The organism is Pantoea sp. F_5, assembly GCF_008631595.1.
Classification (GTDB): domain Bacteria; phylum Pseudomonadota; class Gammaproteobacteria; order Enterobacterales; family Enterobacteriaceae; genus Pantoea; species Pantoea gossypiicola.
Window position 1 is genome coordinate 230,687 of the sequence record NZ_VWUO01000003.1, and the last position, 57,671, is coordinate 288,357.

The following is a 57,671-nucleotide window of genomic DNA, read 5'->3' on the forward strand; positions in this document are numbered from 1 at the left end:
ATTACGCTGGGCTTTGGTATTCATGAGCATCTCTATACCGAGAATATCCGCATCAAGCTCACCACCGAAGCGGCCTCCATGTCCTCCTACATGATTCTGTTTATCTATTGCGCCTGGCTGTGGCTGAGCCGTTACGAGACGCATGCATACTGGAAGATTGCCGATATCGCTGTGCTGGCGGTGACCTTTGCCTTGCTCTACCTGTGCGGCACCCGCGTAACGCTGATTGCGTTGATTGCCGTGGGGCTGCTGTTCCTGATGCAGACCTGGCGGCTGTCGCTGCTGACCAACTGGCGGGTTAGCGCACTCTTAGTGGGCGTGCTGGCCGTGCTGATCCTGATGACCAGTAACCGCTGGGTAGAAGGGGTGCAGGACATTGAGAACTACGGATCAAACAGCTCGACCTCGCTGGGCGCACGTGTGGCTATCTGGGGCGGGGCGGTCAACTTTATTGAGCACCATGGCGGTTTTGCCACGCCGGATGCGCGCACTACCGAGGCGCGTCAGTTCATCATGGCGCACTATCCACTAAATGTTGAAGGCTACACCAACGTTAAATACAACATGCATAATGAGTTTCTGGAAGTGACCACGCTACAGGGCTGGCTCGGTACGCTATCGCTGGCGCTACTCTATCTGACTGTGCCTGGCGGCTGGCTTAAGAAGTGCGATCTGCGCGGCGTGGCGCTGCCGATGCTGGCGCTGTTTATCTGCGGACTGACCGATTCGGTACTGCCGTATAATCAGACAGCCACTATTTTCATTATGGCGCTGGCACTCTGCTGCATACGGCAGCCATTGCCGGCAGGTCGGGTTAACACGCTGTAGTCATGGATTGAACAAATAAAAACGGCGGGGTTTCCAGTGAAACCCCGCCGTTTTTTTACCGCGTTTTTTATCGGGTAATGTTAATCGCGTGAACCGATGTCGCGCAGTTTTTTACCTGCCATCAGATTACGTTCGATATGTTCCAGCGAGACGTTTTTGGTCTCCGGGATCAGCATCAGCGTCAGCAGAATAAAGAACAGGTTAAGCAGTGCGTAGACCCAGAAGGTGTTTGCGTTGCCCAGCGTATTCAGCATCGTCAGGAAGGTCGCACCCACTATCATGTTGGCGATCCAGTTGGTGGTTGTGGAAACCGTGATACCGAAATCGCGGCCTTTCAGCGGCTGAATTTCGGAACAGAGTACCCAAATCAACGGACCGGCTGACATGGCAAAACCCACGATGAACATCAGCAGCATACCTACTGCGAAGTACTGCGCGCCCGCAGAGTGGATCCCGAAATGTAGCATCGTACCCAGGACGCCCATACCGGCTGCCATCACCATAAAGCCCAGAATCAACGTAGGTTTACGTCCCCAGCGATCCACCAGACCAATAGCGATGAAGGTGGCCAGTACGTTAACCAGACCTACAATCACCGTGCCCCACATCTGCTGGGTGGTGTTGGTGAAGCCCGCGATTTCGAAGATTTTTGGTGCGTAATACATGATGACGTTCATGCCGGTAAACTGCTGCATGACCTGCAACAGGATGCCGAGATAGACCGCACGACGGAAGTGGCTGCTGCTGGTGAACAGACCCCAGCCAGACTGTTTGATCTTCAGGCTTTCACGAATCTCTTCCAGTTCACGTTTTGCCTGCTCACTGGTGTCACGCAGACGATCCAGTACGCGCTGTGCATCACGGAAGTTGCCTCGTGCCGCCAGCCAGCGTGGGCTGTTTGGCAGGAAGAAAACACCAATCAATAAAAGCAGTGCCGGAATGGTGATGATGCCCAGCATCCAGCGCCAGTTGCCGGTAAAGCTGAAGGCGGTATCGGACAGGTATGCACCCAGAATACCGATGGTGATCATCAACTGGTAAAGCGAAATCATACTGCCGCGAATTTTTTCCGGAGCGATCTCAGAAAGATAAAGCGGGGCAGTATAAGAAGCGATACCCACTGCCAGGCCCAGCAGAACGCGGGCGCTGATCAGCATTTCCGGGTTCGGCGACATTGCCGACCAGAGTGAACCGATAACGAACAAAATCGCACCGGCCATCAGGCTTTTTTTACGGCCCAGGCGGGAAGACATCCAGCCGCTGCCGATAGCACCGACCGCCGCACCAAACATCATGGAACTGACGATCCACTCCTGCTGATGAGGAGTAACGTTAAAGTCCTTTGCGATAAACGGCAGAGCACCGGCGATAACGCCGATATCCAGACCGAACAGCAGTCCCGCAAGGGCCGCCAGAAAGCAGACAAATAAGGTCATCGCCTTATTTGAAGTTCTGCTTTTGTGTGTATTGCCAGGCATGGGAGCCTCCAGGTTTATCCATCATTGTTTTTATCAATGTTAAAAAACCTTTTGCGGGAAAAAAGTGAGTCTGATCACACCAGTGTAATCGCTTACACACGCTGAAACCCTGAAATTCAGCATATTTTTCCCGGAAAGATTAATTAACCAGTGAGGTATAGCACTCATTGAGTTTCTGACAATGCTCTATTTAGTGGCTATCAGACGACGCTGAAAATAACGCATTTTCAGCATAATAACTACGTGCGTTAATTCCTAAATATCAGAAAAACAAAGCATTTCAATTTGTAATCGTTAACATTTTGTCGTCAGAAAAAGCGAAAAGAAGTGTAGCTGAGAATGGAAAATTTGCTGCAGAGTGAAAGAGATGTCGGGCAGATTTGTTTTTATAGCGTCTGACGATAGCCATGAACTGCGCGAATATGGCGTGCAGTCTGTATGAGAAAGAGAAAATTCTCCGGTCAGCTGTGGGGCTGAAAAGGCGATAAAAAACCCCGCCGCAGGGGCAGGGTTTTCATCAGCAGTCGCTGATCTTACAGGCCAGCTGCTTCACGCAGCAGAGCCGCTTTGTCGGTTTTTTCCCACGGGAAATGTTCGCGACCAAAGTGACCATAAGCAGCGGTCTCTTTATAGATTGGGTGCAGCAGATCCAGCATCTGAATCAGACCATATGGACGCAGGTCGAAGAACTCGCGTACGAGCAGCGTCAGCTGTTCAGTCGAGATTTTCTCTGTGCCGAAGGTTTCCACCATGATGGAGGTCGGTTCCGCCACGCCGATTGCGTAGGAAACCTGGATTTCACAACGGTCAGCCAGACCCGCCGCCACGATATTTTTCGCCACGTAACGCGCTGCATAAGCTGCAGAGCGGTCAACTTTTGAGGGATCTTTACCCGAGAACGCACCGCCACCGTGACGCGCCATGCCGCCGTAAGTATCCACGATGATTTTACGACCGGTCAGACCGCAATCACCCATCGGACCGCCGATCACAAAGCGACCGGTTGGGTTGATGTGATATTTGGTTGAGGCGCTCAGCCATTCTGCTGGCAGAACCGGCTTGATGATCTCTTCCATCACCGCTTCCTGCAGATCTTTCTGGCTGATGGATTCCGCATGCTGGGTCGAGAGCACGACGGCATCGATGCCGACGATTTTGCCATCGTCATACTGGAAAGTGACCTGGCTCTTGGCATCCGGACGCAGCCACGGCAGGATGCCGTTTTTACGCACTTCAGCCTGACGCTGCACCAGACGGTGCGCATAGGTCACCGGCGCAGGCATCAGCACGTCTGTTTCGTTGGTGGCATAGCCGAACATCAGGCCCTGGTCGCCCGCGCCCTGTTCCAGCGGATCGGTACGGTCAACGCCCTGATTGATATCCTGAGACTGTTTACCAATCGCGCTTAATACCGCACAGGAGTTGGCATCAAAGCCCATATCGGAATGAACATAGCCGATTTCACGTACGGTGTTACGGGTGATCTCTTCGATATCGACCCAGGCGCTGGTGGTGATTTCACCGCCAACCAGCACCATACCGGTTTTAACGTAGGTTTCGCAGGCCACACGCGCTTTTGGATCCTGTTCCAGGATCGCATCCAGCACGGCATCGGAAATCTGGTCGGCGATTTTATCGGGATGTCCTTCTGATACGGACTCGGACGTAAAAAGGTGTTTAGCCATTCTGTTCTTTACCTTAAATATGGTTTGAATTCGACTGCATAGCGCCAGTGAGGTTATCTGACCTGACGCCCCTTCAGGCAAAGCCGCGAGCAGTGAGGTTGTGTCAGCACAGCAGGCCAACACCGCCTGGATATTAACCTGTTTAGATGGAAAACCATCTGGACGGCTATTTTAGGATAGAGGATAAACCAATTACCAGCCCTTTTTCTGTTTCGGCATTTTATCTGTCACCTTTATCGGCATAATTTGCTGACACTCCACGTAATTACCCGATAATCTTTTTGCTTTTTAGCTCCGTAAACGGTATAAAACGCCGCTGCTTCGCTAGCCGCAGCAAGGATGACGCCACTGTCTGCGTCGCGCCTGTCGGACTCTGATCTGGCTTTCACCCAGGTTGTTTTCCATGTGCCCCTGGCATATGCGGAGGTGATACAAGTAATGAACCACGCTTTTTCTCTTTCCGATTCTCTGCGCTGCGGCGTGGCGCTGGCTCTCTCCTGCTTCCCATCTGTTCCTCTTTTCTGCCGACACGACGTCCGATGCGGTAATTTTACCGACACAGGTGCCGGCTAATCTTTATCTCTGCTCGATCGGTTTTGTCTCTTCTCTGCGTCCGCGCAGCGGAACGACGCAGATTATCCATGGTCAATAGTGATCGGTTAAATGTTCTCAGTTTCAACGGAGATGGCCAGGGTGTTTTACACTTAACTCTCATGCGCGAATCGCGCTGACGGCAATGTCAGGTGAACAGGACAGTGCATTTAATGTGGCAACAGGTTTTCAGATTAGCGGCCATAAAGCCGGTTAACAGTTTTATCTTTCAACGGAAAATTGAGGTTCGCGATGTCTGACGACATGAAGAATATCAAAGGTTCGTCAGCTGGCGAACAGGGTACACTCCGCTCCATGCAGGAGGTTGCAATGAACGATCAGGATGCGAGCAAAATGTTGCGTACGTACAACATCGCCTGGTGGGGCAACAACTATTACGACGTTAACGAACTGGGCCACATCAGTGTCTGCCCCGATCCGGATCGTCCGGATGTGCGCGTCGATTTAGCCCGTCTGGTGAAAGAGCGCGAAGCACAGGGCCAGCGTCTGCCTGCCTTATTCTGCTTCCCACAGATTCTGCAACACCGTCTGCGTTCGATTAACGCCGCCTTTAAGCGTGCACGTGAATCTTACGGTTACAAAGGCGACTACTTCCTGGTTTACCCAATCAAAGTTAACCAGCATAAACGCGTGATTGAGTCGCTGATCCACTGTGGCGAGCCGCTGGGACTGGAAGCGGGTTCGAAAGCAGAGCTGATGGCGGTGCTGGCGCACGCCGGTCAGACGCGCTCGGTGATTGTCTGTAACGGCTATAAAGACCGTGAATATATTCGTCTGGCGCTGATCGGCGAGAAGATGGGCCACAAAGTCTATCTGGTGCTGGAGAAGATGACAGAAGTACGGCTGGTGCTGGAAGAAGCAGAACGTCTGAATGTGGTGCCGCGTCTCGGTATCCGTGCACGTCTGGCTTCACAGGGCTCCGGTAAATGGCAATCGAGTGGCGGCGAAAAGTCGAAGTTTGGCCTGTCCGCGACCCAGGTGCTGAAGCTGGTTGAGATCATGCGTGAAGCAGGTCGCATCGACAGCCTGCAGCTACTGCACTTCCATCTGGGTTCGCAGATGTCCAATATTCGCGACATCGCTACCGGTGTGCGTGAGTCGGCGCGCTTCTACGTCGAACTGGCGAAGCTGGGCGTTAACATCAAATGTTTCGACGTCGGCGGCGGTCTGGGCGTCGATTACGAAGGCACACGCTCGCAGTCTGACTGCTCGGTCAACTATGGCCTGAATGAGTACGCTAACAATGTGATCTGGGCGATTGGCTCTGCCTGTGATGAGCACGGTCTGGACCATCCGACGGTGATCACTGAGTCCGGACGTGCCGTGACCGCGCACCACACGGTGCTGGTCTCCAACATCATCGGTGTGGAGCGTAACGAGTTCAGCGAACCCGAAACGCCGGATGTGGATGCGCCGCGCCCGATCCTCAGCATGTGGGAAACCTGGCAGGAGATGCACGAGCCGGACACCCGCCGTTCGCTACGTGAATGGCTGCACGACAGCCAGATGGATCTGTCTGATATCCATACCGGCTACGCGTCTGGCACTTACGATCTCAAGCAGCGTTCATGGGCTGAGCAGCTCTATCTGAGCATCTGCCACTACATTCAGCAGCATCTTGATCCCAGCAACCGTGCGCACCGTCCGATTATCGACGAACTGCAGGAGCGGATGGCGGATAAGATCTACGTTAACTTCTCGCTGTTCCAGTCTATGCCGGATGCGTGGGGTATCGATCAGCTGTTCCCGGTCCTGCCGCTGGAAGGGCTGAACAAGAAGCCAGAGCGTCGTGCCGTGCTGCTCGACATCACCTGTGACTCTGATGGCACCATCGATCACTACGTCGATGGCGACGGTATCGCAACCACCATGCCGATGCCGCAATATGACGTTGATAACCCGCCAATGCTGGGCTTCTTTATGGTTGGGGCTTATCAGGAAATCCTGGGCAATATGCACAACCTGTTCGGTGACACCGAAGCGGTGGATGTCTACGCACGCGAAAATGGCGAAGTTGAAGTCCAGCTTTCGGATGAGGGTGACACCGTGGCTGACATGCTGCGTTACGTGCAGCTTGATCCTAACGAGCTGATGGCGCTGTTCCGCAATCAGGTGCAGGGATCCGATCTCGACGACGAGCTGCGCGCGCAGTTCCTGGAAGAGTTTGAGAGCGGCCTCTACGGATACACCTATTTAGAAGATGAGTAATCGGCTTCGGCAGCCCGCAATCGCATATTGCAGTTGCCGTTAACTATGTCGATAATCTGAACCACTCAATCCCTTCCTCGTCGGGCCTAACGACGCGGAGGGGATTTTTTTCATCTCAACCTTAATGGCTTGCGGGCCTGGCCCGTCTTACGCACATAGAGAGAGCAATTATGTATAACACGCTTGGCAATCAGTACGACAACTCCCTGGTTTCTAACGCCTTTGGCTTCATGCGTTTTCCGCTGAATTTCCAGCCTTACGACAGCGACGCCGAGTGGGTTATCACCGGCGTGCCGTTTGATGCTGCCACTTCCGGTCGTCCGGGCAGCCGCCTGGGTCCGGGCGCAATCCGCCAGATCTCTACTAATCTGGCCTGGGAAGGCTGCCGCTGGCCGTGGGATTTCGACCTGCGCCAGCGCCTGAACGTCGTCGACTGTGGCGATCTGGTTTACGCCTTCGGTGACTCGCAGGACCTCTCTGATAAGTTACAGGCCCATGCTGAAAAACTGCTGGCCAATGGCAAGCGCATGATGACCTTTGGTGGCGATCACTACGTCACACTGCCACTGCTTCGCGCTCATGCAAAACATTTCGGCAAGATGGCGCTGGTGCATTTTGATGCCCATACCGACACCTATTCCAACGGCCCGACCTTTGACCACGGCACCATGTTCTTTACCGCGCCGAAAGAGGGTCTGATCGATCCACAGCACTCCGTGCAGATCGGTATCCGTACCGAGTTCGACAAGAGCCTGGGCTTCAACGTGCTGGATGCGGCGCAGGTCAATGACCGCAGCGTTGACGATATCCTCGCCGAAGTAAAACGCACCGTCGGCGATTTGCCGGTTTATCTGACCTTCGACATCGACTGTCTGGATCCGGCCCATGCGCCTGGCACCGGCACGCCGGTCATTGGCGGCCTGACCACCGATAAAGCGACTAAGCTGATTCGTGGCCTGCAGGGTATGAACATTGTCGGCATGGATCTGGTCGAAGTGGCACCGGGTTACGACCATGCAGATTTAACGGCTCTGGCGGCGGCGACGCTGGCACTGGATATGCTGCATGTTCAGGCCGTGAACAAGGGCTAATTCTGTCCTGAGCCTGCCGGGTCAACCCGGCAGGCTTTGCGCTGCTGCCGGATGCGGCGAAATACTCCCAACGACTCCCATGCGCTTCCCCCTGTTTATTCTCCCCTTTGATACCGCACGCGCCTCAGGCATAACCGCGCATCAGCAACTAAACTGACGGATATCAATTCTCAACGTGGAGGCAATTATGGGCTTTCTGGATGAACTGGCGGGAGCGCTGCAGGGTAACCAGAGTGACGGGCATCTGCCTGGGCAGCTGCAGGCGGTCTGGCACTGGGTACAGGAGCAGGGCGGCATCGAAGTGCTGCTGCAAAAATTCCAGCAGGGCGGGCTGGGTGAGGTGTTTGGTTCGTGGATCGGCACCGGGTCAAATCAGCCGGTAGAACATAGCGACATCCACTCAGCGTTTGGTGAGGCGGAACTGCAGTCACTGGCGGATAAGCTGGGAACCGACGTGAAAGGTGCCGCGGGCACGCTGGCGGTGATCCTGCCGCAGTTAATCGATAAGATGTCACCTCAGGGGCACATGGATGAAGCATCGCTGCACGAGAACAAACTCGATTTAGGTTCGATGGTAGATCAGATATTCAAACGTTAGGCCACGGATACTGACCAGACTCTCCAGGCGCATGCACGGTGCATGCGCCTGGTTATGCGTTACTTCGCGTCAGCAGCAATACGCTCACGGATGTGCTCGGCGCGTGCTTCCGAAGCAGGGTGCGAGTCAAACATTGAACTCTGACGTCCCTGTTCCAGTTTCGCCAGTTTCTCAAAGCTGGTCACCAGGCCTTCCGGATTGATATTGCGCTTCTTCATCAAATCGTAAGAGTAGTCATCCGCCTGCGATTCCTGCGTCTGGGAGAACTGTGCATTCACCAGTTTTTCACCCATTTCACCCAGCTGCGACTGAGACAGTGAACCGATCACGCCGCCCACCGAGGCCGCTGCCGTGCGGGCTGCGGTCGTGGCATACGCCAGCTGCATTGCCTTACGCGTATGGCCTAACGCCACGTGCCCCATCTCATGGCCCAGAACGCCTTCCACTTCATTATCGGTCATCATATCCATCAGGCCGCTGTAAACGCGGATACAGCCGTTCGCCATCGCCCAGGCGTTGACATCTTTGGTCTGATAAACCTTGTAGTTCGCCGGAACGCCGTTGATGTTGTCGCCCAGCGCGGCGGCGATCTTGTTCAGGCGCTGCTGATACTCGCTGCCTGCAGGCGCAACCTGATTATCTTTGTCCATCTGCTCACAGGATTTATCGCTGAGCTGCTTAACCTGATCGTCGCTCAGGGAATAAGCCTGATACGCCTGCGCGCCCGACTGCATCAGCGCATTATTGTCTAAACCCTGACAGCCGCTGAGCAGCGTTGCCAGCCCAAGCGCTAACACCGTTTTCTGGATTTTCATGCTCTATCCCATTCATAACAAGGTAAGAAAAACAAACACCTGAAACTCACTCAGGTGAATAAACGATTTGGTTATAGCGTGCCACTCTGGACTTTGCTAGCAGAGTTGGCCGGAAAAGCCATACGAAGCGGTTACATTTAGCGTTTTACAGCATGTACTTTTGCCCCGATTTTCATGTACATTGATGGGCAACTTTTTCCTTGTTTTGCCCACTAACTCATTAATAACAATAAGTTAAGGCGCGAAGCATTAATCCGACCTGGAGTAGAAAATGCCCTCTCGTAAAGAGCTTGCCAACGCCATTCGTGCGTTAAGTATGGATGCAGTACAGAAAGCGAAATCGGGACATCCGGGTGCCCCAATGGGCATGGCGGACATCGCTGAAGTACTCTGGCGCGGCTACCTGAACCACAACCCAACCAACCCGCTGTGGGCCGACCGTGACCGTTTCGTCCTCTCTAACGGCCATGGCTCCATGCTGATCTACAGCCTGCTGCATCTGACCGGCTACGATCTGCCACTGAGCGAACTGGAAAACTTCCGCCAGCTGCACTCAAAAACTCCAGGTCACCCGGAATATGGCTACACCGTGGGCGTTGAAACCACCACCGGCCCGCTGGGGCAGGGCATTGCAAACGCAGTCGGCTTCGCCATTGCGGAGCGCACGCTGGCCGCACAGTTCAACCGTCCGGGTCATGACATCGTAGACCACAACACCTATGTCTTCATGGGTGATGGTTGCATGATGGAAGGTATCTCGCACGAAGTCTGCTCGCTGGCCGGTACGCTGAAGCTGGGCAAACTGGTTGCGTTCTATGATGACAACGGTATCTCCATCGACGGTCACATTGATGGCTGGTTCACCGATGACACCGCGAAGCGCTTCGAAGCGTATGGCTGGCACGTAGTGCGCGGCGTTGATGGTCACGATGCGGATGCGATTGCTAAAGCGATCGACGAAGCGAAAAGCGTCAGCGACAAGCCTTCACTGCTAATGTGCAAAACCGTTATCGGCTTTGGTTCACCGAACAAAGCGGGTACGCATGATTCACACGGCGCACCGCTGGGTGATGATGAAGTGGCACTGACCCGTAAACAGCTGGGCTGGAACCACGCGCCATTCGTTATTCCTTCTGACATCTACGCTGAGTGGGACGCGAAAGAAGCGGGCCAGGCGAAAGAATCTGCATGGGATGAGAAATTCGCTGCGTATGCGCAGGCACATCCTGAACTGGCTGCCGAGTTCAAACGTCGCGTCAGCAACGAACTGCCCGCTAACTGGCAGGAAGAGTCACAGAAGTTCGTTGAGCAGCTGCAGGCGAACCCGGCGAAGATCGCCAGCCGTAAAGCCTCACAAAACGCTATCGAAGCCTTTGGTAAAATTCTGCCGGAATACCTGGGCGGCTCAGCCGACCTGGCACCGAGCAACCTGACTATCTGGTCTGGGTCTAAGCCAATCAACGAAGATGCAGCGGGTAACTACATCCATTACGGCGTGCGCGAGTTCGGTATGACCGCTATCGCTAATGGCCTGGCGCTGCATGGCGGCTTCCTGCCGTACACCGCCACCTTCCTGATGTTCGTGGAGTATGCGCGTAATGCCGCGCGTATGGCGGCACTGATGAAGATCCGTCAGATCATGGTCTACACGCACGACTCTATCGGTCTGGGCGAAGATGGCCCGACGCATCAGCCGGTTGAGCAGATGGCGAGCCTGCGTACCACACCAAACATGAGCCTGTGGCGTCCCTGTGACCAGGTTGAATCTGCGGTGGCGTGGAAATATGCCATTGAGCGTAAAGATGGCCCGACCGCGCTGATTTTCTCTCGTCAGAACCTGGCGCAGCAGGAACGTGATGCTACACAGCTGGCTAACGTGGCACGTGGCGGTTATGTGCTGAAAGAGTGCGACGGCACCCCTGAGCTGATCCTGATCGCCACCGGTTCAGAAGTTGAACTGGCTGTCGGTGCCTGGGACAAACTCACCAGCGAAGGCCGCAAAGTACGCGTGGTCTCTATGCCGTCAACGGATGCTTTTGACAAGCAGAGCGATGAGTACCGCGAATCTGTATTGCCGAAAGCGGTCAGCGCACGCGTCGCTATCGAAGCGGGCATCGCGGATTACTGGTTCAAATACACCGGACTGAACGGCGCTATCGTGGGTATGACCAGCTTCGGTGAATCTGCACCTGCGGATCAGCTGTTTGAACTGTTTGGCTTCACCGTCGACAACGTGGTCGCGAAAGCGAAGGCGCTGCTGGCGTAAAAACCGGCCAGGCGGGTCCGTTCCCGTCTGGCAGTGAAACAAGAGGGGCGAAATTGTCGTCCCTTTATTTATTATTCCTCCAGTAATAACTGACAATGGCCCGAATTTGTGACGCAGATCCAAATTTAAGCAGTCAGATTGATCACAGTCATTCCTGTTATTCCTTCCTTCTATTATTGTGGCTGAACCGTTTCAGTCGGTGTGCATATTGCCCTGATTTCGGACAATGCCGGGTAAGAATCTCCTGTACAAAATGCAGTGAAACGCTCAGGCTAACGGCACGTTTTTTTCAGTCTGACGTGGCAGGAGAGAAATGACGGTACGGATAGCGATAAATGGTTTTGGCCGGATTGGACGCAACGTCCTGCGCGCGCTCTATGAAACGGGCCGACGTGCAGAGATCACTGTGGTCGCCATTAACGAGCTGGCAGAAGCCACCGGTATGGCGCACCTGCTGAAATACGACACCAGCCATGGCCGTTTTGCTTTTGACGTCCGTCAGGAGCGCGATGTGATGTGGGTGGGGGGTGATACCCTGCGCATCCTGCACCGTGCAGACATTGCCAGTTTGCCCTGGCGTGAACTCGATGTGGATGTGGTGCTGGACTGCACCGGCGTTTATGGCTCGCGGGCTGATGGCGAAGCGCATCTGCAGGCTGGCGCTAAAAAAGTGCTGTTCTCTCATCCCGGCGGCAACGATCTCGACGCCACGGTGGTGTATGGCGTTAACCAGCAGGCGCTGACCGCCAGCGACCGCATCGTTTCCAACGCGTCCTGTACGACGAACTGCATTATTCCGGTCATTAAACTGCTGGATGATGCGTTTGGAATTGAATCCGGTACCGTCACTACGATCCACTCGGCGATGCACGATCAGCAGGTAATCGACGCCTATCACAGCGATCTGCGCCGCACACGCGCAGCCAGTCAGTCGATCATCCCGGTAGATACGCGTCTGGCGGCCGGCATTACCCGTATTTTTCCGAAATTCAACGATCGCTTTGAGGCGATAGCCGTTCGCGTCCCGACGATTAACGTGACGGCCATTGATCTCAGCGTTTCTGTGCATAACGCGGTGACAGCGTGTGATGTTAACACCCTGTTGCGGAGCGCGGCAGAAGGGGCATTTCGTGGTATAGTTGACTATACGGAATTACCGTTAGTCTCAGTAGATTTTAACCATGATCCGCACAGTGCCATTGTGGATGGAACACAAACGCGGGTCAGCGGTCAACACCTTATCAAGACCCTGGTCTGGTGTGACAACGAATGGGGCTTTGCTAACCGAATGCTCGACACGACGTTAGCGATGGCCGCAAGCGGTTTCAGGTAAGACGCGGTTTGCGTCTGGCAAAACTTATGAGAATCAACGAGAGGGTTCACCATGTCTGTAATTAAGATGACCGATCTGGATCTGGCTGGCAAACGCGTTCTGATCCGTGCCGATCTGAACGTACCAGTTAAAGAAGGTAAAGTGACGTCTGATGCACGTATCCGTGCTTCTCTGCCAACCATTGAAGCGGCGTTGAAACAGGGCGCGAAAGTGATGGTTACCTCCCACCTGGGTCGTCCGACCGAAGGTGAGTACAACGAAGAGTTCTCGCTGCTGCCGGTAGTTAACTACCTGAAAGAGAAGCTGAGCGGCACCAATGTGACCCTGGCAAAAGATTACCTCGATGGCGTTGAAGTCGGCGCTGGCGAACTGGTTGTGCTGGAAAACGTTCGCTTTAACAAAGGCGAAAAGAAAGACGACGAAGCGCTGTCTAAAAAATATGCTGCGCTGTGCGACGTTTTCGTGATGGACGCCTTTGGTACTGCGCACCGTGCGCAGGCGTCTACCCACGGCGTCGGCAAATTTGCCCCTGTCGCCTGTGCGGGTCCGCTGCTCTCTGCAGAACTCGAAGCGCTGGGTAAAGTCATGAGCAACCCGGAGCGTCCGCTGGTGGCTGTCGTCGGCGGTTCTAAAGTCTCTACCAAATTTGACGTGCTGCAGTCTCTGGTCAAAATCGCGGACACCGTGATTGTGGGCGGCGGCATTGCGAACACCTTCGTGGCTATCGATAACAAAGTCGGTAAATCACTCTATGAACCAGACTTCGTTGAAGCGGCCAAAGGCCTGCGCGATCAGCATGGTATCCCGGTTCCGACTGACTCACGCGTCGGCACAGAATTCTCTGAAACTGCGCCAGCGACCGTGAAAAAGGTTTCGGAAGTCGCGGATAACGAAGAGATTATGGATTTTGGTGATGAAACCGCCCAGGCGATGGCGGCTATCCTGAAGGATGCGAAAACCATCCTGTGGAACGGCCCGGTTGGCGTGTTCGAGTTCCCTAACTTCCGTAAAGGCACCGAGATCGTGGCGAACGCCATTGCAGACAGCGATGCCTTCTCTGTTGCTGGCGGTGGCGATACCTTAGCGGCTATCGACCTGTTCGGCATTGAAGACAAAATTTCCTACATTTCTACCGGCGGCGGCGCGTTCCTTGAGTTCGTGGAAGGCAAAAAGCTGCCTGCAGTTGCTATGCTGGAAGAGCGTGCGAAGCAGTAATCCTTTGGGGGCGATGCCTGGTGGCATCGCCTGAAGTCTTGCCCGTCTGGGCGTTTAAATCGAGGTTCCCGAGCGGGAACAACGGTCACGAAACAGGACACAATCATGTCTAAAATTTTTGATTTCGTAAAACCCGGCGTTGTCACTGGTGATGACGTACAGAAGATCTTCAAAGTTGCGAAAGAGAACAAGTTCGCACTGCCAGCCGTAAACTGCGTCGGCACCGACTCTATCAATGCCGCACTGGAAGCTGCTGCGAAGGTTAAAGCGCCCATCATCATTCAGTTCTCTAACGGTGGTGCTGCATTTATCGCAGGTAAAGGCTTTAAGACTGATAAACCACAGGGCGCGGCCATTTTCGGCGCTATCGCGGGTGCACACCATGTTCACCTGATGGCTGAGCAGTATGGCGTGCCGGTGATCCTGCACACTGACCACTGTGCCAAGAAACTGCTGCCATGGATCGACGGTCTGCTGGACGCAGGTGAAGAGTACTTCCAGAAAAACGGTAAACCACTTTTCTCTTCTCACATGATCGACCTGTCAGAAGAGTCTCTGGAAGAGAACATCGAGATCAGCAGCAAGTACCTGGCGCGTATGGCGAAACTCGACATGACGCTGGAAATCGAACTGGGCTGTACCGGTGGTGAAGAAGATGGCGTGGATAACAGCCATATGGACGCCTCTGCGCTCTACACCCAGCCAGAAGATGTGAACTACGCGTACGAAAAACTGCATGCAATCAGCCCGCGCTTCACCATTGCAGCTTCATTCGGTAACGTTCACGGCGTTTACAAGCCAGGTAACGTGAAACTGACCCCAACCATTCTGCGTGATTCGCAGAAATATGTGTGTGAAAAACATGGCCTGCCGCACAACGCGCTGGACTTCGTTTTCCACGGCGGTTCAGGTTCTTCAGCTGCAGAAATCGAAGAGTCTATCAGCTACGGCGTGATCAAGATGAACATCGATACCGACACCCAGTGGGCCACCTGGGACGGCATCCTGCAGTACTACAAAAAGAACGAAGGCTATCTGCAGTCGCAGCTGGGTAACCCGGAAGGCGACGACAAGCCAAACAAAAAATACTACGACCCACGCGTCTGGCTGCGTTCTGCCCAGGCCTCAATGGTTGTGCGTCTGGAGCAGGCTTTCAAAGAGCTTAACGCTGTCGACGTGCTGTAACTGATTCATTCAGTACAAAAAAGGCCCGAAAGGGCCTTTTTTTTGTCCTTTTTTTGTCAGATTTATGTCAAAAGTCATGCAGGTTTGGCACACCGCCAATTATTGTTTACCCTTTTGTCAGGGATTGTCAGAGCGGTTCTGACAATGTGTTGTTATTTCCCCGGGCAATTTAATTACAGGATGGTTCCATGCAGGATACGGGTATGTTTGATGAGCTCAACAACGCGGGTAACTGGATAGTTCGCAACCAGGAGCTGCTGATTAGCTATGCGGTAAACATCGTCGCAGCTATTGCGATTATCTTTGTGGGGATGATGATTGCACGCATCATCTCTAATACCGTTAATCGTCTGCTGCGCGCGCGTCATATTGATACGACCGTTGCTGATTTTCTGTCGGCGCTGGTGCGCTACGGTATTATCGCCTTCACGCTTATCGCGGCGCTCGGACGCATTGGTGTGCAGACAACCTCGGTCATCGCTATCCTTGGTGCAGCGGGTCTGGCTGTCGGTCTGGCACTAAAAGATTCTCTGTCAAACCTTGCTGCGGGCGTACTGCTGGTGATTTTCCGTCACTTCCGTGCCGGTGAGTTCGTTGATCTGGGGGGGATCATGGGTACGGTAATGAACGTGCAGATCTTCTCCACGACGCTTAAGTCAGCCGACGGCAAGCGAGTGGTGGTGCCTAACGGTAAAATTCTTGCCGGAAACATCGTTAACTTCTCGCGTGAGCCGGTTCGCCGTAATGAATTTATCATTGGCGTCTCTTACGATGCTGATGTTGATGAGGTTCTGACACTGCTGCGTGAAGTGGTCGACGCTGACAACCGTGTATTGCAGGATAAAGGCGTGCAGGTTGGTCTGAACGAGCTGGCCGCTTCCTCCATGAACTTTGTGGTGCGCTGCTGGAGCAACAGCGGCGATCTGCAGGACGTGTACTGGGACCTGCTGAAGAACTTCAAACGTGCGCTGGATGGTAAAGGAATTGGTATTCCTTATCCGCAGATGGATGTGCATCTGCACCGTGTCAGACCGTCAGAGGCAACCGCGTCCGAAACTCAGTCGCAGGCGCAGTAATCGGTTAATGGGCGACGCCTGTCGCCCATTAATTTTGCTAATAGCAGATTAATTCTTTAAATTTCCTCTAATCATCTCATCTCTTTATACTTCTTCGCATCTGACGATGTGAGGACGTAATTCTATGATATCACTCTACTTTCAGGGACTGGCCCTGGGGGCCGCGCTGATTCTGCCGCTGGGTCCGCAAAACGCATTTGTAATGAATCAGGGCGTAAAACGTCAATACCATCTGATGACGGCGGCACTCTGCTCGCTGAGCGACATTCTGCTGATATGCGGCGGTATCTTTGGCGGCAGCGCCTTGCTGAGCCAGTCTCCGCTGCTACTGATGGTCATCACCTGGGCGGGCGTGGCTTTTCTGCTGTGGTATGGCTGGGGCGCGTTGCGCAGTGCTTTTCGCGGTGAGGCCGATCTGACAGATGGTGCGTCGTTAAAGCAGAGCAGGGGACGCATCATCGCGACGCTGCTGGCGGTGACCTGGCTCAATCCGCACGTCTACCTCGACACCTTTGTGGTGCTGGGCAGTCTTGGCGGTCAGTTGCCGACCACCACGGCGCGTCAGTGGTTCGCGCTGGGCACCATCAGTGCGTCAATCCTGTGGTTCTTCGGCCTGGCTCTGTTGGCCGCGTGGCTCTCACCACGCCTGCGTACCGCGAAAGCTCAGCGCATCATTAACCTGCTGGTAGGCGCGGTAATGTGGTTTATCGCCCTGCAACTGGCACGCCAGGGCATGGCCGGTTTTTGATCACGGCTGCGATCCGCGCCGGTAATTGCCGCGCCGCGGGCGAACTTTTGCCATAATGACCACTCAAAGCATGGCGCATACCGATGCGCTGTTGGGCTTCGCCGGTTAGAAGCCGTCATAGTGACCTTTTCAAGGAGGACTTTCATGAAACTGAAAGCATTGGCTCTGGCCGCAATCATGAGCGCCGGGGCATTGCCTGGCGTATACGCTGATGAGTTACCAAACGGACCGCACGTGGTGACCTCTGGCAAGGCAACGGTCGATGCCCGTCCCGATATCGCCACCCTCTCTATCGTGGTGAACGTCTCGTCAAAAGATGCCGCAGATGCGAAAAAGCAGGCGGATAGCCGGGTTGCGCAATATTTCGATTTTCTGCAAAAAAACGGCATTGAGAAGAAAGATATCGATGCAGCTAACCTGAGCACACAGCCTGAGTACGATTACACCAAAGAGGGTAAATCGGTACTGAAAGGCTACCGCGCGGTGCGTCAGGTGCAGGTCACCCTGCGTCAGCTGGACAAGCTGAACGATCTGCTGGACGGGGCGCTGAAGTCCGGTCTGAATGAGGTGCGCAGCGTCGAGTTAGGCGTGGCAAACCCGGAAAGCTACAAAGAGCAGGCGCGTAAAGCCGCGATTAAAAACGCGACTCAGCAGGCATCACAGCTGGCTGAAGGTTTCAACGCGAAGCTGGGATCCATCTACAGCATTCGTTATCAGGTTGCCAACTATCAGCCGATGCCAATGAACCGCATGTATAAAGCGGCGGCTGCGGCAGATACTTCGGCGCAGGAAACCTACGATCAGCAGAGCATTAACTTTGACGATCAGGTCGATGTGGTGTTTGAGCTCAAGCCCAACACGCCATAATGCAAAACGGGGCTGATGCCCCGTTTTTGTTTTCAGGCTGCCACGTCATCCTGCCGCAGCACCCGATGTCCATGCGCAATCAGCGCATCGGTCACCCGACGCATTAACCGGCTTTCCGGCGCAAACCGATGCCAGTAGAGCATCCGCCGCTGACACAGACCCGGCGTCAAATCGATTAACTCACCGCTTGCCAGCTCACGCTCAATCTGAAGATGTGGGATCATACAGCAGGTTGAACCCTGCCGAGCCATCTGCACAAAGGCTTCAGAGGAGTTCACGATGTGACAGGGCACGCTGCCCGGTGAAAGATCAAAGTTCTGCTGCAGGAAGGCCTGATGCATATCATCAAGATGGTCAAACGCTACCGCAGGCGCTTTCAGCAGAGCAGATCGGGTGACGCCGTTTGGAAAGAAGCGATCGGCAAAGTCGCGTGATGCCACAAACAGATAGTCGAGCGCACCGAGCTGATCCACCAGGCAACTTGGCAGCGGCTGCGGCTGAATACTCACCGCACCCACCACTTCACCCCGACGCAGACGCTCCTGAGTGCGGGTTTCATCTTCGACCTGCAGATTCAGACGCACAGGTGAATCCGCCAGTACATCTTTCAGTGCGGGCAGCAGCCAGGTCGCCAGACTATCGGCATTGACCGCCAGCGACAGCAGCAGCGGCGTGGTGCCACTGTTCTCATCGCCCAGCCACTCCTCTTCCAGCAATTCTACCTGATGCAGCAACGCCAGCAGTTTTTGTCCCTGTTCGGTCGGACGCGGTGGCACGGTACGCACCAGCAGCGGCTGACCAAACAGGTTCTCCAGCTGCTTGATACGCTGTGAAACCGCCGACTGGGTGATACACAACTTTTGTGCGGCACGCTCAAAGCCGCGTTCGCGGATCACTGAATCCAGCGCCTGAAGCGTTCGATAATCCGGGCGTTTCATTCTTCTTCTCTCTCCTTCAGGGTGGACGTCACTATGCCACAAAAGTGTCACCTGTGATGGCTCTCTTGTTTTTTGTGGGCTGGCTTCCAAAGCGATAAATCCACGTCGGACAGCCGAGCATTTTCAGCAAGCCTTGTTTTATACTACGCGCACTTCGTTGTCGCACAGGTTTTAAACATACCATGACCCAGGATGAACTGAAAAAAGCCGTTGGCTGGGCTGCACTTGACTATGTGCAGCCGGGCACCGTTGTTGGTGTAGGCACCGGATCCACCGCTGCCCACTTTATTGATGCGCTGGCCACGGTCAGGCATCAGATCGACGGTGCTGTCTCCAGCTCCGACGCCTCTACCCAGAAACTGAAAAGCCTGGGCATTCAGGTGTTTGATCTGAACGAGATTGACCTGCTGTCGGTTTACGTTGATGGCGCGGATGAGATCAACCCACAGATGCAAATGATCAAAGGCGGCGGCGCAGCGCTGACGCGTGAAAAGATCGTGGCCGCGGTGGCCGAGACCTTTATCTGCATCGCAGACGCCTCAAAAGAGGTCGATGTACTGGGGCGTTTCCCGCTGCCGGTCGAAGTCATTCCGATGGCGCGCAGTTACGTGGCACGTCAGCTGGTGAAAATGGGCGGCTTACCTGAGTATCGTCAGAACGTGGTGACCGATAACGGTAACATTATCCTCGATGTGCATAATCTGCGCATTCTCGATCCGATTGAGCTGGAAAAAACCATCAATGCCTTACCTGGCGTCGTTACCGTTGGCCTTTTTGCCGCACGCGGTGCCGATATCGCCTTGATTGGCGGTCCTGATGGCGTGAAAACCATTAAAAAATGATCTGTCTGGCGCTGTAAAGGCGCCGGTTATTTCTGCCTGCAAATCATCTTTTCTCACGTCGGTGAAATTTGGTGACTTATGTCACATAACCGTCATCGACAGTAGGTTCGTTCTCTCTTCATCGCTGACCTCATGATTTTGTCCGGCAATGTGCTGTTGCCAGCCATTGCCATGCTGGCTGGCGGGCAATCGTTTGTATTGCCGGACGCGATTTTTTTGATATTTTGACAGAAGGCTGGCTTATGGTAGTCCTCATTGAATGCTGAATAGGATCGGGAAATGGCAAAGGTATCACTGGAAAAAGATAAGATTAAGTTCCTGCTGGTGGAAGGTGTCCATCAGAGCGCGCTGGAAAACCTGCGGGCTGCAGGCTATACCAACATCGAATTCCACAAGGGCGCACTGGACTCCGACGCGTTAAAAGCATCGATCCGCGATGCGCACTTCATTGGTATCCGTTCCCGCTCCCAGCTTACTGAAGAGATTTTTGCGGCGGCTGAAAAGCTGGTCGCCGTGGGCTGTTTCTGTATCGGCACTAACCAGGTTGATCTGCAGGCGGCAGCGAGCCGGGGTATCCCGGTGTTCAATGCGCCTTTCTCGAATACCCGCTCGGTGGCGGAGCTGGTCATTGGTGAGATGCTGCTGATGCTGCGTGGCATCCCGGAAGCAAACGCAAAAGCACACCGTGGCATCTGGAATAAGATTGCCAAAGGCTCATTTGAAGCGCGTGGCAAAAAGCTGGGAATCATCGGTTACGGCCATATCGGTATGCAGCTGGGCGTGCTGGCAGAAAGTCTGGGCATGCATGTTTTCTTCTATGACATTGAAAACAAGCTGCCGCTGGGTAATGCCACGCAGGTACGCCATCTGGCGGATTTGCTCAACATGAGCGACGTTGTCAGCCTGCACGTGCCGGAAACCGCCTCTACGCAGGATATGATTGGTGCAGAGCAGCTGGCGCAGATGAAACCCGGTGCGCTGCTGATTAACGCCTCACGCGGCACCGTCGTGGATATTCCGGCGCTGTGTGATGCCCTGGCCAGCAAGCATGTGGGTGGCGCAGCCATCGACGTCTTCCCGACCGAGCCGGCCACAAACAGCGAGCCGTTTATCTCTCCATTGAGTGAGTTCGACAACGTGATCCTGACACCGCACATTGGCGGATCGACAGAAGAAGCGCAGGAGAACATCGGGATTGAAGTCGCGGGCAAGCTGGCGAAATACTCCGATAACGGCTCGACTCTCTCGGCTGTTAACTTCCCGGAAGTATCTCTGCCGATTCACGGTATCAGCGCCAGTCGCCTGCTGCACATCCATGAAAACCGTCCCGGCGTGCTGACGGCCATCAACCAGATTTTCGCAGAGCAGGGCATCAACATCGCCGCGCAGTATCTGCAAACCTCGCCGTTTATGGGATATGTGGTTATCGACATTGATGCAGAGCCGGAAGTGGCAGAGAACGCGCTGCAGCTGATGAAGGCGATTCCGGGTACTATCCGCGCGCGTCTGCTTTACTAAGGGGATTTTTACAGCCTGTAGCGTTTAGTGACGCTACAGGCTATTGAGAAACCTGAATCTGATAAATCTGACCGCAACACATTAATTCAATACGCTGGGAACACGATCAGAAGAGGAAAGCGTCCCGCCGCCCGGAAAAAAACGCCGGGAGCGTTTTTGAACAACGCCACGCGTTGGCCCGGCAACGGGCGCACCTCAGGGATGAGGTGCGTACTAAAAACGCCGGGAGCGTTTTTGAACAACGCCACGCGTTGGCCCGTTTACGGGTGCACCTCAGGGATGAGGTGCGTACTAAAAACGCCGGGAGCGTTTTTGAACAATGCCACGCGTTGGCCCGTTTACGGGCGCACCTCAGGGATGAGGTGCGTACTAAAAACGCCGGGAGCGTTTTTGAACAACGCCACGCGTTGGCCCGTTTATGGGCGCGCCTCAGGGATGAGGTGCGTACTAAAAACGCCGGGAGCGTTTTTGAACAACGCCACGCGTTGGCCCGTTTATGGGCGCACCTCAGGGATGAGGTGCGTAATCGCGCGGGCCGAGCATGTCACGGGCTGGCCTTAGCGTCTTTTCAATCTGACCGTGTTTCCTGCGCTGGCTCGATCTCACCGCTGACAGGACAGAATTGCCAGTCATCTCAGGCGCTTCACTGCGCACGTTTCTTAACAATTCTACTCCCACTGCCAGAGCTTTGACGGCGTCATCACCGCTGGCAACGGCACATCCCATTCTGCAACCGGCAGGCTATCCACCTGCTGACAATCGTGTGCCAGACCGACGGGCAAAAAACCGTGCTGCCGCCAGTTCTGCAGCGTGCGGTCATAGAAGCCGCCGCCCATCCCCAGCCGTTGCCCATGCTGATCAAAGGCCACCAGCGGCACCATCATCAGATCCAATTGATCAAGGGTGATCAACTGCCGGATATCGAGCGGCGGTTCGGGAATGCGCAGTTTATTCGGAAGCAGTGGCGTATCGGGCGAGTAGCGCAGAAACAGTAAATTACCGGGGGAGAAGGGGTGTAAAACCGGCAGATAGACGGCTTTCTTCAGATGCCAGAGCCGGGCAATCAGCGGACGGGTATTCAGCTCACCATCAACGGATAAAAACAGGGCAATATTGCGTGCGGCTGAGAGGGGGGCGTAGTTAAGGGCGAGATCAGCGAGCTGTTCGGCCGCCTTAGCCTGCTGATCATCCGTCATTGCACGACGCAGATGGCGCACCTGCTGACGAATTTCCTGACGCTGCAACATTGAAGGTGATGACATGGAAGGTTCAGACATGATTTCCCCGCCGGATAAGCCGCTGTGCAGCGACTATAACATGTCGATCTGGGGAAAAAAGCAGGACTGCAGAAAGGGAGATCTCCGAGATGCCGCCGTAGGCTGTAACCCTTGAACCCTTGGTTCAAGGTGAACATGCCGTCATAACCATCAGGCTTCTCGGACGAACCGAGCATGCACACAGGTTACAGAGCGTCACATTCTGTTTTTTCGAAATATCGGCTCAGGGGACTGGCCCACTTGCAAACATCTCAGAGAAAATTTACCTCGCCGTTGCCGTACTGAATGGTAGCAACCATGAAGTTTTATTCGAACTTCGCACCTTCACGCTCAGAGATGCGACCTTGCTCAACCAGTGCCTGTTCTATCGTCTGCTGCAACATACGGATACGCTGTTCCATATTAGCAGCATAATCGCGCGTTTTCACTTTCTCTTGCGCCAGTTCGTGGCAGACGTTTAACGCGGCGATGAACACCAGTTGTTCTGTATTTGTGACTCTAGTGCGAACTTTTAGATCTTGCAACCGTTGATTGAGATCTTCAGCCGCGCTATTGAGCGCATCTTGCTGCTCTGGCGGACAATTCACTCTCAACGAACGACCAAAAATTTGTAAATCTACCGGTTGTGCAGACATGCCACCTTCCTGACTGATTACTTCGCTCGCAACTCCCTTAGCAGTCAATGGCTTGGGAGGCGGGCAACTATATAGACCCACGAAATAAGATACAACCCCTTTTCTGGAAACCTTGAGGCAGCTAGTGGTAGCATAACACGAACTTATTCTGCCAACGACGATGAAAACTTATGTCCTTACAGAACGCAACCCCCGATTACAACGCGCTCGCGGCAGTGCTCTCCCAGCAGGGTGTTGGCATGACGCCCGCAGAAATGCACGGCCTGCTGAGCGGGATCCTCTGTGGCGGTAACCAGGACACCAGCTGGAAGACGCTGGTACACGATCTGGCTAACGAAGGCATGGCGTTTTCACACACTCTTGCCGTGCCGCTGGCGGCGCTGCATGAGCACACGGCGACCACGCTGGAAGATGACGGCTTTCTGTTTCAGCTGATGCTGCCTGCTGACGATGACATCACTGTCTTTGACCGCGCAGATGCACTGGCTGGCTGGGTTAACCATTTTCTGCTCGGCTTGGGCGTAACACAGCCTAAACTGGATAAGGTCACCGGCGAAACCGGCGAAGCAATCGATGATTTGCGCACTATCGCCCAGCTTGGTTACGAAGAAGATGACGACCAGGAGGAGCTGGAGCAGTCGCTGGAAGAGGTGATTGAGTATGTACGTGTCGCCGCACTGCTGTGCCACGATACGTTTACCCGTCCCCAGCCCACCGCGCCAGAAGTGCAAAAACCGACGCTACACTAATTTCAGGTCAACGCGTTTAACCGGTCAGTTTACAGGGAGTGCAGAGATGATTTCACTGGAACGATACCTGCAGCGTCGTCAGGCGCTGCTGGCAAAGATGGTGCCTGGCAGCGCAGCGCTGATTTTTGCTGCGCCCGAAGTGACGCGCAGTAATGACACGGAATACCCGTTCCGCCAGAGCAGCGACTTTAGCTATTTCACCGGCTTTAACGAGCCGCAGGCGCTGTTAGTGCTGATTAAAAGCGACGAAAATCATAATCACAGCGTGCTGTTTAACCGCGTGCGTGACCCGGCAGCAGAAGTCTGGTCTGGCCGTCGGCTGGGCCAGGAGGCGGCTCCCGAAAAACTGGGCGTCGATCGTGCCTTACCCTGGAGTGATATCGGTGAACAACTCCACCTGCTGCTGAATGGCCTTGACGTCATTTACCATGCGCAGGGCGAATATGCCCATGCGGATACGCTGGTGTTCAGCGCGCTGGACAAGCTGCGTCGCGGTTTCCGCCAGAATCTCAGCGCGCCGGCCACCGTTACTGACTGGCGTCCATGGGTGCATGAGATGCGCCTGTTCAAAGATGCAGAGGAGATTGCGCTGTTACGTCGCGCCGGCGAAATCAGCGCACTGGCGCATACCCGTGCCATGCAAATCTGTCAGCCCGGCATGTTTGAGTACCAGCTTGAAGGGGAAATTCATCACGAATTCACCCGCCACGGCGCGCGTTATCCCTCCTACAACACCATCGTGGGTGCCGGTGAGAACGGCTGCATTCTGCACTACACCGAAAACGAAAGTGAAATGCGTGACGGCGATTTGGTCCTGATCGATGCAGGCTGTGAATTCTACGGCTACGCTGGCGATATCACCCGCACCTTCCCGGTTAACGGCAAATTCAGCCCGGCGCAGCGCGCGATTTACGACATCGTGCTGGCTTCGCTGAAGCGATCGCTTGAGCTGTTCCGGCCTGGCATCAGCATTCGTGAAGTGAATGATGAAGTGGTGCGCATCATGATTACCGGTCTGGTTGAGCTGGGCATTCTTGAAGGCGACGTTGACACCCTGATCGCTGAAGAAGCGCATCGCCAGTTTTACATGCATGGCCTGGGGCACTGGCTGGGGCTGGATGTGCACGATGTTGGTCACTATGGGACTCCCAGCCGCGACCGGATTCTGGAGCCGGGCATGGTGTTAACTGTCGAGCCGGGTCTTTATATCGGGCCGGATGCGGACGTGCCCGCACAGTATCGCGGCATCGGTATCCGAATCGAAGATGACATTGTGATCACTGAAAATGGCATTGAAAATCTCACTGACAGCGTCGTAAAAGAGGCCGATGAGATTGAAGCATTGATGGCGGCGGCAAAACAGGCATGACGATTCTGATTGCCGGAGGCGGCATGACCGGGGCGACGCTGGCGCTGGTGATCTCCCATCTTACCCAGGGCACACTGCCGGTGACGCTGATTGAAAGCAGTGAGCCGGGCAGTCGGGCGCATCCCGGTTTCGATGGCCGCGCGATTGCGCTCTCTGCCGGCACCTGCCAGCAGCTGGCGGACATCAATCTGTGGCAGCGCATCGCCAGCTGTGCCACCCCGATTACCGACATCCATGTTTCCGACCGCGGGCACGCTGGCTTTGTATCGCTGGCAGCGGCGGATTACGCGATTCCGGCGCTGGGACAGGTGGTCGAACTGTTTGACGTCGGTCAGCGGCTGTTTGCTGAACTGAAAAAAGCGCCAGGCGTGACGCTGCGCTGTCCGGCGCGCGTCACGCATGCCCAACGCAGCGAGCAGCAGGTAGAGGTATCGCTGGACAGTGGCGAGCAACTCAGCGGCAAACTGCTGGTGACGGCGGATGGTACGCGCTCTGCGCTGGCCGCCTCATGCGGTATTCAGTGGCAACGGGACGACTATCAGCAGCTCGCTGTGATTGCCAATGTCACCACTGCGTTGCCTCATCATGGCCGCGCGTTCGAACGTTTCACCGAACATGGCCCGCTGGCGTTGCTGCCGATGTCTGGCAACCGTCTGTCGCTGGTCTGGTGTCATCCGCTGTCGGAGCGTCAAAGGATTCAGGAGTGGAGCGAGGCTGAATTCCTGAGCCACTTGCAGCGAGCCTTTGGCTGGCGCCTGGGCAAATTCACCCACACCGGTCAGCGTGAATACTACCCGCTGGCACTCCACCGGGCGATCTCGCCCGTGACCCACCGCGTGGCGGTGGTGGGCAATGCAGCGCAGACGCTGCATCCGATTGCTGGTCAGGGCTTCAATCTTGGCCTGCGGGATGTGATGTCGCTGGCTGAAACTCTGGCCGCCGCCCATCGCCAGCAGCAGGACCCCGGCAGCTATGCGGTGCTGAACCATTACCAGCAGCGTCGTCAGCCCGACCGCGCCGCGACCATCGGTATTACCGACGGGCTGGTTCGTGTCTTTGCGAATCGCTATGGCCCGATGGTGGCCGGTCGCAACCTGGGTCTGCTGGCGATGGATCATCTGCCGTGGCTACGAAATCAACTGGCTGAGCGTACGCTTGGCTGGGTTAAGCGTTAATAAAGAGGCTCAGATGCAAACTTTTGATGTGGTGATTGCCGGTGGCGGTATGGTGGGGCTGGCGGTGGCCTGCGGCTTGCAGGGCAGCGGACTGCGCATCGCCGTGCTGGAAAAATCGCTGGAGCCACCGCTGGCGCTGAGTGCGTCTCCGTCCATTCGCGTGTCAGCCATCAACGCTGCCAGCGAACGGCTGTTACAGAAGCTGGATGTCTGGTCGACCATTCTCTCGCTGCGCGGCCGCGCGTATCACGGCATGGAAGTGTGGGATAAGGACAGTTTCGGTACCATCGCCTTTGATGGTCAGCAGCAGGGCCTGTCGCATCTGGGCCATATCATCGAAAACCCGGTGATTCATCACGCGCTCTGGCAACGCGCCAGCGCCTGTAGTGACGTAACGCTGATGGCACCCTCGCAGTTACAGCAGGTGGCATTTGGCGACAACGAAGCCTTTATTACTCTGCAGGATGGCAGCATGTTAAGCGCGCGATTGATGATTGCCGCTGACGGGGCTAACTCCTGGCTGCGTAATAAAGCCGATATTCCGCTGACCTTCTGGGATTACGAGCACCATGCGTTAGTGGCTAACGTCCGCACTGAGAAGCCGCACGACGCGGTGGCGCGCCAGGTGTTCCACGGCGACGGCATTCTGGCTTTCCTGCCGATGCAGGATCCCCATCTGAGCTCCATCGTCTGGTCGCTCTCGCCGCAGGAAGCGAGTCGTCTGGAAACCATGCCAGACGCGCTGTTCAATCAGCAGCTCTCGGTGGCGTTTGATATGCGCCTCGGCCTGTGCCAGCTGGAGAGCGAGCGTAAGTCGTTCCCGCTGGTGGCGCGCTATGCCCGCAACTTTGCGGCACACCGTCTGGCACTGGTGGGCGATGCGGCCCACACCATTCATCCACTGGCGGGTCAGGGCGTTAACCTTGGCTTTATGGATGCCGCCGAACTGATTGGTGAAATTCGCCGTCTGCATCAGCAGGGAAAAGACATTGGTCAGCACCTTTATCTGCGTCGCTACGAGCGCAGCCGTAAGCACAGTGCCGCGATGATGCTGGCGGGAATGCAGGGCTTCCGTGAAATGTTCGCTGGTAACAATCCGGCGAAAAAACTGCTGCGCGACGTCGGCCTGAAGCTGGCGGATCGCCTGCCGGGTGTCAAACCGGTAATGCTGAAGCAGGCGATGGGCCTGAATGATTTGCCCGCCTGGCTACGCTAAATCCGTGCCTTCTGATAAGCCAGCGTCTGCTGGCTTTTTTTATATCTGAACGCTTCTGCACTACCAAAAGGCAACGCTGCACCATCAGCGAACTTCATTTGATTTATTCTAATTTTGCGACTGAATTCGCATTACTTTTTCTCATTCATCTCCTGGCAGCGTACGGAATTTTTTTAACATCCTGAATGCCATCCCGCATAAATTTGCTGCGTATATTTAAAAGCCCTGCATTTATTGCGCGATTAATCACAAAATTGCAGTTTTTTATCCTGTGGCAGGTCGTTTCTGGTTAGGCTGTGCATCTGCTTTCGACCCCGTTTTGCTTATGGTTAATCGTCAGATTCGGTGGTAACGTCAGCCATAAGAGAACGTTTGCGTCGGCACTGAATTCCGACGCACTTTTGCACTCAACCGCTTCTGCACAGGATGGTTATGACTCAGCAAACACCTCTGTTTGAACAGCATCAGGCCTGCGGTGCCCGCATGGTGGATTTTCATGGCTGGATGATGCCGCTGCACTATGGCTCCCAGATGGATGAACATCATCTGGTACGCACCGACGCCGGTATGTTTGATGTCTCTCACATGACCATTGTTGACCTGACAGGTCCGCGTACCCGCGAATTCCTGCGCTACCTGCTGGCAAATGATGTGGCAAAACTGACGCAGCCGGGTAAAGCGCTCTACACCGGCATGCTGAATGCTTCAGGTGGCGTCATTGATGATTTGATTGTTTACTTTATGAGCGAAACGTTCTTCAGGCTGGTGGTGAACTCCGCCACCCGTGAAAAGGACCTCGCCTGGATCACCCAGCACGCAGAGGGCTATGGCATTACGCTCACCGAACGTGATGACCTGGCGCTGATTGCCGTGCAGGGGCCGCAGGCGCAGCAGAAAGCACAGACCCTTTTCAGCGAAGAGCAGCGTCAGGCCGTCGCAGGCATGAGGCCGTTTTTCGGTGTGCAGTCAGGTGACCTGTTTATCGCTACGACCGGCTACACCGGCGAAGCGGGCTATGAAATTGCGATGCCCGCTGAAGAAGCGGCCGATTTCTGGCAGCGTCTGCTGGCCGCTGGTGTAAAACCGGCTGGCCTTGGCGCACGCGATACGCTGCGTCTGGAGGCGGGCATGAATCTTTATGGTCAGGAGATGGATGAAGGCGTTTCACCGCTGGCCGCCAACATGGGCTGGACCGTCTGCCGGGAACCCGCCGATCGCAATTTCATCGGCCGGGAAGCGCTGGAACTGCAGCGTGAACGTGGCACCGAAAAACTGGTGGGGCTGATCCTCACAGAAAAAGGGGTGCTGCGTAACGGCCAGCCGGTACGCTTCACCGATGACCAGGGGCAGTTGCTGGAAGGCATTATTACCAGTGGTTCTTTCTCACCAACGCTGGGTTGCAGCATCGCCCTTGCGCGTGTTCCGGCCTCCGTCGGCAGCACTGCCATCGTTGAGATTCGTAACCGCCAGATGCCGGTTCAGGTTACCCGTCCCGTTTTTGTCCGCGCCGGTAAACCGGTCGCCCAGTAAATTTTATTCAGGAGAAATGGCCAATGAGCAATGTGCCGAATACGTTGAAGTACCGCGACAGCCACGAATGGGTGCGCAAAGAAGCCGATGGCAGCTACACGGTGGGGATTACGGAACATGCGCAGGAGTTACTGGGCGACATGGTATTTGTTGATCTGCCTGAAGTGGGCGCGACGTTTGCTGCCGGTGAAGAGTGCGCGGTGGCGGAATCTGTTAAAGCGGCCTCAGACATCTATGCGCCGATCAGCGGTGAGATTGTGGCGGTCAACGAAGCACTGACCGACTCACCGGAGCAGGTTAACAGCGAGCCTTATGACGGCGGCTGGTTATTTAAAATCAAAGCCAGCGACGCGTCTGAAATCGACACGCTGCTGGATGCGGATGCTTATAAAGCCTCCATCGACGAGTAGTCGTCAGGCGGCCTCGTGCAGAGGCCGCAGATTTCTGTTTGCTCTCCGGTTCCCCCAGCCCGATTCAGGATTTACTGCTAATGACCCAGACTCTCAGCCAGCTTGAACACAACGGTGCATTCATTGAGCGCCATATTGGTCCTTCGCCTGAGCAGCAGGCACAGATGCTTGACGCGATTGGTGCCCGTTCGCTGGACGCGTTAATCAGCACGATTGTGCCGGCAGACATTCAGCTGCCAGGCCCGCCCGCGGTGGGCGAAGCCGCTACGGAACAGCAGGCGCTGGCCGAACTGAAAGCCATTGCCAGCCAGAATCTGCGGTACAAATCCTGGATCGGTATGGGATACAGCGCGGTCATCACCCCACCGGTCATCCTGCGTAATATGCTGGAGAATCCGGGCTGGTACACCGCCTATACCCCATATCAGCCAGAGGTCTCGCAGGGCCGTCTGGAAGCGCTGCTGAACTTCCAGCAGCTGACGCTGGACCTCACCGGCATGGATATCGCCTCCGCGTCACTGCTGGATGAAGCCACTGCCGCCGCTGAAGCGATGGCGATGGCAAAGCGCGTCAGTAAGCTCAAAAACGCCAATAAATTCTTCATTGCCGACGATATTCATCCGCAGACGCTGGATGTGGTCCGTACCCGTGCGGAGACGTTCGGCTTCGAACTGATCATCGACAGCGCCGACAAGGCATCCGATCACGACGACCTGTTTGGTGTGCTGCTGCAACAGGTGGGCACCACTGGCGAAGCGCACGATTACAGCGCATTGATTACCGGACTGAAAGCCCGCAAAGTGGTGGTCAGCGTGGCGGCAGACTTTATGTCGCTGGTGTTACTGGAAGCGCCAGGCAAACAGGGCGCAGACATCGTCTTTGGTTCCGCTCAGCGTTTCGGCGTGCCGATGGGTTATGGCGGCCCGCACGCGGCCTTCTTCGCCAGCCGCGACGAGCATAAACGTTCCATGCCAGGCCGCATCATTGGTGTGTCACGTGATGCCGCGGGCAATACGGCGCTGCGTATGGCGATGCAAACCCGTGAACAACATATCCGCCGCGAAAAGGCCAACTCCAACATCTGTACCTCTCAGGTGCTGCTGGCCAACATCGCCGGTCTCTATGCGGTGTTCCACGGCCCAACCGGTCTGAAACGTATTGCCTCACGCATTCACCGCTTCACGAATATTCTGGCAGCCGGACTGCAGCAGGGCGGCCTGAAGCTACGCCATCAGCACTGGTTCGATACGCTGACGGTGGAAGTGGCGGATAAAGCCGCCGTGCTGAACCGCGCCCTGAGCTTTGGCGTTAACCTGCGCAGCGACATCCATAACGCCGTCGGCATCACGCTGGATGAAACCACCTGCCGCGACGATATTCTGGCGCTGTTCGCTATTCTGCTGGGTGATGAACATGGCCTGGATCTGGAAAAGCTCGACAGCGAAGTCGCCAGCGAAAGCCACGCGATTCCGGCTGGCCTGCAACGCCACAGCGAAATCCTGGCCCATCCGGTGTTCAACCGTCATCACAGCGAAACCGAGATGATGCGTTACATGCACAGCCTGGAGAAAAAGGATCTGGCGCTGAATCAGGCGATGATCCCACTCGGCTCCTGCACGATGAAGCTGAATGCCGCCGCCGAGATGATCCCGATCACCTGGCCGGAATTTGCGGAGCTGCATCCGTTCTGCCCGGCGGAACAGGCGACCGGCTATCTGCAGATGATCGGCCAGCTTTCACAGTGGCTGGTGCAGCTCACCGGCTATGATGCACTCTGTATGCAGCCGAACTCCGGCGCGCAGGGTGAATATGCCGGGCTGCTGGCGATCCGCCGCTATCACGAAAGCCGCGGCGAGGGCGATCGTCATCTCTGCCTGATTCCCAGCTCGGCGCATGGCACTAACCCGGCTTCCGCCCAGATGGCGGGCATGGATGTGGTGGTCGTGGCCTGCGATAAACAGGGCAACATTGACCTTGGCGACCTGCGGGAAAAAGCGGCGCAGGCGGGCGACAAGCTCTCCTGCATCATGGTGACGTATCCCTCCACCCACGGTGTCTATGAAGAGACCATCCGTGAGGTGTGCCAGATTGTGCATCAGTATGGCGGTCAGGTGTATCTGGATGGCGCGAACATGAATGCGCAGGTCGGCATCACCACGCCGGGCTATATTGGCGCGGATGTTTCGCACCTCAACCTGCACAAGACCTTCTGCATACCGCACGGCGGTGGCGGCCCGGGTATGGGACCGATCGGCGTCAAAGCGCACCTGGCACCGTTTGTTCCGGGACACAGCGTGGTGCAGATCGACGGTGTGCTGACGCAGCAGGGCGCGGTCTCCGCAGCGCCGTTTGGCAGCGCCTCTATTCTGCCGATCAGCTGGATGTACATTCGCATGATGGGCGCGGAAGGGCTGAAGCAGGCCAGTTCGGTGGCGATTCTGAATGCCAACTATATTGCCAGCCGCCTGCAGTCTGCTTATCCGGTGCTCTACACCGGCCGTGACGGGCGCGTGGCGCATGAATGTATTCTCGACATCCGCCCGCTGAAAGAGCAGACCGGTATCAGTGAACTGGATATCGCTAAGCGCCTGATCGATTATGGCTTCCATGCACCGACTATGTCTTTCCCTGTGGCAGGCACGCTCATGGTGGAGCCGACCGAGTCTGAGAGTAAAATCGAACTGGATCGCTTTATCGACGCAATGCTGGCGATCCGCATGGAGATTGACCGGGTTACGGCAGGAGAATGGCCGCTGAACGATAATCCACTGGTGAATGCGCCGCATACTCAGCTGGAAATCGTCAGCGAGTGGTCACATCCTTACAGCCGAGAACTGGCGGTTTTCCCGGCGGGCAGCCACAACAAATACTGGCCGACGGTGAAACGTCTGGATGATGTATTTGGCGACCGTAATCTGTTCTGCTCCTGCGTGCCGATGAGCGACTATCAGTAAGCTCACCGCAGGTAAGTATTAACTATCAGGGGCCGATTTTTCGGCCCTTTTTTCTGGAGAATCAGCATGAAAATGGCACTGGTTACGGGGGGCAGCCGCGGTATCGGACGGGCCACGTCGCTGTTACTGGCCGCGCGGGGTTATCGGGTTGCGGTGAACTATCGTCAGCGCGAGGACGAAGCGCAACAGCTGGTGGCGCAGATCCAGCAGCAGGGCGGCGAGGCCTTTGCGGTTCAGGCGGATATCAGTGATGAAGCCCAGGTGATGGCGATGTTTGCGCAACTCGACCAGCAGCCTGTGCCGCTGGCGTTGCTGGTGAACAACGCCGGGATTCTTTTTCAGCAGTGCCATACAGAGCAGCTGGATGCGGCGCGTCTGCATAAGGTCTTTGCCACCAACGTTATCGGGAGCTTTCTCTGCTGTCGTGAGGCGGTGAAGCGGATGGGCACCCATCACGGCGGTCAGGGCGGTGCGATCGTCAATGTCTCGTCGGCCGCGTCGCGTACCGGTGCGCCTGGTGAATATGTCGATTACGCCGCCTCAAAAGGGGCGATGGACACGCTGACGAAAGGCTTGTCGCTGGAAGTGGCGCAGCAGGGGATTCGTGTCAACGGCGTACGTCCGGGATTCATCTATACAGAGATGCATGCCGATGGCGGCGAGCCAGGCAGGGTAGACAGGCTTGCCAGCGTGATCCCGATGGGACGTGGCGGTGAGGCAGAAGAGGTGGCGCAAGCGATCGTCTGGCTGGCCAGCGACGCGGCCTCTTACGTCACCGGCAGCATCATTGATGCTGCCGGTGGGCGTTAATCGCCGCTGCTGATGCGGCGAGGTATTAAATCAGAGGTTTTCGCCGTTGCTGGCGATAACCTGCTGATACCAGCTAAAGCTCTTCTTCTTCGCACGAGAAAAATCACCGCTGCCATCATCGTTTTTATTCACATGAATAAAGCCGTAACGCTTGTCGTACTGACCGGTAGTGAACGAAACGCAATCCAGGCAGCCCCACGGCGTATAGCCCATTAAATCCACACCATCATATGCCACCGCTTTCTTCATCTCTTCGATGTGTGCACGCAGATAGTCGATGCGGTAATCATCTTCAATCAGCCCGTCGGCATTGGGCTTATCGATAGCACCAAAGCCGTTCTCTACAATGAACAGCGGCTTCTGGTAACGTTCGTACATCTCGTTCATGGCATAGCGCAGGCCAACCGGATCGATCTGCCAGCCCCAGTCTGATGCTTTCACATGCGGGTTTTTTACCACACCTTCAAAGCTGGTGATCGGGTCGTCAACACCGCTGGCATCGGTCTTCACGGCGTTGCTCATGTAGTAGCTGAAACCGACATAGTCGGCGCAACCCTGACGCAGGGTTTCGGCATCGTCCGCTTCCATCTGGATGTCATACCCTTTGCGCGCCCACTCTTTCAGGGTGTACGCCGGATAGTAACCGCGCATCTGCACATCACTGAACACATAGCGCTGATGCATCGACTCCTGCGCCAGTACCACATCGTCCGGGTGGCAGGAGAACGGATAAATCGGGACCATGGCGATCATGCAGCCAATCTGAAAGTCTGGATTGATATCGTGGCCGAGTTTGACCACTCTGGCGCTGGCAACAAACTGGTGGTGCATCACCTGATACATCGCCTGTTCAGGCTTCTCGTGTTTGGTGAAGATCACGCCTGAACAGCAGTAACCAAACAGCGGATACTGCCAGTTACGCTGGTTGTTGATCTCGTTAAAGGTCATCCAGTATTTCACTTTATTCTTATAGCGATTCATCACCACTTCGCTGAAACGAACAAAGAAGTCGACCACTTTACGGTTATGCCAGCCGCCATACTCTTTGACCAGGTGATAGGGCATTTCGAAGTGCGAAAGGGTGATGACCGGTTCAATGCCATACTTCAGCAGTTCATCAAACAGATCGTCATAGAATTGCAGGCCCGCTTCGTTGGGCTGTTGTTCATCTCCGTTGGGGAAGATGCGGGTCCAGGCAATGGAGGTACGGAAGCATTTGAAGCCCATCTCGGCAAACAGCGCGACATCCTGTTTGTAGTGGGAGTAAAACTCCACGCCTTTATGGTTCGGATAGAAATGGCCCGGCTGCACGCCGTCGGTGATCACCCGGTCAACGCCATGCGAACCGCCGGTCAGCACGTCAGCAATACTGACGCCTTTGCCGCCCTGATCCCAGCCGCCTTCAACCTGATGCGCGGCCACTGCGCCGCCCCAAAGAAAACCTTTTGGTAACTGCAATTCTGCACTCATGCTTCACCCCATTGCGGATATTGAAATTGGGCTGAGTGTAGCAAGGAAATAATGAAAGTCACGATATAACATCGCGCAAAAAATGGCGTTTGTTACATCTGAAAAACAGGCTGTTTTATTTCCCCAGCTGGCGGCCTATAGCTTCAATAATATAGGTCACTGGCACCTGCGTCGTAATATCGGTATTGTCCGCCATGCGGATAATCGGCACGTGATAGCAGAGGTTGAAATCACCAATTTTCGCCAGCGAACAGCTTTCCGTATTGGTTATCGCGATGATTTTGCACTTATTCAGACTAAACTGGCTGGCAATGCGCAGGATCTCTTCGGTTTCGCCTGAGACCGATAAAATAATGGCAATAGCATTTTCATAGAGATCGGGTGCAACCGGATAATAGGGATCGTCAATCGCATGGCTGAATTTACCGAGGTTTGAGAAAAAACGCGCGCCATATTTTGCCAGGCTGCCGGAGGTGCCGACGCCAATAAAGAAAATTCGCTCCGCCTGATTAATCTTCTGCGCTGCCTGGGCAATGAGTTGTTCAAATTCCGGGTTATTAATGCTCTTAAAAAAGCTCAGCATTTCGCTGACGCCCGCCGTGTTGAGCAGCGGCGCGCTCTGTTGTTCGCTTAAGCGCAGGCGGATACGAAATTCCGACCAGCCTTCGCAGTCCATCTTGCGGCAGAAGCGCAGCACGGTGGTGGTGGAGACACCAGCCTGCGCAGCCAGCTCGCGGATCGTCATGTAGCTGACGCCTTCGCGGTGCTTAATGATGAACTGATAGACCTGCATTTCCAGATCGTTAAGGCGGGCAAGATCGCGATGCGAAAACATGGATGACTCATTGAACAGTTGACCGGCAGTCAGTTTACCAGATTCAGCAACCGGTTTAACGGATAGTGAAATTCATCAGATAATTTTAGCGTACAGGTGTACACTGAAATCGTTATCATCCCGTCTGGAGAATATTATCACTGCGATTACGCTGTTCAGGACACACTTATGACCTCCACACTTTCTCAAAAACAACGACACGCCGCAGACGAGTGGTTCGGCGAAGAAATTGCCAACAGTATCAGTCATGGTCTGGGCTGTCTGTTCGGCATCGTCGGACTGGTGCTGATGCTCTATCAGGCCATCGAACATCAGGCGGACGCCCTGACCTTTGCCAGCTACAGCCTCTATGGCGGCAGCATGATCCTGCTGTTTCTGGCCTCGACACTCTATCATGCGGTGCCGGATGGACCGGCCAGACCCTGGCTGAAAAAGCTGGATCACTGCGCCATCTATCTGCTGATTGCCGGCACCTATACGCCGTTTCTGCTGGTCGGGTTAAGAACGCCGCTGGCGTATGGATTAATGGCGGTGATCTGGGGTCTGGCGCTGGCCGGTATTCTGTTCAAGCTCACAATTGCGCATCGCTTCAAAGCGCTGTCGCTGGTGACCTATCTCTGTATGGGGTGGCTGTCGCTGATTGTTGTTTATCAGCTGGCGATGATCCTGCCAGCGGGCTGCATCTGGCTGCTGGCCGCAGGCGGAATTATCTATTCGCTGGGCGTGATCTTCTACGTGGCGCGCCGCATTCCCTATAACCATGCCATCTGGCACTTATTCGTGCTGGGCGGCAGTCTCTGCCACTTCTGCGCCATCTACTTGTATGTGCGTTGATCTGAATTGCAGCACTGGCCCTTCCCTTAACGGAAGGGCCATTCGGTGGAATCAGTTCTCATCCAGTGAGTAGGGCAGCGGCTGAATGGTCAGATGGCCGCCTTCATCACCTTCAACCCGCAGCACGCTATCCGGCTCCAGATCGTTATTCAGCACCACCTGAATCCAGCTGACGCCATCATCTAACTGCACTGCAGCCAGCACGCTGCCGGTGCGACGCCAGCGTTCACCCATCTGTAACTCCAGCGAGGCATTCGCTTCGGGCAGATGACTTGCCTGACCCGCCAGCCAGTAAAGGGCGCGTTTATTGGCACCGCGATATTTCGCCCTGGCGACCATCTCCTGACCGGCATAGCAGCCCTTTTTAAAGCTGATGGCATCCAGCGCCTGCAGGTTGGTGGCCTGGGGAATAAACTGCACGCTGGTGGCCGGATCGATCACCGGAATTCCCGCTTCAATATCCAGCGCCAGCCACTGCTGACCGTCATTGAACTGTGCATCATCGTTGAGCTTCTGCTTCAGCGCTTCTGCCTGAGACAGCGAAGTGACAATCAGAAAGCGCTCGGCTGGATGGGCAAACCATAGCAGCGTCGTTTCGCCCTGCTGTACCACCGGTTTCTCGCTGTCGGGCAGGCTATCAAACAGATTGGTCAGCGCGGCACGCGCCTGAAAACCGGCTACGCCCAGCAGCACAGACTCGTCGTCAGCCGCCATCGTCACTTTCGAAAACACCGCGTATTTCTTCAACTCGGTAAGCTGGGTGTCGCGCAGTTCACGGCGAATCAGATAGGCATAGCCTTCGCCGCGATGGAACAGGCGCAGGTTGCTCCACATTTTGCCTTTGGCATCGCAGTGAGCGGCGGGCGAATGGTGGTCAGCATCCAGCGCCGCGACATCCAGCGTTAACTGACCCTGCAGGTAAGCGGTGCTGTCGGCCCCGGTAACGGAGACCAGCGCCCAGCTATCCAGTGACATCAGGGTTAACGGCAGACGAGACGACGCGGCAGGCTGGCGCGGCGGTAAAGTAAAAGTGGGCATGGAGATATCCTGTGTAAGAAGGTTCATCCGGAATATTGTCTTCAATGTTAAAAGAGCCGACTGGCAATGCAACCTGTTTACGGAAAACGGCGCACAAAAGGCGTGATACCCCTGAAAACATGCGCTCTGAAATGTGGCAGGTTGCACAGCCTGCGACACTGTGCCTGCGAGCCACAGTAAACCAGGTTACACTAGCGGCCACGTTGTGACTTGTGGAAATTGATGCATGGATATTAATGATAAATCACGTATTCAGTGGGCCTGCCGTCGTGGCATGCTGGAACTGGATGTGGCGATTATGCCGTTCTTCAAATTTGAGTATGACACGCTGAACGACACCGATAAGCAGGTCTTTGTTGCCCTGTTGAAGAGTGACGATCCCGATCTGTTTAACTGGCTGATGAACCACGGTGAACCCGCCGATCCGGAGCTTAAGCGGATGGTAAAACTGATCCAGCAGCGTAACCATGATCGCGGCCCGGTGGCAATGTAAGCTGCGCCCCTCTCGCCTGGCATGCGGATGTCTGTGCGCCTGGCTGATGGCTGCCGTTCCCGGTGTGATGCTGATGACGCTGCCTGTGAGCGGCTGGTTGATTAAAACGCCGGTTATTCTGCTGATGCTGGCTGAGGGCTGGCGTTGTTACCGGCGATTGATTCGGCGACACGGCACATTGCAGCGGGAAAGCGTTCATTGCTGGATCTGGCAGGGAAAACGCTGGCGGCCAACCCAGCCGCTGCGCTGGTTGCCGATTGGCGTGCTGCTGGTAGCGACGAGCGAACAGGGTGCCACGCTGCGCTGGTGGCTGATGCGGGACAATATGCAGCCTGCCGAATGGCGGGCGTTACGCGCCTGCTGTTTCAGTAAGGCGCGGCATTAACGGCAGCAGGCAAGGCAATCATCATCTGCTGGCGCATCGGTTCGACAACTGCAAACCAACGCGCCTGATCAGTCAGAGCAGCGCGGCGGTTTCGGTCAGCACCTGCTCGCACCACTGCTCAACGCGCTCGTCGGTGACCTCGAACTGATTCACATCATCCAGCGCCAGACCCACAAACTGCGAACCATCAGCAGTCAGCGGTTTCGGGCTGGTAAACTCATAGCCCTCAAGCGGCCAGTAGCCGACAAAACGCACGCCCATTGGCTGCAGCAAATCGTGCAGCATGCCAAGCGCATCTAAAAACCACTCGCCATAGCCAATCTGATCGCCCATGCCATAGAGCGCGACAATCTTGTTTTGCAGATTCAGCGCGGGCAGCTGCGTCCAGATCGCCTCCCAGTCCTCCTGCAACTCACCGAAATCCCAGGTCGGGATGCCCATGATCAGCAAATCGTACTGCTCCATCAGGTGCGGGTCGTCATCTTTGACGTTATGCAGCGTCACTAACTCTTCGCCAATAAAATCGCGAATTTTCTCCGCTACGATTTCGGTGTAACAGGTACTGGAACCGTAAAAAAGACCGATTTTCATGCAGATAACACTCTGTAAATACTGACTTTGGCGCAATTGTACCAGAAGCGCTGCTGAATCAGGCATAATGAGCATGATTTTACACCAGACGGCGGAGATAACGTGCAGGACAGCGATCTGACAGAACAGTTTCTTGATGCGCTCTGGATTGAACGCAATCTGGCGCAGAACACCCTCTCCTCTTATCGTCAGGATCTTCAGACGCTGACCGGCTGGCTGGCGCATCATCAGCTGACGCTGCTCAGCGTGACGCCACTGGATCTGCAGCAGTTCCTGGCTGAACGGCTGGAGGGGGGCTACAAGGCGACCAGCTCAGCGCGGCTGCTCAGCGCCATGCGTCGCCTGTTCCAGTATCTTTATCGCGAAAAGCTGCGCCCGGACGATCCCAGCGCGCTGCTGTCCGCACCAAAACTGCCCCAGCGTCTGCCCAAAGATCTTAGCGAAGCCCAGGTTGAGCGGCTGTTGCAGGCACCGGATACCAACATCCCGTTAGAGCTGCGCGACAAAGCGATGCTGGAAGTGCTCTATGCCACCGGCCTGCGCGTGTCTGAACTGACTGGCCTGACGCTCAGCGACATCAGCCTGCGACAGGGGGTGGTCCGGGTTATCGGTAAAGGGGATAAAGAGCGGCTTGTCCCGTTAGGTGAAGAAGCGGTTTACTGGCTGGAGCAATATATGGAACATGGTCGTCCGTGGCTGCTCAACGGGCAGACGCTGGACGTAATGTTTCCCAGCAACCGGGCGCAGCAGATGACGCGCCAGACCTTCTGGCATCGAATTAAGCACTACGCCACACTGGCGGGTATTGATAGCGAGAAATTGTCGCCGCATGTCATGCGCCACGCCTTTGCGACCCATCTGCTGAACCACGGCGCGGATCTGCGTGTCGTACAGATGTTGCTGGGACATAGCGATCTCTCCACCACCCAGATTTATACGCACGTCGCTACTGAGCGCCTGCGTCAGTTACATCAACAACATCATCCGCGAGCCTGATTCGCGGCCATAAGGATAAAAATGAACAAGCATTTTGCCATGCTGGCCCTGTTAGCCAGCGCCTTTTCCGGTCTGGCCCATGCCGATGACAGCGCCATTCAGCAATCCCTTAAAAAGCTCGGTCTGAACCAGACGGAGATCAGCCCGTCACCGCTGCCAGGTTTTAAAACCGTGCTGTCTGAAAGCGGTGTGCTGTATGTTACAGACGACGGCAAACATATGATCCAGGGCCCGCTCTATGATGTCAGCGGCAAACAGCCCGTTAACGTCACCAATCAGTTGCTGGACAAAAAAGTCGAGGCGCTGGTGCCGGAGATGATCGTCTACAAAGCGCCAAAAGAGCAGCACGTGATCACGGTCTTCACCGATATCACCTGTGGCTACTGTCACAAGCTGCACGAGCAGATGGCGGACTACAATGCGCTGGGCATTACCGTGCGCTACCTGGCGTTTCCGCGTGAAGGGCTGAATGGTCAGATCGCACCGGCGATGAAAGCGATCTGGTGCAGCGCTGACCGTAATAAAGTGTTCGACGAGGCGATGAAAGGTAATGCGCCGAAGATGGCCGCGCCGGACAGCTGCAAAATTGATATTGCTCAGCACTACAAACTGGGCGTGCTGTTCGGCATTCAGGGCACTCCTGCAATGCTGACCGACACCGGCATGATGATACCGGGTTATCAGTCGCCGCAGGAGCTGAAGCAGGTGCTGGACAATCAGAAGCGTGGTGGTTAATCGGTGGTAAAACAGGATGTAGAACTCCGTCGCCGTGAGGTAACGGTTGACGATGCGCTACCGGCCACGCTGCCGCCGCTGCTGAAACGACTTTATCTGCAACGCGGCGTATGTGACGCTGCGGAGCTGGAGCGCGGTGCAAAAAACCTGCTGCCCTATCAGTCCTTAAGCGGGATTGAAAGCGCCGTGGAACTGCTGCATCAGGCGCTGCTGGATGGGCGTCGCATTATGGTAGTGGGCGACTTTGATGCCGATGGTGCCACCAGTACCGCACTGACGGTCATGGCGCTGCGCAGCATGGGCGGCGGCAACGTGCAGTATCTGGTGCCTAACCGCTTTGAAGATGGTTATGGCCTCAGTCCGGAAGTGGTTGAGCAGGCGCGCGCGCGTGGTGCCGCAATGATTCTGACGGTCGATAACGGCATCTCCTCTCATGCCGGTGTAGAGTGCGCGCATCAGCACGGTATTCCGGTGCTGATTACCGACCACCACCTGCCGGGCGAAACCCTGCCGGCCGCTGAGGCGATCGTGAATCCCAATCTGCCGGACTGCAACTTTCCTTCACGCGCGCTGGCGGGCGTGGGCGTTGCGTTCTATCTGATGCTGGCGCTGCGCGCCCATCTGCGTATCCAGGGCTGGTTTGGCGCTACCCGCACTGAACCGAATCTGGCAGAGATGCTGGATCTGGTCGCGCTCGGCACGGTTGCTGATGTGGTGCCGCTCGACGTTAATAACCGCATTCTGGTGTGGCAGGGGCTCAGCCGCATCCGGGCCGGAAAATGTCGGCCAGGCATCCGGGCGCTGCTGGAAATTGCGAATCGCGATGCCCGTCAACTGGCGGCCAGCGATCTCGGCTTTGCGCTGGGGCCACGGCTCAACGCCGCAGGCCGCCTCGACGATATGTCGGTGGGCGTGGCGCTGTTAATGACCGACGATCTTAGCCAGGCGCGCATGCTGGCCAGTGAGCTGGATGCGCTGAACCAGACGCGCAAAGAGATAGAGCAGGGCATGCAGAGTGAAGCGCTGGCGCTGTGTCAGGCGCTGGAGCGTGAACAGAGCGATCTGCCGCTGGGACTGGCCTTCTATCATCCCGAATGGCATCAGGGCGTGGTGGGCATTCTCGCCTCTCGTCTGAAAGAGCGTTTCCATCGTCCGGTCATTGCCTTTGCGCCCGCGGGCGACGGCACGTTGAAAGGCTCGGGCCGCTCGATTGCCGGTCTGCATCTGCGCGATGCGCTGGAGCGCCTGGACACGCTGAATCCCGGCCTGATGCTGAAGTTCGGTGGTCACGCCATGGCGGCCGGTTTATCACTGGAAACCGCACGCTACGAGGAGTTTCGTCAGCGCTTTGCCGACCTGGTCGGAGAGTGGCTGGATGGCGAAGCCCTGCAGGGCATCATCTGGTCTGATGGCGCGTTACAGCCGCAGGAGTTTTCGCTGCAGACCGCAGAGATGCTGCGCGAAGCGGGTCCCTGGGGCCAGGCCTTCCCGGAACCTGCGTTTGACGGCAAATTTAAGCTGCTGCAACAGCGGCTGGTGGGCGAGCGGCATCTGAAAGTGATGGTCGAGCCGCTGGATGGCGGTCCGCTGATCGACGGTATCGCCTTTAATGTCGATACCACGCTCTGGCCCGACAGCAGTATTCGTCAGGTCGAACTGGCTTATAAGCTGGATATTAATGAGTATCGCGGTAATCGCTCGGTGCAGCTGATCATCGACCATATCTGGCCGCTCAACTGATTCAGACAGGGTGCGCGCATCGCCTGCCATGGCAGATGCGCGACAGTCTGATTATCTCCGGCGTTAAGCTGCTGCGCGCGAGGATGTCACATAAATGCGACGCCTCACGCAACCCCGGCATCCGCCCGCTGTCTCAGCGCTACAATCTGCCGCCAGTTTCGGGTAAACTTGTGCGTTAATTTTCCTGTCCCATCGAACATAAGAAAGACGCTAAAGCCATGTTTGAAATCAACCCGGTCAAAAACCGTATTCAGGACCTCAGTGAGCGCAGCGACGTTCTTCGGGGGTATCTTTGACTACGATGCCAAGAAAGAACGCCTCGAAGAAGTAAACGCCGAGCTGGAACAGCCCGATGTCTGGAACGAACCTGAGCGTGCTCAGGCGCTGGGCAAAGAGCGCGCCTCGCTGGAAGCGATCGTGCAGACGCTGGATCAGATGTCGCAGGGCCTGGAAGATGTGCAGGGTCTGCTTGAACTGGCCGTAGAAGCGGAAGACGAAGAGACCTTCAACGAAGCCGTTATTGAGCTGGATGTCCTTGAGGGCAAGCTGGGCGAGCTGGAATTCCGCCGCATGTTCTCTGGCGAATATGACAGCGCCGACTGCTACATCGACCTGCAGGCGGGTTCGGGCGGCACCGAAGCGCAGGACTGGGCCAGCATGCTGATGCGTATGTATCTGCGTTGGGCGGAAGCGAAAGGCTTCAAAACCGAAATTATCGAAGAGTCTGAAGGTGAAGTTGCGGGCATCAAATCTGTGACCATTCGCGTATCAGGCGACTACGCCTTTGGCTGGTTACGCACCGAAACGGGCGTTCATCGCCTGGTGCGTAAGAGCCCGTTCGATTCCGGCGGCCGACGTCACACCTCGTTCAGTTCCGCCTTTATCTATCCGGAAGTGGATGACGATATTGATATCGACATCAACCCGGCCGATCTGCGTATTGACGTCTATCGCGCGTCAGGTGCGGGCGGTCAGCACGTTAACCGGACAGAATCAGCGGTGCGTATTACCCATATTCCAACCGGTACCGTCACCCAGTGTCAGAATGACCGTTCTCAGCACAAGAACAAAGATCAGGCGATGAAGCAGATGAAGGCGAAGCTGTACGAGCTTGAGATGCAGAAGAAAAATGCTGAGAAACAGGCGCTGGAGGACAATAAGTCCGATATCGGCTGGGGAAGTCAGATCCGTTCTTACGTTCTCGATGATGCACGCATCAAAGATCTGCGCACCGGCGTAGAGACGCGTAACACCCAGGCGGTGCTGGACGGCGATCTGGATCGATTCATTGAAGCTAGTTTAAAAGCAGGGTTATAAGGAACCGACATGTCTGAACAACAACCGCAGAGCGCTGATGCCGCCGTTGAGTTAAATAACGAACTGAAAACGCGTCGCGAAAAGCTGAGCGTGCTGCGTGCAAATGGCGTGGCGTTTCCTAACGATTTCCGTCGTGACAGCCTCTCTGACCAGCTGCACGCCAGCTATGGCGAGAAGAGCAACGAAGAGCTTGAAGATCTCGGCATCGAAGTGAGTGTTGCTGGCCGTATGATGACCCGTCGCATCATGGGTAAAGCCTCTTTCGTGACCCTGCAGGATGTGGGTGGCCGCATTCAGCTGTACGTTTCGCGTGATGACCTGGCGGAAGGGATCTACAATGAGCAGTTCAAAAAGTGGGATCTCGGCGATATCCTCGGCGCGCGCGGCAAGCTGTTTAAAACCAAAACCGGCGAACTGTCGATTCACTGTTCTGAACTGCGCCTGCTGACCAAAGCCCTGCGTCCGTTGCCGGACAAGTTCCACGGCCTGGCCGATCAGGAAACCCGTTACCGTCAGCGTTACCTTGATCTCATCGCCAACGAAGAGTCTCGCAACACCTTCAAAATTCGTTCGCAGATCATGGCTGGCATTCGCCAGTTCATGGTGGGCCGCGACTTTATGGAAGTGGAAACCCCGATGATGCAGGTGATCCCGGGCGGCGCGTCTGCGCGTCCGTTTATCACTCATCACAATGCGCTGGATATCGACATGTATCTGCGTATTGCGCCAGAGCTTTATCTGAAGCGTCTGGTGGTGGGTGGCTTCGATCGCGTGTTCGAGATCAACCGTAACTTCCGTAACGAAGGTATTTCGCCACGTCATAACCCTGAGTTCACCATGATGGAACTCTATATGGCCTATGCGGATTACAAAGATCTGATCGAGCTGACCGAAAGCCTGTTCCGTACGCTGGCGCAGGACGTGCTGGGCAGCACCGTAGTGCCTTACGGCGAGCAAGAGTTTGATTTCGGCAAGCCGTTTGAAAAACTGACCATGCGTGAAGCGATCAAGAAATACCGTCCGGAAACGGATCTGGCCGATCTGGAAGACTTCGATAAAGCCGTGGCGATTGCACAATCCCTGCACATCAAAGTGGAGAAGAGCTGGGGTCTGGGCCGTGTCGTAACCGAGATCTTTGAAGAGACGGCAGAAGCGCATCTGATTCAGCCGACCTTTATTACCGAATATCCGGCTGAAGTCTCGCCGCTGGCCCGTCGCAATGACGAGAACCCGGAAATCACCGATCGCTTTGAGTTCTTCATTGGCGGTCGTGAAATCGGTAACGGTTTCTCCGAGCTAAACGATGCGGAAGATCAGGCTGAGCGTTTCCTGCAGCAGGTGAATGCCAAAGATGCGGGTGATGACGAAGCGATGTTCTATGACGAAGACTATGTCACCGCGCTGGAACATGGTCTGCCGCCAACTGCCGGTCTGGGCATCGGTATTGACCGCATGGTGATGCTGTTCACCAACAGCCATACTATCCGCGATGTCATTCTGTTCCCGGCACTGCGTCCAGGCAGTAAGTAAGTAAGTAAGTAAGTAAGTAAGTAAGTAAGTAAGTAATATCCTGCCCTGAGCACAGGATAAAGCTGCACCTCAAAGGTCTGTTTCAGGCTGATTAGGGTGCAGCTTTTTTATATCTGTAACGACCATACGATATCGCGTGGCAATGTAACTAAAGGGATTGAGTAGCAAACAGTTATCCTAAAAAAGACTTCATAAGCAAAGTTTCGTTCTTTTTGAAAGGAATACTTGCCCGGTAAATAGAATTGTTTAAATGGTAATTTAATAATTAATTTTAAAAAAAACAGTTCTCGAACCAATTGAATGTGAAAAATTGCATGAAGCTGCTTCAGTAACCTGTTGTTAATTATCATTAAAAATAAAGGTATTTAAGTGATGAGCTTTTTTTTATCGTTAAAGTAATAATATCTGTAATTTTAGGTTGCATGTTTTAAATGTTAAAGCACGTTAAGATTAAGCCCTGTCTGTTTATCTCATTATCATTTTCCCGATAAAAATTCACGCTATTCTCTATTTATGGCAGCATGTATTTAACAGGGGTAATTATAATGAGCTACGACTGGTTCATTCTTGGTGACGACGAGATGCTTTTATTCGGTGCGCAGGCGCTGGCGAATAGTATGCTGACTGGCAGAGCCATTACTATTACGATAAAACGTGTGACACTGCTGGAATTGATGAGGATTGATGCAAATTATAAGCGCAGTAAAAAAAAGAGCGTCGCCATAGTTCCCGATGACATGTATGAGGTATTAAAAACTTTTTCTGGTATGGACACGATAGAGGTTGTGTCCAGCAAAATGAGCTTGCTTTCCTATTCTGCAATAATAAATGACGCCATTCTGTTAAATGATTCAGTTAAATCAGTTAAATCAGTTAAATCAGTTAAATCAGTTAAATCAGTTAAATCAGTTAAATCAGTTAAAGATGACTATACAATGCGCTCCTTGTTTCTTACCACTAAAGAGAGACGTTATTGCTATATGCTTTACAATGGCATACCTAGTAAAAAAATTGCCATTTATTTTCAGTGCAATAGTAAAAACATCAGTTATCTTAAGCGAAAGATAATGTCAAAATGGAAATGTAGAAATAAAATAGAATTTTACAAAATGATTAACTATTTTTATCATTAATTGTAGGGTTTTATTTTAATCAGATTTTTGCTCAGCCCTGGCACTAACATAACAAGCTGCGATTGTTAATAACCCAAAGGCTGAGCTGTAATCCCCATAGTGCATCATACTCATCCTTTCTCCTCTGTTGCCTAATCCCCGCCTGGTGATGCGTTTGTCGTAGATAAAAGCGACTAAAATGCCCACTGTTGTGTTCTGATTTCATTCTTTTATCAAAAAACAGAATAGTTGGTTTGCAATCCAGTTTAACAACTGGAAATCTAAATTTTTTCATATTCATTGTGGTTTGACAACGCTTGTTCTTTTTTATTTAAACACTAGGGCTAATGATCCGGTCAACGACTGAATGCCAGCAAGAGTGAAATTCGATTAAGGAATAGCGTTGTTTTTTTAATTGCACATTCAATAAACTAAGGCACATATCTCCCTGAGTGAAAATTCTTAAAAATGTCAGCAGGTGTGTTACGCATCTTTACTGCGCACTCAAATGAATTATCTATTCTTTTTTTAGTTTTGTTATCATTTGATACTGGGGCTGGCATTCCTTCTTATGCCGATTTGGATTTTTCCTATAAGTTCTCTGCTTTTCATTTTTTTATTTGGTTGTATAAATAGCGCGGTCAGAGCGTGCTGGTAACGCTTCTGGGTTTTTTCAATAAAGATAAATGTTTTTCCTTAGTCCGATAACAGAATGGGTTAGGTAAACATTTATACAACACGTGTAGTCAATTTAATTTAAGGATGATGTAAATGAACTTCAATTTAAAAGCTATTGTAACTGCTATGGGTCTCGGTCTGGTACTGTCTGCTTCTATGGCACAGGCTGCCACTACTACTGTTGTAGGTGGTACAATAAAATTTGAAGGTGACGTTGTTAACGCTGCCTGTGCAGTTGATGCTAACTCGACTAAACAAACTGTACAGATGGGTCAGGTGCGTGTAGCTGATTTGAAGAAAGATACTGAAGCGTCTACCCGCATTCCGTTCACTATTGGACTGGAAAACTGTGATACCACTGTAAGTACAACTGCGGCGACTTATTTCACCGGTACAGCAGCAAGTGGTTACACCAATGCTCTGCAGGCGGGTGAAGGTACTGATGCTGCTTCAGGTGTGGGTATCCGCATGTATGATCAGGCTAGCAAGGTTGTGACGCTGAATACACCTGCAACAACGACTACCGCGCAAACTCTGGTTGATGGTTCGAACACCCTGAGCTTCAACGCAGTATATGTGGGTGTGGCTGATACCATTACAGCAGGTAACGGTGACGCTACTGCTACCTTCAATATGGTTTACAACTAATTTATCACTTAAAAGTCCGGGGGGCACTCCGGGCTTTTTTTCTGAGTAAAGATTTTATTTTCAGGGATTTTCATACTTGGAAAAAATAAAAATATCAAAACCCAACGGTCGTTTTACGCTAATTATGTCAGGGAGCTAACATGCTTAGTTTGTCTAAAAACTATAAAATATTTATAACATTGCTGAGTCTGGTGCTATCTGTTTGCTTTTCTGTCGCTCAGGCTGGTGGTGTAGGGCTGGGAGCAACACGCCTGATTTTTTCATCTCAAAATAAACAGGCTTCACTTTCCATCAATAATACAGATGATAAAAATGTATTTTTAATCAAGTCCTGGGTAGAAGACAAGGAGGGTAAAGTTACCAGTGACTTTTTAGTGACGCCTCCTCTTTTCCTGATTAAGCAGAAAAGAGAAAATATATTGAGGGTTATGTCAGTAAATAAATATCTCGCTACTGACCGTGAAACCGTGTACTGGTTGAATGTCAAGGCCATTCCATCACGTCAAAAGGATACTGACAGCGAGCAGAAAAATGCATTGCAGCTAGCAATACAGTCGAGGATTAAGCTTTTTTATCGGCCTGTTAACCTTCAGGGTGATCCTATGACTGCTTATAAAGAACTGACGTTTTCTCGTGTCGGTAACGTGCTGACAGTAAAAAACCCTACGCCTTACTATGTTAACCTTGTCAATATTAAATCAGGCGATAAGAAGTTTGCGCAGATGATAGCCCCCAAATCGTCGGAGCCGCTAAATGTTGATTTACATGGTAGTAATACAATCAGCTTTCAGGCGATTAATGATTATGGTGCTACCATGCCAGTACGCTCTGCTAATATAAATTAATTTTCGTTTGGCATGGAATGGCCAGGGGGCAATTGTGCACTTTTACGATTTTCGAAAGTTAACAAAATCAAAAATAAAAAGAATCGCTGTTCTGGTTTTTTTATCCTGTTACTCAGGGGTAGGCTCTGCGGGAGAATATAACTTTGATCCCTCTTTTTTATCAGATAACCCGGAAGATGTTGCCGATTTAGCGCGTTTCAATAAAGGCCTAAGCGCCGCGCCTGGCAGTTACCATGTTGATGTTTATGTCAATGGAACGGCTGTTGGTGCACGAAATATTAATTTTTTTGAAAAAGAACGCACTAATGCACCTTCTGAACTTAGTCCTTGTCTGAATATGGAAAAGCTGCGTGACTTCAATATAAATATCGAATCACTGGAAAAACTGATTAAAAATGAAGTTGAACGTCATGCAAAATGCGTCGATATTGCACGATATATTCCTGAGTCCAGTGCCGATTTTGATGTGGAGCATTTACGACTCGATCTGAAAATACCTCAGGCGATGATGAACCGTAATGCGCGCGGATATATTCCTCCTTCCCAGTGGGATGAGGGTATCCCTGCCGCACTGTTAAGTTACGCATTCACTGGTTCCAATTCCCGTGGTGATGACACTAAAAATGACAGCTATTTTTTACGTCTGAATAGTGGTCTTAACGTCGGATCATGGCGTCTGTACGATCAGTCCAGTTTTACCTACTCAAAATCCCGTTATGGAGATGCGACGCGAGACTGGAACCATATGCAGACTTATCTGCAGCGCGCCATCATTCCGTGGGATTCTCAACTGACAGTCGGTGATACTTATACCTCATCCGAAATTTTTGACTCTGTTAGCGTTCGAGGGATCACACTTGCCACTGATGAGTCAATGCAGCCTGACAGCTTGCGCGGTTTTGCGCCTGTCATTCGCGGCATTGCTAATGGCGATTCGCAGGTTACACTCAGGCAGAACGGCAACGTTATTTATCAGTCTTACGTGCCTTCCGGTCCGTTTGAGATTAACGATCTCTATCCTACCGGCTCCAGCGGCGATATCGAGGTCACTGTAAAAGAGAAAAATGGCAACGTTCGCACTTATACAGTGCCTTTTGCTTCAGTGCCAAAACTTCAGCGTGAAGGGCATCTGAATTATTCCATCATGGCCGGACGTTTCCGGAGTACGGATGGAAATCAGTCAGAGCCATATATGACTCAGGCGTCACTACTCTGGGGGTGGCGAAACGGGATAACACTTTATGGTGGCAGTCAGGTTGCAGAGCGTTATCTTGCTTTCACAGCCGGTGCAGGTAAAAACCTTGGCTTTCTTGGTGCAATTTCGATAGATGCGACGCAGGCTAATAGTAAGATTGCCGATGGCACTCGTCATAGCGGGCAGTCTTTCCGTTTTCTCTATGCTAAATCGCTAAATGAACTAGGCACTCGCTTTGAACTATTAGGCTATCGTTATTCAACCCGCGGTTTTTATACGCTGGCGGAAACCACGCGCGAAAATATGTCAGGCGGCGTGACACACGACAGTGATGGCAATCTCGACTATTCCGGCTATTACAACCTTTATAATAATAAACGTAGCCGTGTTCAGCTTTCGCTGACTCAACAGTTGGGGCGTAACTATTCAGTCTATGCCAGCGGTAGCGATCAAAGCTACTGGAATACGGACGGCAAGACGCGTCTGCTGCAGCTTGGTTTTACCGGCATGGTAAAAGACGTCAGCTATAACCTGAATTACAGCTATAACAAAAATACCTGGAGCAGCGAAGCCGATCGCGTCTTTAACTTCTCTGTTTCATTGCCTATAGGCAAGTGGTTATCAGGAAACCGAGCCAGCAACAGTAACCTCGACTCAATGAAGGCTACGTACGGTCTTTATAATGATGGAGAAGGGAATATGACGAATACGGCTGGGTTATACGGCACCATGCTGGCTGATAAAAACCTGTCATATAACATGCAGATGGGCACTGTTAACCGTGGCAATGGCAGTACCGGTAGTCTCAATCTTGATTACTACGGTCGCTATGGACAGGTTAATGCGGGATATAGCTCCAGCCAGGATACTCACCGTGTGAACTACGGTGTGCAGGGCGGTATGGTGCTCCATCAGGATGGTCTGACACTTTCTCAACCTTTAGGTAAAACCAACGTTCTGGTGAAAGCGCCGGGCGTTAAAGATGCGGCCATTCAGAATAAAACCGGTGTGCGAACCGACTGGCGCGGCTACACCGTGGTGCCTTATGTCACTAACTATCGCCTTAATCGTATCAGTCTGGACGTAAATTCTCTTGCAGCGGATAGCGAGATTGATAACTCAGTGGTTTCAGTGGTGCCGACCGCGGGTGCATTAGTGAGGGCGGAGTTTAAAACCCACATCGGTCAGCGCGCCCTGATTACCCTGACGAATAATGGCAAGCCGTTACCGTTCGGAACCACTGTTGTGGTGATGCAGGAAGGTGATGAAGAGAGCACCGGAATCGTGGGGGATAGCGGACAGGTTTATCTTTCCGGGCTGCAACCCTCAGGAATGCTGGAAGCGGTGTGGGGGACATCGGCAAACAGTCGCTGCAGAATTCCATATCAACTGCCACAAACAAAAACGCAGCAGGATATTGTTTATCTGAAGGCCCGTTGTAACTGAGTCTGGCTAATAATAGACGGGCGCTGACAAGGATATTAAATGAAAAAATTAATTAATTATTTTACTTCATTATTGTATTTCCAGATGCTTTTATTTCCTCACGTCTCTCAGGCAGCATTAACAAATGTAGTCCCTGCGGGAGGGGTAGGCACTGTTACAATAACTTTTCCGGCTGTAACTGTAATGAAAGATGCACCAGTAGGAACTGTGCTATCGACGCAGACGGTCTATACCGGATTAAAATCATTTTTAACCACATCATCCGGCACGTTAGGTTTCCTTTTCTCATGCGAGACTGACACCTGCCCAACCGGTGTTGAGGGCATCAGCTATAAGCTGAGCGCCAGTAGTGACACTTTTCTTTGGCCTCATACTTTTACTAATGTGCCGGGAGGAATTGGCTGGATGTGGGGTACCGCGGGAATGAGCGTTGTTGTTGAGCTTTATAAGTCTGGTGAGAAAACAGTCTCTGGTACCATTCAGCCGCAATCTATTGGTAAATACAATGTGCAGATGGAAGAGGATGCTACACCACAAACACTTGCCGAAATCGTCTTGTCTGGAGCCGTTCAGGTTACAGCACTTGGATGTAGCCTGTCTTCATCCGATAATCTGAACGTAGATCTGGGTAATGTGCCGTCACGTAATTTCAGCGGTATTGGTTCTACATCCGGAGCCAAAGATTTTAATGTCAATCTCGAATGTGATGCTGGTACCAACGTTAATGTCAACATGAGCGGTACACAAAGTGCCGACTCGACTGATAGCAGCGTGCTGGCGCTAACCAGCGCGGGCAGCACAGGCGTTTCGAGTGGTATCGGCGTGCAGGTTCTCTACAACGGAACTCCGCTGGCACTCAACAGCGATGTGGTATTGGGAACGTCTGTTGCAGGTGGGGCGACCACGTATACTTTTTCTGCTCGTTATATTCAAACGCTCTCGAAAATTACGGCGGGAACCGCAAATACGATTGCCACGCTCAATATTAGTTACGAGTAGTCAGGAGCCGGTTAATGATACTTAACAGAATATTTGCATTAATAGCTATCCTCGTTTCCGGAAGTGCCCTGAGTGCCAGTGAAGTAACGGTCAACATTAATGGCAATATTTCCTCAAATACCTGCGAAGTCGACACAGCTTCATCGAAACTGACTGTTCCGATGGGAATGATCGCCACCAGTACCTTTTCGCAGACAGGTGCAGCAAGTCCATCTGTACCTTTCGATATTAAACTGGTCGATTGTGGTGCGGACGCTTCCAGCGTGTCGGTAACATTTACCGGAACGGGCGACTCGACAAACAGCGATCTGGTGGCTGTTGCAAGCGGTGGTGCAACTGGCCTGGGGATTGCACTTTATGATTATCAGGGCAAACAAATTGCAGTAAATAAGGTAAGTAACGCTGTCACGCTGACTGCTAACGCGGACAACACGCTAAATTTTAGCGCTGCCTATGTCTCGACTGCATCAAACGTGACGGCCGGATCCGCGGATGGCAGCGTGACTTTTTCGTTAACTTATGAATAGCATTGTGCGGACAGAAGGTTTTAGTGCTTAAAGCAGGGCGTAGTACGTCCTGTTTTTTCAAATAATGTCGTCACTCGTATCTCAGGACTTAATCGCCTGATCCAGCCAGGCCTGGAATCGCGAATAGGGCACATAGAGCGCAACGTTCTTGTAGAGCGTCTTACCGGTGACATTGTCATCGATGTTATTGCTGTAGCCCACAATTACCCCCGCCAGCGTATCGTCAGAGGCGTTATAAACCGCACCGCCTGACATGCCTTTCACCACACCTGCATTCGCCGCCACGACGACGCAGTCCGGCTTATTCCAGCGGTTTGCCAGCGTGGTATTAATCAGATTCTGCCCGCTCGAGCTGACCGGCATGGCCGAAATGAAACTGTAACCGTAGAGATTTACCTGGTCGCCGATATGACTGTTGCGGAAGCTGGGTGGCAGGTTTATTTCGCTGTTTTTGTGGTAGACCACCGCCAGATCGCATTGCGGATGCCAGGCTTTGACGCGGTAAAGTGAAAACTTCGCCACGTGCGCGGCGGTCAGGCTGTACTCCGGCGTCAGCGGGATAGTAGTTCCAAGCGTGCCAAAACCCAGCACGGTGGGAATGCCGGTCACGGTCATATCAACCCGTTTTTCAGCTTCTTTACTGTACTCATAATGACCTACCGAGCAACCGGTTAAGCCAAAAACCATTAAGGCTATGAGTCGTTGCATTCTCTCTCCCTGCGTCAGAAGTTGATTACATCACCTGGCAATTGATTATGTATATATCGGCAACGTTAAAGATTTATTAACTAATTCCGCATTAAAAAGCGTAACCGGTTAACGAAAAATGACAACCTGACCGTGGGATATTGGGCCTGTGCAGGCTTTGCCTTCAGGCCGGAGGCGAAAGATTTTTCCCCTGAGCGGCAGGATTATTGCGGTGGCGGCAATAATCCTTTGCTGCATGCAGGCTATGTCGCAAATCAGCGCTGTGCTGTAATACTCAATGTGACGCAGATCAAATTCTAATAGGCGTCGAGGGGCTGTGCGTCTGTGCGGTTCACCTGCAAATAAAACCGGGAGAGTGTTATGCCTGTAGCATTAATGGCGCTGGCGTTAAGTGCGTTCGCCATCGGAACTACCGAATTTGTCATTATGGGGTTGCTGCCGGAGGTGGCGCGTGACCTTCAGGTGTCGATTCCGTCGGCGGGCTGGCTGATCAGCGGCTATGCGCTGGGAGTGGCGATAGGAGCGCCGATAATGGCGATGCTCACCGCCAGACTGCCGCGCAAAAAAACGCTGATTCTGCTGATGGTGATCTTTATTGTCGGCAATCTGCTGTGTGCGCTGGCTTACAACTATAACCTGCTGATGCTGGCGCGAATCGTCACCGCGCTTTGTCATGGTGCTTTCTTTGGTATTGGCGCGGTGGTTGCCGCCAGCCTGGTGCCGGCGGGTCGTCAGGCTTCCGCTGTGGCGCTGATGTTTACCGGGCTGACTCTGGCTAACGTGCTGGGCGTTCCGCTGGGAACCAGCTTCGGACAGATGTTTGGCTGGCGCGCCACGTTCTGGGGCGTAGCGGTGATCGGCGTGCTGGCGTTTATCGCCCTGATTGTGAGTCTGCCCAACAATAGAGAGGAGAAGCCGGTTCATCTGGCGAGTGAAATCGGTGCGCTGGCCAACGGGAAGCTCTGGCTCTCGCTGCTGATGACGGTGTTCTTTGCCGCGGCGATGTTTGCACTGTTCAGTTACATTGCGCCGCTTCTGTTAGAGGTAACGGGCATCAGCGATCGGGGTGTCAGCTGGACGCTGTTCCTGATTGGCGCGGGCCTGACGGTGGGTAATATCCTTGGCGGCAAACTGGCCGACTGGAAAGTCTCCTTCAGTCTGATCCTCAGCTTCTCTCTGATCGCCATCTTCTCGCTGCTGTTCAGCTGGACCAGCCATGCGCTGTGGCTGGCGGAGCTCACTCTGTTCCTGTGGGCGATGGCGACTTTCGCGACAGTACCGGGTCTGCAGATCAATGTGGTCCGTCACGGTAAAGAGGCCCCGAACCTGGTCTCAACCCTGAACATTTCAGCGTTTAACGTCGGTAATGCGCTGGGTGCCTGGTTCGGCGGGGCGGTCATTGGTCGTGGTTTTGGCCTGACGGCCGTGCCGGTTGCCGCGGCTGCGCTGGCCGTTATTGGCCTGCTGATCTGCCTGATTACCTTCCGTAAATCGGGCAGCGCAGCCGCCAGCGTTCGCGCTTAAGCCAGGCGGGCGGCAATACGTGCAGGAAAGTCAGCCACCTGCTGTTGCAGATGGCTGACAAAAGCATCGACCAGTGCCGACGCGGGGCGGTGCTGCGGCCTCACCAGGCTGACGGTAAACGGCACCGTCACGCTGAATTTTCGCATCACCACACCGCTGTCGGCGTAATCCAGCGCCGTCAGCGGATTCACAATCGAGACCCCCACGCCCGCTCTGACCATCGCGCACACCGACGCGGCGCTGTGCGTCTCCATCACCAGCCGCCGTTCGACGCCCTGTTCCTGAAACAGCGCATCCAGCAACTGACGATAGCTGTCGCTGCGCGACAGACTCACATATTTTTCGCCCGCAAAATCGTGCGGCGTCAGTTCTGCACGCTGACTCAGAGGATGATGCTGCGGCAATACGCACACTTCATCACAGGTCAGCAGGGCGAGGCGGTCAGTCCCGGCCGGAGCATGCTGGGTTTCGGTTAAGCCGATATCGTAGCGCTGGGCTGACAGCCACTCCTCCAGCAGCGGCGACTCCTGCGGAATCACATTCAGGCTTACATCCGGGTAGCGCTGTAAAAAGGGCTGACACAGCGGAGGCAGCAGCGACTGCGAAAAAACCGGCAGGCAGGCGATCGACAGCTCACCCTGACGAAACTGACGCAACCCTTCTGCCGCTTCCATAATGCGATCCAGCCCATACCAGGAGCGCTGCACCTCTTCAAACAAACGTAACCCCTGCACGGTCGGTTGCAGGCGACCGCGTACCCGCCCGAAGAGCGCTAATCCCAGCTGCTGCTCCAGTCGCGCCAACTCACGGCTTACGGTCGGCTGTGAGGTATGCAGCAGCGTAGCAGCCTGGGTCAGGTTGCCGCTGGTCATCACCGCATGAAAGATCTCAATATGTCGCCAGTTAATGTTCGCCACGCTGCCTTCCTATATCCATTCTGAATAGATGCTATTAAAACAGATATTTTTCGCTATGGCATGATTCTGGCTTAATGCAGTTATTGCCACAGGAGAATTGCTATGCCACGTTCCTTACAGAGTACCGACACCGCCCTCAACGCCGCTAACCTGCTGCCGCTGGCACGCCGTTATGCCGGGCCATTCTGGGCTTATGATGCGCAGATTATTCAGGCGCGTATTGCTCAGTTGCAGGCGTTTGATGTGGTGCGCTTTGCGCAGAAAGCCTGCTCAAATATTCATATCCTGCGCCTGATGCGCGCAGCGGGTGTAAAAGTGGATTCGGTATCGCTGGGTGAGATAGAACGTGCGCTGGCTGCTGGCTACCAGCCTGGCGGTGACGAGATCGTCTTTACCGCGGATCTGTTTGATCAGCCGACACTGGCGCGGGTTACCGCGTTGAAGGTGCCGGTCAATGCCGGTTCGATTGATATGCTGCATCAGCTCGGTGCGGTGTCACCGGGACATGCGGTGTGGCTGCGAGTGAATCCAGGCTTCGGTCACGGTCATAGCCAGAAAACCAACACCGGCGGTGAAAACAGCAAGCACGGTATCTGGCACGGCGATTTAGCCGAGGCGCTGGCAGCGATTCAGCAGCACGGCCTGAAGCTGGTGGGCATTCACATGCATATCGGCTCAGGCGTCGATTATGCGCATCTGCAGCAGGTCAGTGATGCGATGGTGGGGCTGGTGATGGCATCGGGTCAGGATCTGACTGCGATATCCGCAGGCGGCGGTCTTTCTATCCCTTATCGCTACGGTGAAGAGGCGATCGATACCGATCACTACTTTGGACTGTGGGACGCGGCACGTCTGCGTATCGCTCAGCATCTGGGTCATGCGGTTAAACTGGAGATTGAACCGGGCCGTTTCCTGGTGGCCGAAGCGGGCGTGCTGGTGTCGCAGGTGCGGGCAGTGAAGTCGATGGGCAGCCGTCACTTCGTGCTGGTCGATGCTGGTTTCAGTGACCTGATGCGCCCCTCCATGTATGGCAGCTATCACCATATCTCGCTGATGGCAGGCGATGAACGGGCGATTGATGAGCAGCAGACCATCAACACGGTGGTTGCGGGGCCGCTATGCGAATCGGGCGATGTCTTCACCCAGCTAGAGGGCGGCATGGTTGAACCGCGCGCGATTCCGGCGGCAAAAGTGGGCGATTATCTGGTGTTCCACGACACTGGCGCTTACGGCGCATCCATGTCTTCTAATTACAACAGCCGTCCACTGATCCCGGAAGTGCTGTTTGAACAGGGCCAGCCGCGCGAAATCCGTCGCGCGCAGACAATTGAGTCGTTGCTGGCGCTGGAAATCAATTAACCCATGAAAATCGTCCCGCTCAGCGATGTGCCGCAGTTTGCCGATCAGATCATCGACTGGCAGTGGCGCGCTTTTGGTGAAGCCAGTAGCCGGGCGTTCTTCGCCAGCGTAGTGAACAGCAGCCTGGCTGGCGCTGATTTTCCGGTGACGTTTGTCGCCGTGGAGGCGGGCAGGGCAATCGGCACGGTGGGATTCTGGCGCTGCGATCTGATCAGCCGTCAGGATCTCTATCCGTGGCTGGCGGCGCTCTATGTGGATGAGTCGGCGCGCGGCAAAGGGGTCAGTGAGGCGCTGCAGCAGCACGTCATTGCTTATGCACAG

At 54.0% G+C, this 57,671-nt stretch carries 50 protein-coding genes and 1 other RNA gene (2 of these 51 running past the window's edge); 38 read left to right on the forward strand and 13 right to left on the reverse strand.

Annotation, left to right across the window (positions count from 1 at the left end):
* Positions 1-828 carry the 3' portion of an O-antigen ligase gene (locus F3I44_RS05770; protein ID WP_223811654.1) on the forward strand. It extends 441 nt beyond the left edge of the window, so only the last 828 of its 1,269 coding nucleotides appear in the window; its start codon lies beyond the left edge, outside the window; the stop codon is at positions 826-828.
* 80 nt (positions 829-908) lie between these two features.
* Here F3I44_RS05770 and F3I44_RS05775 read toward each other — a convergent pair whose 3' ends face one another.
* Both F3I44_RS05775 and metK read right to left on the reverse strand, forming a co-directional pair.
* Positions 909-2,306: a sugar porter family MFS transporter gene (locus F3I44_RS05775; protein ID WP_098052428.1), complete on the reverse strand. Its 1,398-nt coding sequence runs from the start codon at positions 2,304-2,306 to the stop codon at positions 909-911.
* Positions 2,307-2,839: 533 nt separating this feature from the next.
* Positions 2,840-3,991: a methionine adenosyltransferase gene (metK, locus tag F3I44_RS05780; RefSeq protein WP_150014196.1), complete on the reverse strand. Its 1,152-nt coding sequence runs from the start codon at positions 3,989-3,991 to the stop codon at positions 2,840-2,842.
* Between the two features lie 843 nt (positions 3,992-4,834).
* Here metK and speA point away from each other — a divergent pair.
* The 3 genes from speA (at position 4,835) to F3I44_RS05795 (ending at position 8,500) form a co-directional block, all read left to right on the forward strand.
* Complete coding sequence (gene speA / locus F3I44_RS05785; protein WP_150014194.1) at positions 4,835-6,811, forward strand: biosynthetic arginine decarboxylase; 1,977 nt, start codon at positions 4,835-4,837, stop codon at positions 6,809-6,811.
* A 170-nt stretch (positions 6,812-6,981) separates the two neighbouring features.
* Positions 6,982-7,902, forward strand: coding sequence for an agmatinase (gene speB / locus F3I44_RS05790; protein WP_010248847.1), 921 nt, complete (start codon positions 6,982-6,984; stop codon positions 7,900-7,902).
* Between the two features lie 187 nt (positions 7,903-8,089).
* Positions 8,090-8,500, forward strand: coding sequence for a YidB family protein (locus F3I44_RS05795; RefSeq protein WP_150014192.1), 411 nt, complete (start codon positions 8,090-8,092; stop codon positions 8,498-8,500).
* Between the two features lie 59 nt (positions 8,501-8,559).
* On the opposite strand, the gene F3I44_RS05800 is transcribed toward F3I44_RS05795, so the two are convergent.
* Positions 8,560-9,315: a M48 family metallopeptidase gene (locus tag F3I44_RS05800; protein WP_150014190.1), complete on the reverse strand. Its 756-nt coding sequence runs from the start codon at positions 9,313-9,315 to the stop codon at positions 8,560-8,562.
* A gap of 271 nt (positions 9,316-9,586) precedes the next feature.
* On the opposite strand from F3I44_RS05800, the gene tkt reads away from it, so the two are divergent.
* From tkt to F3I44_RS05835, 7 genes are all read left to right on the forward strand, one after another.
* Positions 9,587-11,581, forward strand: coding sequence for a transketolase (gene tkt, locus F3I44_RS05805; RefSeq protein WP_150014188.1), 1,995 nt, complete (start codon positions 9,587-9,589; stop codon positions 11,579-11,581).
* A gap of 313 nt (positions 11,582-11,894) precedes the next feature.
* Complete coding sequence (gene epd, locus F3I44_RS05810) at positions 11,895-12,914, forward strand: erythrose-4-phosphate dehydrogenase (RefSeq protein ID WP_150014186.1); 1,020 nt, start codon at positions 11,895-11,897, stop codon at positions 12,912-12,914.
* 51 nt (positions 12,915-12,965) lie between these two features.
* The gene (pgk, locus tag F3I44_RS05815) at positions 12,966-14,129 is read left to right on the forward strand and encodes a phosphoglycerate kinase (RefSeq protein WP_150014184.1); all 1,164 of its coding nucleotides are present in this window, start codon (positions 12,966-12,968) and stop codon (positions 14,127-14,129) included.
* Positions 14,130-14,234: 105 nt separating this feature from the next.
* Positions 14,235-15,314: a class II fructose-bisphosphate aldolase gene (fbaA, locus tag F3I44_RS05820; protein WP_013358958.1), complete on the forward strand. Its 1,080-nt coding sequence runs from the start codon at positions 14,235-14,237 to the stop codon at positions 15,312-15,314.
* Between the two features lie 188 nt (positions 15,315-15,502).
* Positions 15,503-16,390, forward strand: coding sequence for a small-conductance mechanosensitive channel MscS (mscS, locus tag F3I44_RS05825; RefSeq protein ID WP_150014181.1), 888 nt, complete (start codon positions 15,503-15,505; stop codon positions 16,388-16,390).
* Between the two features lie 124 nt (positions 16,391-16,514).
* On the forward strand, positions 16,515-17,138 hold the full coding sequence (gene argO, locus F3I44_RS05830) for an arginine exporter ArgO (protein ID WP_150014179.1): 624 nt from the start codon (positions 16,515-16,517) through the stop codon (positions 17,136-17,138).
* 144 nt (positions 17,139-17,282) lie between these two features.
* Positions 17,283-18,005 carry an oxidative stress defense protein gene (locus tag F3I44_RS05835; protein WP_150014177.1) on the forward strand — a complete coding sequence of 241 codons (723 nt, stop codon included), beginning with the start codon at positions 17,283-17,285 and terminating at the stop codon, positions 18,003-18,005.
* A gap of 32 nt (positions 18,006-18,037) precedes the next feature.
* Here the strand turns inward: F3I44_RS05835 and F3I44_RS05840 are convergent, their stop codons facing one another.
* Positions 18,038-18,943: a LysR family transcriptional regulator ArgP gene (locus F3I44_RS05840; RefSeq protein ID WP_010248822.1), complete on the reverse strand. Its 906-nt coding sequence runs from the start codon at positions 18,941-18,943 to the stop codon at positions 18,038-18,040.
* A gap of 182 nt (positions 18,944-19,125) precedes the next feature.
* Between F3I44_RS05840 and rpiA the strand changes: the two genes are divergently transcribed.
* Both rpiA and serA read left to right on the forward strand, forming a co-directional pair.
* Entirely contained in the window at positions 19,126-19,785 is a 660-nt protein-coding gene (rpiA, locus tag F3I44_RS05845) for a ribose-5-phosphate isomerase RpiA (protein ID WP_150014175.1), read from the forward strand.
* Positions 19,786-20,064: 279 nt separating this feature from the next.
* Positions 20,065-21,303 (forward strand): phosphoglycerate dehydrogenase, encoded by a 1,239-nt coding sequence (serA, locus tag F3I44_RS05850; RefSeq protein WP_033733680.1) that lies wholly within the window; start codon positions 20,065-20,067, stop codon positions 21,301-21,303.
* Positions 21,304-21,971: 668 nt separating this feature from the next.
* On the opposite strand, the gene F3I44_RS05860 is transcribed toward serA, so the two are convergent.
* The 3 genes from F3I44_RS05860 to zapA form a co-directional block, all read right to left on the reverse strand.
* Positions 21,972-22,565, reverse strand: coding sequence for a 5-formyltetrahydrofolate cyclo-ligase (locus F3I44_RS05860; RefSeq protein WP_150014230.1), 594 nt, complete (start codon positions 22,563-22,565; stop codon positions 21,972-21,974).
* 92 nt (positions 22,566-22,657) lie between these two features.
* A non-coding RNA gene (ssrS, locus tag F3I44_RS05865) (6S RNA) lies at positions 22,658-22,841 on the reverse strand.
* Positions 22,842-22,885: 44 nt separating this feature from the next.
* A complete protein-coding gene (gene zapA, locus F3I44_RS05870; RefSeq protein WP_008925677.1) occupies positions 22,886-23,215 on the reverse strand; it encodes a cell division protein ZapA in 330 nt (109 codons plus the stop codon).
* A gap of 170 nt (positions 23,216-23,385) precedes the next feature.
* Between zapA and F3I44_RS05875 the strand changes: the two genes are divergently transcribed.
* From F3I44_RS05875 to F3I44_RS05910, 8 genes are all read left to right on the forward strand, one after another.
* Complete coding sequence (locus F3I44_RS05875) at positions 23,386-23,964, forward strand: YecA family protein (RefSeq protein ID WP_150014171.1); 579 nt, start codon at positions 23,386-23,388, stop codon at positions 23,962-23,964.
* Between the two features lie 46 nt (positions 23,965-24,010).
* Positions 24,011-25,333, forward strand: a complete 1,323-nt coding sequence (gene pepP, locus F3I44_RS05880; protein WP_150014169.1) for a Xaa-Pro aminopeptidase — start codon at positions 24,011-24,013, stop codon at positions 25,331-25,333.
* Positions 25,330-26,508, forward strand: coding sequence for a 2-octaprenyl-6-methoxyphenyl hydroxylase (gene ubiH / locus F3I44_RS05885; RefSeq protein WP_150014166.1), 1,179 nt, complete (start codon positions 25,330-25,332; stop codon positions 26,506-26,508). Before pepP ends, ubiH begins: the two co-directional genes overlap by 4 nt.
* 13 nt (positions 26,509-26,521) lie before the next feature.
* On the forward strand, positions 26,522-27,724 hold the full coding sequence (gene ubiI / locus F3I44_RS05890; RefSeq protein WP_150014164.1) for an FAD-dependent 2-octaprenylphenol hydroxylase: 1,203 nt from the start codon (positions 26,522-26,524) through the stop codon (positions 27,722-27,724).
* A 432-nt stretch (positions 27,725-28,156) separates the two neighbouring features.
* Positions 28,157-29,254 carry a glycine cleavage system aminomethyltransferase GcvT gene (gcvT, locus tag F3I44_RS05895; RefSeq protein ID WP_150014162.1) on the forward strand — a complete coding sequence of 366 codons (1,098 nt, stop codon included), beginning with the start codon at positions 28,157-28,159 and terminating at the stop codon, positions 29,252-29,254.
* Positions 29,255-29,277: 23 nt separating this feature from the next.
* A complete protein-coding gene (gene gcvH / locus F3I44_RS05900; RefSeq protein ID WP_033733675.1) occupies positions 29,278-29,664 on the forward strand; it encodes a glycine cleavage system protein GcvH in 387 nt (128 codons plus the stop codon).
* Positions 29,665-29,744: 80 nt separating this feature from the next.
* Complete coding sequence (gene gcvP / locus F3I44_RS05905; protein WP_150014160.1) at positions 29,745-32,618, forward strand: aminomethyl-transferring glycine dehydrogenase; 2,874 nt, start codon at positions 29,745-29,747, stop codon at positions 32,616-32,618.
* A 66-nt stretch (positions 32,619-32,684) separates the two neighbouring features.
* Positions 32,685-33,428 carry an SDR family oxidoreductase gene (locus F3I44_RS05910; RefSeq protein WP_150014158.1) on the forward strand — a complete coding sequence of 248 codons (744 nt, stop codon included), beginning with the start codon at positions 32,685-32,687 and terminating at the stop codon, positions 33,426-33,428.
* A 30-nt stretch (positions 33,429-33,458) separates the two neighbouring features.
* Here the strand turns inward: F3I44_RS05910 and F3I44_RS05915 are convergent, their stop codons facing one another.
* Positions 33,459-34,898, reverse strand: coding sequence for a 6-phospho-beta-glucosidase (locus F3I44_RS05915; protein WP_150019342.1), 1,440 nt, complete (start codon positions 34,896-34,898; stop codon positions 33,459-33,461).
* A 115-nt stretch (positions 34,899-35,013) separates the two neighbouring features.
* Positions 35,014-35,733: a MurR/RpiR family transcriptional regulator gene (locus F3I44_RS05920; protein WP_150019343.1), complete on the reverse strand. Its 720-nt coding sequence runs from the start codon at positions 35,731-35,733 to the stop codon at positions 35,014-35,016.
* A 168-nt stretch (positions 35,734-35,901) separates the two neighbouring features.
* On the opposite strand from F3I44_RS05920, the gene F3I44_RS05925 reads away from it, so the two are divergent.
* The gene (locus F3I44_RS05925; RefSeq protein ID WP_150014152.1) at positions 35,902-36,567 is read left to right on the forward strand and encodes a hemolysin III family protein; all 666 of its coding nucleotides are present in this window, start codon (positions 35,902-35,904) and stop codon (positions 36,565-36,567) included.
* 51 nt (positions 36,568-36,618) lie between these two features.
* On the opposite strand, the gene ygfZ is transcribed toward F3I44_RS05925, so the two are convergent.
* A complete protein-coding gene (gene ygfZ, locus F3I44_RS05930; protein WP_150014150.1) occupies positions 36,619-37,605 on the reverse strand; it encodes a tRNA-modifying protein YgfZ in 987 nt (328 codons plus the stop codon).
* A gap of 226 nt (positions 37,606-37,831) precedes the next feature.
* On the opposite strand from ygfZ, the gene sdhE reads away from it, so the two are divergent.
* Together sdhE and F3I44_RS05940 are read left to right on the forward strand one after the other, a co-directional pair.
* Positions 37,832-38,098 (forward strand): FAD assembly factor SdhE, encoded by a 267-nt coding sequence (sdhE, locus tag F3I44_RS05935; protein ID WP_013358937.1) that lies wholly within the window; start codon positions 37,832-37,834, stop codon positions 38,096-38,098.
* Positions 38,073-38,483: a protein YgfX gene (locus F3I44_RS05940; protein WP_150014148.1), complete on the forward strand. Its 411-nt coding sequence runs from the start codon at positions 38,073-38,075 to the stop codon at positions 38,481-38,483. Before sdhE ends, F3I44_RS05940 begins: the two co-directional genes overlap by 26 nt.
* Before the next feature lie 72 nt (positions 38,484-38,555).
* Here F3I44_RS05940 and fldB read toward each other — a convergent pair whose 3' ends face one another.
* Positions 38,556-39,074, reverse strand: coding sequence for a flavodoxin FldB (fldB, locus tag F3I44_RS05945; RefSeq protein ID WP_150014146.1), 519 nt, complete (start codon positions 39,072-39,074; stop codon positions 38,556-38,558).
* Positions 39,075-39,176: 102 nt separating this feature from the next.
* On the opposite strand from fldB, the gene xerD reads away from it, so the two are divergent.
* From xerD to F3I44_RS06000, 11 genes are all read left to right on the forward strand, one after another.
* Complete coding sequence (gene xerD / locus F3I44_RS05950) at positions 39,177-40,070, forward strand: site-specific tyrosine recombinase XerD (protein ID WP_150014144.1); 894 nt, start codon at positions 39,177-39,179, stop codon at positions 40,068-40,070.
* A 21-nt stretch (positions 40,071-40,091) separates the two neighbouring features.
* Positions 40,092-40,805, forward strand: coding sequence for a bifunctional protein-disulfide isomerase/oxidoreductase DsbC (gene dsbC / locus F3I44_RS05955; protein WP_150014142.1), 714 nt, complete (start codon positions 40,092-40,094; stop codon positions 40,803-40,805).
* Between the two features lie 3 nt (positions 40,806-40,808).
* On the forward strand, positions 40,809-42,545 hold the full coding sequence (gene recJ / locus F3I44_RS05960) for a single-stranded-DNA-specific exonuclease RecJ (RefSeq protein ID WP_150014140.1): 1,737 nt from the start codon (positions 40,809-40,811) through the stop codon (positions 42,543-42,545).
* A gap of 218 nt (positions 42,546-42,763) precedes the next feature.
* Positions 42,764-43,862 (forward strand): peptide chain release factor 2 gene (gene prfB, locus F3I44_RS05965; RefSeq protein WP_150014138.1). Its coding sequence is split into 2 segments (ribosomal slippage): positions 42,764-42,838 and positions 42,840-43,862, totalling 1,098 coding nucleotides; the frame shifts between segments, so codons are not numbered across the junction.
* A gap of 9 nt (positions 43,863-43,871) precedes the next feature.
* Positions 43,872-45,392 carry a lysine--tRNA ligase gene (gene lysS, locus F3I44_RS05970; protein ID WP_150014136.1) on the forward strand — a complete coding sequence of 507 codons (1,521 nt, stop codon included), beginning with the start codon at positions 43,872-43,874 and terminating at the stop codon, positions 45,390-45,392.
* A 545-nt stretch (positions 45,393-45,937) separates the two neighbouring features.
* Positions 45,938-46,525 (forward strand): LuxR C-terminal-related transcriptional regulator, encoded by a 588-nt coding sequence (locus F3I44_RS05975; protein WP_190286013.1) that lies wholly within the window; start codon positions 45,938-45,940, stop codon positions 46,523-46,525.
* A 750-nt stretch (positions 46,526-47,275) separates the two neighbouring features.
* Entirely contained in the window at positions 47,276-47,830 is a 555-nt protein-coding gene (locus tag F3I44_RS05980; protein WP_150014132.1) for a fimbrial protein, read from the forward strand.
* A 140-nt stretch (positions 47,831-47,970) separates the two neighbouring features.
* Positions 47,971-48,675: a molecular chaperone gene (locus tag F3I44_RS05985; RefSeq protein ID WP_150019345.1), complete on the forward strand. Its 705-nt coding sequence runs from the start codon at positions 47,971-47,973 to the stop codon at positions 48,673-48,675.
* 34 nt (positions 48,676-48,709) lie between these two features.
* On the forward strand, positions 48,710-51,316 hold the full coding sequence (locus tag F3I44_RS05990; protein WP_150014128.1) for a fimbria/pilus outer membrane usher protein: 2,607 nt from the start codon (positions 48,710-48,712) through the stop codon (positions 51,314-51,316).
* A 39-nt stretch (positions 51,317-51,355) separates the two neighbouring features.
* Positions 51,356-52,315 (forward strand): fimbrial protein, encoded by a 960-nt coding sequence (locus F3I44_RS05995; protein ID WP_150014126.1) that lies wholly within the window; start codon positions 51,356-51,358, stop codon positions 52,313-52,315.
* Positions 52,316-52,329: 14 nt separating this feature from the next.
* Positions 52,330-52,842: a fimbrial protein gene (locus tag F3I44_RS06000; RefSeq protein WP_150014124.1), complete on the forward strand. Its 513-nt coding sequence runs from the start codon at positions 52,330-52,332 to the stop codon at positions 52,840-52,842.
* An 81-nt stretch (positions 52,843-52,923) separates the two neighbouring features.
* On the opposite strand, the gene F3I44_RS06005 is transcribed toward F3I44_RS06000, so the two are convergent.
* Positions 52,924-53,550: a serine protease gene (locus F3I44_RS06005; RefSeq protein WP_150014122.1), complete on the reverse strand. Its 627-nt coding sequence runs from the start codon at positions 53,548-53,550 to the stop codon at positions 52,924-52,926.
* 360 nt (positions 53,551-53,910) lie between these two features.
* Here F3I44_RS06005 and F3I44_RS06010 point away from each other — a divergent pair, with 360 nt between their 5' ends.
* A complete protein-coding gene (locus F3I44_RS06010) occupies positions 53,911-55,074 on the forward strand; it encodes an MFS transporter (RefSeq protein WP_150014120.1) in 1,164 nt (387 codons plus the stop codon).
* Here F3I44_RS06010 and F3I44_RS06015 read toward each other — a convergent pair.
* A complete protein-coding gene (locus F3I44_RS06015; RefSeq protein ID WP_150014118.1) occupies positions 55,071-55,991 on the reverse strand; it encodes a LysR family transcriptional regulator in 921 nt (306 codons plus the stop codon). The genes F3I44_RS06010 and F3I44_RS06015 overlap by 4 nt on opposite strands.
* Positions 55,992-56,093: 102 nt before the next feature.
* Here F3I44_RS06015 and lysA point away from each other — a divergent pair, with 102 nt between their 5' ends.
* A complete protein-coding gene (lysA, locus tag F3I44_RS06020; RefSeq protein WP_150014116.1) occupies positions 56,094-57,350 on the forward strand; it encodes a diaminopimelate decarboxylase in 1,257 nt (418 codons plus the stop codon).
* Positions 57,351-57,353: 3 nt separating this feature from the next.
* Positions 57,354-57,671, forward strand: partial view of a GNAT family N-acetyltransferase gene (locus F3I44_RS06025; RefSeq protein ID WP_150014114.1) — the 5' portion only. Its footprint extends 132 nt past the window's final position; only the first 318 of its 450 coding nucleotides appear in the window; its start codon is at positions 57,354-57,356; its stop codon lies beyond the right edge, outside the window.

Bases quoted from the DNA above. Each gene is read 5' to 3' on its own strand.
- F3I44_RS05775 (WP_098052428.1), bottom strand. From the start codon at position 2,306: ATGCCTGGCAATACACACAAAAGCAGAACTTCAAATAAGGCGATGACC.
- metK (WP_150014196.1), bottom strand. From the start codon at position 3,991: ATGGCTAAACACCTTTTTACGTCCGAGTCCGTATCAGAAGGACATCCC.
- speA (WP_150014194.1), top strand. From the start codon at position 4,835: ATGTCTGACGACATGAAGAATATCAAAGGTTCGTCAGCTGGCGAACAG.
- speB (WP_010248847.1), top strand. From the start codon at position 6,982: ATGTATAACACGCTTGGCAATCAGTACGACAACTCCCTGGTTTCTAAC.
- F3I44_RS05795 (WP_150014192.1), top strand. From the start codon at position 8,090: ATGGGCTTTCTGGATGAACTGGCGGGAGCGCTGCAGGGTAACCAGAGT.
- F3I44_RS05800 (WP_150014190.1), bottom strand. From the start codon at position 9,315: ATGAAAATCCAGAAAACGGTGTTAGCGCTTGGGCTGGCAACGCTGCTC.
- tkt (WP_150014188.1), top strand. From the start codon at position 9,587: ATGCCCTCTCGTAAAGAGCTTGCCAACGCCATTCGTGCGTTAAGTATG.
- epd (WP_150014186.1), top strand. From the start codon at position 11,895: ATGACGGTACGGATAGCGATAAATGGTTTTGGCCGGATTGGACGCAAC.
- pgk (WP_150014184.1), top strand. From the start codon at position 12,966: ATGTCTGTAATTAAGATGACCGATCTGGATCTGGCTGGCAAACGCGTT.
- fbaA (WP_013358958.1), top strand. From the start codon at position 14,235: ATGTCTAAAATTTTTGATTTCGTAAAACCCGGCGTTGTCACTGGTGAT.
- mscS (WP_150014181.1), top strand. From the start codon at position 15,503: ATGCAGGATACGGGTATGTTTGATGAGCTCAACAACGCGGGTAACTGG.
- argO (WP_150014179.1), top strand. From the start codon at position 16,515: ATGATATCACTCTACTTTCAGGGACTGGCCCTGGGGGCCGCGCTGATT.
- F3I44_RS05835 (WP_150014177.1), top strand. From the start codon at position 17,283: ATGAAACTGAAAGCATTGGCTCTGGCCGCAATCATGAGCGCCGGGGCA.
- F3I44_RS05840 (WP_010248822.1), bottom strand. From the start codon at position 18,943: ATGAAACGCCCGGATTATCGAACGCTTCAGGCGCTGGATTCAGTGATC.
- rpiA (WP_150014175.1), top strand. From the start codon at position 19,126: ATGACCCAGGATGAACTGAAAAAAGCCGTTGGCTGGGCTGCACTTGAC.
- serA (WP_033733680.1), top strand. From the start codon at position 20,065: ATGGCAAAGGTATCACTGGAAAAAGATAAGATTAAGTTCCTGCTGGTG.
- F3I44_RS05860 (WP_150014230.1), bottom strand. From the start codon at position 22,565: ATGTCATCACCTTCAATGTTGCAGCGTCAGGAAATTCGTCAGCAGGTG.
- zapA (WP_008925677.1), bottom strand. From the start codon at position 23,215: ATGTCTGCACAACCGGTAGATTTACAAATTTTTGGTCGTTCGTTGAGA.
- F3I44_RS05875 (WP_150014171.1), top strand. From the start codon at position 23,386: ATGTCCTTACAGAACGCAACCCCCGATTACAACGCGCTCGCGGCAGTG.
- pepP (WP_150014169.1), top strand. From the start codon at position 24,011: ATGATTTCACTGGAACGATACCTGCAGCGTCGTCAGGCGCTGCTGGCA.
- ubiH (WP_150014166.1), top strand. From the start codon at position 25,330: ATGACGATTCTGATTGCCGGAGGCGGCATGACCGGGGCGACGCTGGCG.
- ubiI (WP_150014164.1), top strand. From the start codon at position 26,522: ATGCAAACTTTTGATGTGGTGATTGCCGGTGGCGGTATGGTGGGGCTG.
- gcvT (WP_150014162.1), top strand. From the start codon at position 28,157: ATGACTCAGCAAACACCTCTGTTTGAACAGCATCAGGCCTGCGGTGCC.
- gcvH (WP_033733675.1), top strand. From the start codon at position 29,278: ATGAGCAATGTGCCGAATACGTTGAAGTACCGCGACAGCCACGAATGG.
- gcvP (WP_150014160.1), top strand. From the start codon at position 29,745: ATGACCCAGACTCTCAGCCAGCTTGAACACAACGGTGCATTCATTGAG.
- F3I44_RS05910 (WP_150014158.1), top strand. From the start codon at position 32,685: ATGAAAATGGCACTGGTTACGGGGGGCAGCCGCGGTATCGGACGGGCC.
- F3I44_RS05915 (WP_150019342.1), bottom strand. From the start codon at position 34,898: ATGAGTGCAGAATTGCAGTTACCAAAAGGTTTTCTTTGGGGCGGCGCA.
- F3I44_RS05920 (WP_150019343.1), bottom strand. From the start codon at position 35,733: ATGTTTTCGCATCGCGATCTTGCCCGCCTTAACGATCTGGAAATGCAG.
- F3I44_RS05925 (WP_150014152.1), top strand. From the start codon at position 35,902: ATGACCTCCACACTTTCTCAAAAACAACGACACGCCGCAGACGAGTGG.
- ygfZ (WP_150014150.1), bottom strand. From the start codon at position 37,605: ATGCCCACTTTTACTTTACCGCCGCGCCAGCCTGCCGCGTCGTCTCGT.
- sdhE (WP_013358937.1), top strand. From the start codon at position 37,832: ATGGATATTAATGATAAATCACGTATTCAGTGGGCCTGCCGTCGTGGC.
- F3I44_RS05940 (WP_150014148.1), top strand. From the start codon at position 38,073: ATGATCGCGGCCCGGTGGCAATGTAAGCTGCGCCCCTCTCGCCTGGCA.
- fldB (WP_150014146.1), bottom strand. From the start codon at position 39,074: ATGAAAATCGGTCTTTTTTACGGTTCCAGTACCTGTTACACCGAAATC.
- dsbC (WP_150014142.1), top strand. From the start codon at position 40,092: ATGAACAAGCATTTTGCCATGCTGGCCCTGTTAGCCAGCGCCTTTTCC.
- lysS (WP_150014136.1), top strand. From the start codon at position 43,872: ATGTCTGAACAACAACCGCAGAGCGCTGATGCCGCCGTTGAGTTAAAT.
- F3I44_RS05975 (WP_190286013.1), top strand. From the start codon at position 45,938: ATGAGCTACGACTGGTTCATTCTTGGTGACGACGAGATGCTTTTATTC.
- F3I44_RS05980 (WP_150014132.1), top strand. From the start codon at position 47,276: ATGAACTTCAATTTAAAAGCTATTGTAACTGCTATGGGTCTCGGTCTG.
- F3I44_RS05985 (WP_150019345.1), top strand. From the start codon at position 47,971: ATGCTTAGTTTGTCTAAAAACTATAAAATATTTATAACATTGCTGAGT.
- F3I44_RS05995 (WP_150014126.1), top strand. From the start codon at position 51,356: ATGAAAAAATTAATTAATTATTTTACTTCATTATTGTATTTCCAGATG.
- F3I44_RS06000 (WP_150014124.1), top strand. From the start codon at position 52,330: ATGATACTTAACAGAATATTTGCATTAATAGCTATCCTCGTTTCCGGA.
- F3I44_RS06005 (WP_150014122.1), bottom strand. From the start codon at position 53,550: ATGCAACGACTCATAGCCTTAATGGTTTTTGGCTTAACCGGTTGCTCG.
- F3I44_RS06010 (WP_150014120.1), top strand. From the start codon at position 53,911: ATGCCTGTAGCATTAATGGCGCTGGCGTTAAGTGCGTTCGCCATCGGA.
- lysA (WP_150014116.1), top strand. From the start codon at position 56,094: ATGCCACGTTCCTTACAGAGTACCGACACCGCCCTCAACGCCGCTAAC.